The sequence below is a fragment of the Shewanella sp. ECSMB14101 genome, from assembly GCF_000773485.1.
GTDB classification, from domain to species: Bacteria; Pseudomonadota; Gammaproteobacteria; order Enterobacterales; family Shewanellaceae; genus Shewanella; species Shewanella marisflavi.
Map to the genome: position 1 here is coordinate 1 of NZ_JSFF01000028.1, position 55,980 is coordinate 55,980.

General features: G+C 47.0%; 48 protein-coding genes and 1 tRNA gene. 16 read left to right on the forward strand and 33 right to left on the reverse strand.

Annotated elements, in window-relative coordinates; genetic code table 11:
• Positions 1-37: 37 nt before the first annotated feature.
• The 4 genes from NY07_RS16670 to NY07_RS16685 all read right to left on the reverse strand — a co-directional run bounded on the left by NY07_RS16670 (position 38) and on the right by NY07_RS16685 (position 4,251).
• Positions 38-958, reverse strand: coding sequence for a manganese-dependent inorganic pyrophosphatase (locus tag NY07_RS16670; RefSeq protein ID WP_033540499.1), 921 nt, complete (start codon positions 956-958; stop codon positions 38-40).
• A gap of 139 nt (positions 959-1,097) precedes the next feature.
• The gene (locus NY07_RS16675; RefSeq protein ID WP_033540500.1) at positions 1,098-1,664 is read right to left on the reverse strand and encodes a GNAT family N-acetyltransferase; all 567 of its coding nucleotides are present in this window, start codon (positions 1,662-1,664) and stop codon (positions 1,098-1,100) included.
• Positions 1,665-1,828: 164 nt separating this feature from the next.
• Positions 1,829-2,869, reverse strand: a complete 1,041-nt coding sequence (locus tag NY07_RS16680; RefSeq protein WP_033540501.1) for a porin — start codon at positions 2,867-2,869, stop codon at positions 1,829-1,831.
• A 29-nt stretch (positions 2,870-2,898) separates the two neighbouring features.
• Positions 2,899-4,251 (reverse strand): FMN-binding protein, encoded by a 1,353-nt coding sequence (locus NY07_RS16685; RefSeq protein ID WP_033540502.1) that lies wholly within the window; start codon positions 4,249-4,251, stop codon positions 2,899-2,901.
• 193 nt (positions 4,252-4,444) lie between these two features.
• On the opposite strand from NY07_RS16685, the gene NY07_RS16690 reads away from it, so the two are divergent.
• The 4 genes from NY07_RS16690 (at position 4,445) to NY07_RS16705 (ending at position 9,668) form a co-directional block, all read left to right on the forward strand.
• Entirely contained in the window at positions 4,445-5,617 is a 1,173-nt protein-coding gene (locus NY07_RS16690) for an FAD:protein FMN transferase (RefSeq protein ID WP_081953864.1), read from the forward strand.
• 160 nt (positions 5,618-5,777) lie between these two features.
• The gene (locus tag NY07_RS16695) at positions 5,778-7,736 is read left to right on the forward strand and encodes a sensor histidine kinase (RefSeq protein WP_235363954.1); all 1,959 of its coding nucleotides are present in this window, start codon (positions 5,778-5,780) and stop codon (positions 7,734-7,736) included.
• Positions 7,718-8,317, forward strand: coding sequence for a response regulator transcription factor (locus NY07_RS16700; RefSeq protein WP_033540504.1), 600 nt, complete (start codon positions 7,718-7,720; stop codon positions 8,315-8,317). Before NY07_RS16695 ends, NY07_RS16700 begins: the two co-directional genes overlap by 19 nt.
• Before the next feature lie 265 nt (positions 8,318-8,582).
• A complete protein-coding gene (locus NY07_RS16705) occupies positions 8,583-9,668 on the forward strand; it encodes a serine hydrolase domain-containing protein (RefSeq protein WP_373681771.1) in 1,086 nt (361 codons plus the stop codon).
• Positions 9,669-9,777: 109 nt separating this feature from the next.
• Here NY07_RS16705 and NY07_RS16710 read toward each other — a convergent pair whose 3' ends face one another.
• The 4 genes from NY07_RS16710 to NY07_RS16730 form a co-directional block, all read right to left on the reverse strand.
• Complete coding sequence (locus NY07_RS16710; RefSeq protein WP_033540506.1) at positions 9,778-11,211, reverse strand: sulfotransferase; 1,434 nt, start codon at positions 11,209-11,211, stop codon at positions 9,778-9,780.
• A gap of 412 nt (positions 11,212-11,623) precedes the next feature.
• Entirely contained in the window at positions 11,624-12,382 is a 759-nt protein-coding gene (locus NY07_RS16720; protein ID WP_033540508.1) for a tRNA-uridine aminocarboxypropyltransferase, read from the reverse strand.
• Positions 12,383-12,517: 135 nt separating this feature from the next.
• Complete coding sequence (pssA, locus tag NY07_RS16725) at positions 12,518-13,831, reverse strand: CDP-diacylglycerol--serine O-phosphatidyltransferase (RefSeq protein WP_033540509.1); 1,314 nt, start codon at positions 13,829-13,831, stop codon at positions 12,518-12,520.
• An 11-nt stretch (positions 13,832-13,842) separates the two neighbouring features.
• Positions 13,843-14,175: a DUF1904 domain-containing protein gene (locus NY07_RS16730; protein ID WP_033540510.1), complete on the reverse strand. Its 333-nt coding sequence runs from the start codon at positions 14,173-14,175 to the stop codon at positions 13,843-13,845.
• A gap of 228 nt (positions 14,176-14,403) precedes the next feature.
• Here NY07_RS16730 and NY07_RS19665 point away from each other — a divergent pair, with 228 nt between their 5' ends.
• Positions 14,404-14,580 carry a hypothetical protein gene (locus NY07_RS19665; protein WP_088904636.1) on the forward strand — a complete coding sequence of 59 codons (177 nt, stop codon included), beginning with the start codon at positions 14,404-14,406 and terminating at the stop codon, positions 14,578-14,580.
• 48 nt (positions 14,581-14,628) lie between these two features.
• Positions 14,629-16,119 carry a D-alanyl-D-alanine carboxypeptidase/D-alanyl-D-alanine endopeptidase gene (gene dacB / locus NY07_RS16735; protein WP_181404210.1) on the forward strand — a complete coding sequence of 497 codons (1,491 nt, stop codon included), beginning with the start codon at positions 14,629-14,631 and terminating at the stop codon, positions 16,117-16,119.
• A 59-nt stretch (positions 16,120-16,178) separates the two neighbouring features.
• Here the strand turns inward: dacB and NY07_RS16740 are convergent, their stop codons facing one another.
• From NY07_RS16740 to aroA, 10 genes are all read right to left on the reverse strand, one after another.
• Positions 16,179-17,930, reverse strand: a complete 1,752-nt coding sequence (locus NY07_RS16740; protein WP_033540512.1) for an acyl-CoA dehydrogenase — start codon at positions 17,928-17,930, stop codon at positions 16,179-16,181.
• Positions 17,931-18,076: 146 nt separating this feature from the next.
• The gene (locus NY07_RS16745; protein WP_033540513.1) at positions 18,077-18,619 is read right to left on the reverse strand and encodes a DUF2058 domain-containing protein; all 543 of its coding nucleotides are present in this window, start codon (positions 18,617-18,619) and stop codon (positions 18,077-18,079) included.
• Between the two features lie 43 nt (positions 18,620-18,662).
• Complete coding sequence (locus NY07_RS16750) at positions 18,663-19,472, reverse strand: SDR family oxidoreductase (RefSeq protein ID WP_033540514.1); 810 nt, start codon at positions 19,470-19,472, stop codon at positions 18,663-18,665.
• A 65-nt stretch (positions 19,473-19,537) separates the two neighbouring features.
• Positions 19,538-20,233 carry an orotidine-5'-phosphate decarboxylase gene (pyrF, locus tag NY07_RS16755; protein WP_033540515.1) on the reverse strand — a complete coding sequence of 232 codons (696 nt, stop codon included), beginning with the start codon at positions 20,231-20,233 and terminating at the stop codon, positions 19,538-19,540.
• A gap of 35 nt (positions 20,234-20,268) precedes the next feature.
• Complete coding sequence (gene lapB / locus NY07_RS16760; RefSeq protein ID WP_033540516.1) at positions 20,269-21,429, reverse strand: lipopolysaccharide assembly protein LapB; 1,161 nt, start codon at positions 21,427-21,429, stop codon at positions 20,269-20,271.
• A 1-nt stretch (position 21,430) separates the two neighbouring features.
• Entirely contained in the window at positions 21,431-21,748 is a 318-nt protein-coding gene (locus NY07_RS16765) for a LapA family protein (RefSeq protein ID WP_033540517.1), read from the reverse strand.
• Positions 21,749-21,870: 122 nt separating this feature from the next.
• A complete protein-coding gene (gene ihfB / locus NY07_RS16770) occupies positions 21,871-22,158 on the reverse strand; it encodes an integration host factor subunit beta (RefSeq protein WP_033540518.1) in 288 nt (95 codons plus the stop codon).
• A 72-nt stretch (positions 22,159-22,230) separates the two neighbouring features.
• Entirely contained in the window at positions 22,231-23,898 is a 1,668-nt protein-coding gene (gene rpsA, locus NY07_RS16775; RefSeq protein ID WP_033540519.1) for a 30S ribosomal protein S1, read from the reverse strand.
• A 99-nt stretch (positions 23,899-23,997) separates the two neighbouring features.
• Positions 23,998-24,690, reverse strand: coding sequence for a (d)CMP kinase (cmk, locus tag NY07_RS16780; RefSeq protein ID WP_033540520.1), 693 nt, complete (start codon positions 24,688-24,690; stop codon positions 23,998-24,000).
• A gap of 174 nt (positions 24,691-24,864) precedes the next feature.
• Positions 24,865-26,145, reverse strand: coding sequence for a 3-phosphoshikimate 1-carboxyvinyltransferase (aroA, locus tag NY07_RS16785; protein WP_033540521.1), 1,281 nt, complete (start codon positions 26,143-26,145; stop codon positions 24,865-24,867).
• A gap of 380 nt (positions 26,146-26,525) precedes the next feature.
• On the opposite strand from aroA, the gene NY07_RS16790 reads away from it, so the two are divergent.
• On the forward strand, positions 26,526-27,716 hold the full coding sequence (locus NY07_RS16790; protein ID WP_033540522.1) for an amino acid aminotransferase: 1,191 nt from the start codon (positions 26,526-26,528) through the stop codon (positions 27,714-27,716).
• A gap of 98 nt (positions 27,717-27,814) precedes the next feature.
• Here the strand turns inward: NY07_RS16790 and serC are convergent, their stop codons facing one another.
• Together serC and gyrA are read right to left on the reverse strand one after the other, a co-directional pair.
• On the reverse strand, positions 27,815-28,909 hold the full coding sequence (serC, locus tag NY07_RS16795) for a 3-phosphoserine/phosphohydroxythreonine transaminase (protein ID WP_033540523.1): 1,095 nt from the start codon (positions 28,907-28,909) through the stop codon (positions 27,815-27,817).
• 135 nt (positions 28,910-29,044) lie between these two features.
• Positions 29,045-31,672 carry a DNA gyrase subunit A gene (gyrA, locus tag NY07_RS16800; RefSeq protein ID WP_033540542.1) on the reverse strand — a complete coding sequence of 876 codons (2,628 nt, stop codon included), beginning with the start codon at positions 31,670-31,672 and terminating at the stop codon, positions 29,045-29,047.
• A gap of 314 nt (positions 31,673-31,986) precedes the next feature.
• Here gyrA and ubiG point away from each other — a divergent pair, with 314 nt between their 5' ends.
• The 5 genes from ubiG (at position 31,987) to yfaE (ending at position 37,698) form a co-directional block, all read left to right on the forward strand.
• Positions 31,987-32,703 carry a bifunctional 2-polyprenyl-6-hydroxyphenol methylase/3-demethylubiquinol 3-O-methyltransferase UbiG gene (gene ubiG / locus NY07_RS16805; protein ID WP_033540543.1) on the forward strand — a complete coding sequence of 239 codons (717 nt, stop codon included), beginning with the start codon at positions 31,987-31,989 and terminating at the stop codon, positions 32,701-32,703.
• Positions 32,704-32,725: 22 nt separating this feature from the next.
• Positions 32,726-33,388 carry an HAD family hydrolase gene (locus NY07_RS16810; protein WP_033540544.1) on the forward strand — a complete coding sequence of 221 codons (663 nt, stop codon included), beginning with the start codon at positions 32,726-32,728 and terminating at the stop codon, positions 33,386-33,388.
• Positions 33,389-33,866: 478 nt separating this feature from the next.
• Positions 33,867-36,155 (forward strand): class 1a ribonucleoside-diphosphate reductase subunit alpha, encoded by a 2,289-nt coding sequence (gene nrdA / locus NY07_RS16815; RefSeq protein WP_033540524.1) that lies wholly within the window; start codon positions 33,867-33,869, stop codon positions 36,153-36,155.
• A gap of 60 nt (positions 36,156-36,215) precedes the next feature.
• Complete coding sequence (gene nrdB, locus NY07_RS16820) at positions 36,216-37,346, forward strand: class Ia ribonucleoside-diphosphate reductase subunit beta (RefSeq protein ID WP_033540525.1); 1,131 nt, start codon at positions 36,216-36,218, stop codon at positions 37,344-37,346.
• On the forward strand, positions 37,315-37,698 hold the full coding sequence (gene yfaE / locus NY07_RS16825) for a class I ribonucleotide reductase maintenance protein YfaE (protein ID WP_033540526.1): 384 nt from the start codon (positions 37,315-37,317) through the stop codon (positions 37,696-37,698). Before nrdB ends, yfaE begins: the two co-directional genes overlap by 32 nt.
• On the opposite strand, the gene NY07_RS16830 is transcribed toward yfaE, so the two are convergent.
• Together NY07_RS16830 and NY07_RS16835 are read right to left on the reverse strand one after the other, a co-directional pair.
• Positions 37,699-38,154, reverse strand: a complete 456-nt coding sequence (locus NY07_RS16830) for a YciI family protein (RefSeq protein ID WP_033540527.1) — start codon at positions 38,152-38,154, stop codon at positions 37,699-37,701.
• 101 nt (positions 38,155-38,255) lie between these two features.
• The gene (locus NY07_RS16835; RefSeq protein WP_033540528.1) at positions 38,256-40,271 is read right to left on the reverse strand and encodes an NADPH-dependent 2,4-dienoyl-CoA reductase; all 2,016 of its coding nucleotides are present in this window, start codon (positions 40,269-40,271) and stop codon (positions 38,256-38,258) included.
• A gap of 165 nt (positions 40,272-40,436) precedes the next feature.
• Here NY07_RS16835 and sppA point away from each other — a divergent pair, with 165 nt between their 5' ends.
• Both sppA and ansA read left to right on the forward strand, forming a co-directional pair.
• On the forward strand, positions 40,437-42,278 hold the full coding sequence (gene sppA, locus NY07_RS16840; RefSeq protein WP_033540529.1) for a signal peptide peptidase SppA: 1,842 nt from the start codon (positions 40,437-40,439) through the stop codon (positions 42,276-42,278).
• A gap of 91 nt (positions 42,279-42,369) precedes the next feature.
• Positions 42,370-43,383, forward strand: a complete 1,014-nt coding sequence (gene ansA / locus NY07_RS16845; RefSeq protein ID WP_033540530.1) for an asparaginase — start codon at positions 42,370-42,372, stop codon at positions 43,381-43,383.
• 31 nt (positions 43,384-43,414) lie between these two features.
• Here ansA and NY07_RS16850 read toward each other — a convergent pair whose 3' ends face one another.
• The 5 genes from NY07_RS16850 to NY07_RS16870 all read right to left on the reverse strand — a co-directional run bounded on the left by NY07_RS16850 (position 43,415) and on the right by NY07_RS16870 (position 48,039).
• Positions 43,415-43,696, reverse strand: a complete 282-nt coding sequence (locus NY07_RS16850; protein WP_033540531.1) for a YeaC family protein — start codon at positions 43,694-43,696, stop codon at positions 43,415-43,417.
• Positions 43,693-44,010, reverse strand: a complete 318-nt coding sequence (locus NY07_RS16855) for a hypothetical protein (protein WP_033540532.1) — start codon at positions 44,008-44,010, stop codon at positions 43,693-43,695. Before NY07_RS16855 ends, NY07_RS16850 begins: the two co-directional genes overlap by 4 nt.
• A gap of 9 nt (positions 44,011-44,019) precedes the next feature.
• The gene (locus NY07_RS16860) at positions 44,020-45,147 is read right to left on the reverse strand and encodes a M14 family metallopeptidase (RefSeq protein ID WP_033540533.1); all 1,128 of its coding nucleotides are present in this window, start codon (positions 45,145-45,147) and stop codon (positions 44,020-44,022) included.
• A gap of 128 nt (positions 45,148-45,275) precedes the next feature.
• A complete protein-coding gene (locus NY07_RS16865) occupies positions 45,276-45,956 on the reverse strand; it encodes a response regulator transcription factor (protein WP_033540534.1) in 681 nt (226 codons plus the stop codon).
• Between the two features lie 316 nt (positions 45,957-46,272).
• Positions 46,273-48,039, reverse strand: a complete 1,767-nt coding sequence (locus NY07_RS16870; RefSeq protein WP_033540535.1) for a DUF885 domain-containing protein — start codon at positions 48,037-48,039, stop codon at positions 46,273-46,275.
• Between the two features lie 506 nt (positions 48,040-48,545).
• On the opposite strand from NY07_RS16870, the gene NY07_RS16875 reads away from it, so the two are divergent.
• On the forward strand, positions 48,546-49,088 hold the full coding sequence (locus NY07_RS16875; RefSeq protein WP_033540536.1) for a substrate-binding periplasmic protein: 543 nt from the start codon (positions 48,546-48,548) through the stop codon (positions 49,086-49,088).
• On the opposite strand, the gene NY07_RS16880 is transcribed toward NY07_RS16875, so the two are convergent.
• Positions 49,085-49,963, reverse strand: coding sequence for an endonuclease/exonuclease/phosphatase family protein (locus tag NY07_RS16880; protein ID WP_258311763.1), 879 nt, complete (start codon positions 49,961-49,963; stop codon positions 49,085-49,087). The two genes, NY07_RS16875 and NY07_RS16880, sit on opposite strands and share 4 nt — an antisense overlap.
• Before the next feature lie 135 nt (positions 49,964-50,098).
• Here NY07_RS16880 and cls point away from each other — a divergent pair, with 135 nt between their 5' ends.
• Positions 50,099-51,553: a cardiolipin synthase gene (gene cls / locus NY07_RS16885; RefSeq protein WP_033540537.1), complete on the forward strand. Its 1,455-nt coding sequence runs from the start codon at positions 50,099-50,101 to the stop codon at positions 51,551-51,553.
• Between the two features lie 2 nt (positions 51,554-51,555).
• Here cls and NY07_RS16890 read toward each other — a convergent pair whose 3' ends face one another.
• The 5 genes from NY07_RS16890 to NY07_RS16910 form a co-directional block, all read right to left on the reverse strand.
• Positions 51,556-52,512 (reverse strand): hypothetical protein, encoded by a 957-nt coding sequence (locus NY07_RS16890; protein WP_052125869.1) that lies wholly within the window; start codon positions 52,510-52,512, stop codon positions 51,556-51,558.
• Between the two features lie 129 nt (positions 52,513-52,641).
• A complete protein-coding gene (locus NY07_RS16895; protein ID WP_033540538.1) occupies positions 52,642-52,986 on the reverse strand; it encodes a zinc ribbon domain-containing protein YjdM in 345 nt (114 codons plus the stop codon).
• A 165-nt stretch (positions 52,987-53,151) separates the two neighbouring features.
• Complete coding sequence (locus NY07_RS16900; protein WP_033540539.1) at positions 53,152-53,343, reverse strand: ribbon-helix-helix domain-containing protein; 192 nt, start codon at positions 53,341-53,343, stop codon at positions 53,152-53,154.
• Between the two features lie 154 nt (positions 53,344-53,497).
• Positions 53,498-53,585, reverse strand: a tRNA-Ser gene (locus NY07_RS16905).
• Positions 53,586-53,720: 135 nt separating this feature from the next.
• The gene (locus tag NY07_RS16910; RefSeq protein WP_033540540.1) at positions 53,721-55,709 is read right to left on the reverse strand and encodes a methyl-accepting chemotaxis protein; all 1,989 of its coding nucleotides are present in this window, start codon (positions 55,707-55,709) and stop codon (positions 53,721-53,723) included.
• Between the last annotated feature and the right edge of the window lie 271 nt (positions 55,710-55,980).

Below are 55,980 nucleotides of genomic sequence, written 5' to 3' on the forward strand. Positions count from 1 at the left end.
TTCCCCGGAAAGCCGCGATGAACCTTTTTTTATAGCATTAAGCGAAAGCGTCTTGCAGTGGTGGCACCACCTGCTTCTTACGACTTAACACACCATCTAGCCAAACGCGGCCATTCTCACTGGCTTTACCGTAAGCACGCTCAGTAAGATCGGCATCGTCTGAAACCACAAGCACTTCAGAGCCTTCTTTCATGATATCTGTCAGCAGCAATAGAACGCTGTGACGATTACCTTCTGCCTTAAGCGCGGCGATATCGGCTTCAAGTTCTGCCTTGACGCTGTCAAAAACAGACAGGTCAATCACCTCAAGCTGACCGATACCAACAAGGTTTCCGTTCATGTTGAAGTCTTTAAAGTCGCGCATCACAAGATCACGTGCAGGCGTGCCTTCAACGGCCGACTTAACCTTGAACATCTCCATTCCCAGCGCTTTGTAATCTTCGATTCCGGCAATTTCTGCTAAGGCTTCGACACACTTGATATCGGCTGTGGTGCAAGTAGGAGACTTAAAGATAACCGTATCACTTAAGATGGCGCACATCATGATACCGGCGATATCTTTTGGGATCTCGACGTTGTAGAAATCGTACATCATCTTGATAACTGTGTTACTGCAACCTACTGGACGGATCCAACACTCAAGAGGTGTAGAGGTGGTTAAATCGCCCAGCTTGTGGTGATCGACGATACCGACAATAGTAGCTTGTGCAATATCATCTGGTGCCTGAGTCAGCTCAGAGTGGTCAACGATATAAACCTGCTCTCCGGCGTAGTGCTCTTTATATAGCGGTGCTTCGAAACCAAAGCGATCCAGGATAAAGGCGGTTTCAGGTGAAGGCTCACCAAGTCTTGCGGCAATTGCTTCTTCACCGATCTGGTTTTTTAGATAAGCCAGCGCAATCGCACCACAAATTGAATCTGAATCAGGGATCTTATGTCCCACAACGTACATTGGCATAGTTAACTCTCACATTAAATTTTGCGGCATTTTACCAAAATGAAAATCAATTTACATTACTCCCCTGCCTTTAATTAATTAGACGCTCGTCTAATACGGCGGTTCATACTATTTCTCATCCCATTTAAGGCACAGTTTTTTAGGCTGGCATACGATATTCGACCACCTCAACCTCACCGTCAGGCGTCTCGACCCTATCGTTTTTAATATATTCCATACCAAGCTTGGTCATGATGTTTATCGAACCGCTGTTAGCAGGATCGGTGATAGCGCTAAAATGGCTGATAGGCTGACCGATGACAGAGGCTTGTTCAACCAGTGCCTGACACACGGCTTTCGCTGCCTCGGTTGCATACCCCTTGCCCCAGGCAGACTGCATAAAGCGCCAACCGATCTCAAGATCGTTTGTTTTGGGACTGTCGCTATAAAAATCCATGGGTCTTACTAAAATCCAACCAATAAAGCAGTCGTTAGGCGCTAATTGGCCATCAAGGGTAAAGACTTTCCATAACCCCCAACCAGTGTCGCTATTTGTGAAGCCATGGATTCGGGGCATAAAATAATCTTGGATTTCTGCCATGGTCGATGGCTTGCCGCCGCTAATATAACGCATCACCTCAGGGTCTTGGTTAAGATTAAACAGTAACTGTGCATCTTCTTGCGTGACTAGCTCAAAGCGCAAACGCTTGCTGTTTTCAATGTGCATAGGACTCCTTGTTATGATTAGTGCTTTTCATTTTAGTCAGCGGGTTATGATAGCCACTTTTGATAAACACCAGCAAGGACGCAGAGCAATGAAGGGACAACAAACGAGAGGGAGCGATAATGGCGCTTCCATGCGCCGGGGGAGAATTTTAGATGGTGGTAAAACTAGAAGTCGTAACGTAAACCTAAGCTCACAACAGTGTCATCAAAGTCTTCGTATTGCTTCACATCAAATTGACCTATCTCTGTATGGATACGAGCAGAGTTAGATAAACGGTACTCAGCACCAACTGCCCATTGAGACACTTCAGGTACGACAGCTGTTGACTCGCCAAGTGCACTATATACGCGACCCGCAATTTTACCTGTACCCGAATCATCGCTACCATATTGAGCCTTCAACAATAGTTGTTCAATCTGATAGGTTGCGCTTACGATATAACCGACGCCATCACGCTCTTGATAATGTGTTTTAGTTGGGTTAACAAGTTCAGTTTGTTGAATAATGGTGCCTAGCTTTAATTTATTGAGCTTAACATGACCCACTAAACGGGTTGCTTTAATGTCTTCGATACCGTCTGAATAGGCGACGCCCAAGTAAAAATTACTGGTTTTAAAGAACTTATCTGCATAGGTCACCGCAATTTGATAGTTACCGTTATCTTTACGCAGATCAGAGTCGTTAAAGTAATTGTCTTCCATCAGGTAGCTAACACCTAATTGCAGCTTGTTCCACTTAGGACTCTTGTATTCTAACGAGTCACCGTGACGCTTATCACCAGGCATTAGCCGATCATGCTTTAGACTATAGTTGTCAAACGCATCGGCAAAACCTTTACTCATTTTAAACACAGGATCGATGCGGCCGATTGCTAACTGCCCCGCCTTAGGATGTTTAAAGCCAATAAAAGTCGGACGGGCAGAAAAAGGGTTGTTACCTTTATCTTGGGATGCACCATTCACCCCAACTTCAACTTTGTAAAATAGTGACCAGTCTGCGACCAGCGCAGTCTGTCCTTTAATCCCTATACGGCTGAAGTTATTTTCAAGAATAGTACCGTTTTTACCGGTATGAGTCGCACTACCACTATCGGAATGAGTCACCGAGTAATCGAGTCGGCCATAAAAATCGACAAGTTCTTCGGCTATGACCTGAGGGGCGACAAACAGGCTAGTGGCTAACAATGTTAATGTGAAAGTTTTCATGATCATCATCTCTTTTGGACTAAGTGTTGTTATTTAGATGCAGGATGCTTATGCTCGGCTATCACACCATCTAGACGCATCTTGTTATAAAGTTTTTCCGCTTGATCTAGATAGAGATCCCAAGAGCTAGAACGTTTAGTAAAACCGGTGGCGGCGTAGTTACCTGTATCACCGGTTGCTGGCAAGTCATTGATATCGAACAGTGAGCCGCCAGCCTGCAGATGCGTGTTAAGGGCATCGATCATCACGTTGAAACCTATGCGCGCCGGCTCTGAATAGTTAATTGAGTCATACTTGGATTGGCGATAGAATTTTTTCAGCGAAGCATCCTGTATCTGAGCCTTTTCGTCGGCAAAGATCTCGTCAAAATGCGCTTTAACAATCTGCTTGGAAGCTGGATCTACCACTAGGCGTAACATGGCTGTGACGCCAGTCCACTGCCCCTTTTCATCAAGCACTTTCTCGGCCAACTGATAAAACTTAAGAGTGCTGCCTTCACCTTGAATACGATGATGGATCTTTGCCGTTAGCGGGATCATAGATTGTTGAATACTGTTGGAAGCACCAGCAACAATATCTATGCCTAAGTATCTGAGTCGATTAGGTTCCTTTAACTTATTGGCCAACTTGGGATCATGATTAGGGTTTGGCTCAAAGGTCAATTTATTCTGCTCAACCATGAGTTTTTCCATGGTTAATGCAGACTGTACCCATGCCGTTCCTTTCTTCTTGCCCATGGTGAAGTTATACTCAGACATGCGTTTAGGTACGTCTTGATACAGGCGGGTATAGTAATTTGGACGACCGCTTTCATTAAATTCAGCCAAGATCACATCATCTTTATCCTGGCTATTGGTCACTATGGTCATACTGCCCATGTGGCCCTGTCTGAATCGTGCCTCCTCGTAATAATAGTCACCAACGAGCAAGCCCAATTTAGGTTGTATCGACCACTTTAGTTTAAAATCGTCGCCGCCCTGCTCCTCTTTTGAACCCACAGTAACGTACTTAGGTTGAATGCCACTGCTGCGCGGTAAGTCGTTAACAGCTCTTAAGATACCGTTAGAAGAATAGGTTGCGCCGGACACTGCATCTATACCTTCATGACCATTGTTTTTAACGATCTTAGGAAGCAGGCGTTCAGCATTAAGATAAAGTGACTCGGTTTCTTTGTGGGACTTAGTTTTGATATCGACTATCTCACCGTGTTCCACTTTTACTTCTAAAACAATCTGGCTTTTCTTTCCTTTTGCCTGTACCTGATGAACACCATCAACATACTTCCCCTGAGTGGCTTGTGAGGCGCACCCTAGGGCAGATAGTGTTGCCAAACCAATAGTTGAAACAATAAGACTTTTTTTAAACTTCTTGGACATTGCCATTTTATTATTACCTGTACTGCTTAAAGTTATTTATCAGGGTAAGCCTTAAATAATTGGCGGCAACTGCGGAAAACCGTAGTTTAAGACAGCAACGTTAATAACTTTGAACCAGGTAACAAAATAACGCAGTTGTTTTTTAATAAAACTCACCTCATGCTAATAATCAGTCATCGCACACTTATTATTTTGACGAATGAAAAATATATTTTTGTTAATTAATTTCGTTATAACCATACTTTTCTCAGCAATGGGTTATACAGCTGAAATAGACGGAACTGCCGTTGTTTTAGCCAAAGAAAAATATTCGCCACAGGTATTGGAAAAGTTTTATCAATGCCATGGTAATGCACTCATTGATATGGAAGAAGATCGCGCCACACTAACGACGTTGAACTATTTTGGTACCTCCATCAGTGTTACCCTCTACCAAGCCGCCACAGAGCTTACCGAGGCCACACTGTGCAACGCCTTATCCGTCATACAGGACTATCACTATTTGGCATCCAATTATGCTACCTACCCCCATTTAACCAACATAAAGACTATAAATGAATCTCCTACGGCCACGCACCACATTGACGCTCAACTCGTTGATTTAATAGCAACCGCCATTGAGTGGCATCGCAAGAGCCAGGGCTATTTTAATGTCGCTCTATCGCCCGTTATCGATCTTTGGCGAGAGAAACGTTTTAAGTGCCTGAAAAGCCCTGATGCGTGCGAACTGCCGAGCGAGCAGTCTTTGAAAAATGCTGCGCAATATATCGATATCAATAACATCTCCTTAGACAAGCAGGCCAACACTGTTACGCTGGCAGCGGGGATGAGCCTCGATCTTGGTGGTATTGCCAAAGGTTGGATGGTAGAAAAACTGTTTGATCAGCTGAGGCGTGACGGCGCGACTCGATTCGTGATCAATGCAGGTGGCAACATTCGACACTACGGACAACATCCCAGCGGTCGCGACTTTATCACGGCCATCGAAGACCCTGTTTGCAAACAGAGTGAATTTACCCTACAAAAATGCCAAACCCAGCAAGGGCGCTACCATGAAATAATCAGTGGCCAGAATCTCACCGTGGTAAGTAGCGGTAACTATTTGAGATATTTCGAGGTTAATGGTAAGCAGTATCATCACATTATTGATCCCAACACCCTTTATCCAGAAAAAGAAGGTGTTGCGGTGACTGTCATACTATCGAGCGAACATATATATGCCGATGTTATTTCTACCATGTTGTTTCTAATGCCGATTGAGCAAGGTTTAAAATATGTCAATAGCCAGCCCTGGATTGAGGCAGTTTGGTATTTAAATAAAGAAGGCGACAAAATAACCTCATCTGACTTTAATAAATATAAACTTGAATAAGATCAAAATTAAAAGCAAGGTTTATTTTATTAAATAGCTATAGTGGTTTTCCGCAAACTTATAGCTGTTGTGAACAAGATCACCATAGAAACTCAATAGATTAAAACATTGCAAAATAATCAGTCATAATTAGCCTATTGTTTCGCATCTAGATAAGCCTATGAAATACCCGTGGTCATATAGCAGCATTTTCAACGATACTCAAAGTCGCCGTGGGTGTCGATTCGGAAAAATCCTAGCCATCAAGTACCTGAATGCTAGATTGCGTAACATTGGGGGCGTAGGTTTACTGCTCTTCTTGCTGGCTAGCCAGGTTAATGTCGTTATGGCTAATGGCGTCACACCTACAGATGCTAGCAACAAGGGGCAAACATATACCGTAGGGGCACTTGCTTTTGCCGATCCTGATATCGTTTATCAGCGATGGGCCCCCTCTTTAGCCAGAGTGTCAGCGCAAACCGGTATCGACCTGATATTGATCCCCCTTAGACCTGATCAGCTGGTTGAAAGAGTGTCAAATAATGCCCTTGATTTCATCATAGGTAACGCACTTATCACAGTGGCTTTAAAAAAAGACTATGGTGTCAGTCATCTACTAACGCTTGTGCCCCTCAAGCATGCTAATCCTGAGCAAGCCGTTGGAACTGCGTTGATTGCTAAGCGCTCACTTAATATCGATACGTTACAGGATCTCAAGCGGCTGAAGCTTGTATCTTCGGATCCCAATGCATTTGGTGGCTTTCAAATCTTTGCCGGTGAACTGATCGATCAAGGCATCAACCCTTATAAGGATCTTAAAAACCTCAAATTTGTCGGATTTCCTCAAGAGAAATTAGTCAATTATTTGCAAGACGGCAGTGCCGATGTGGCCATTTTGCCCAGTTGCGTGCTCGAATCGTTAGTCTCTCAGAAAAAGGTTACAGAGGAAGAGTTTCATGTGCTGTTGCCGCAATTTCACCAAGGATTTAACTGCCAAACTTCGGGCTCCCTCTACCCGGGTTATGCCTTCTCAAAGTTAGGTAATACCGAACATCAAATTGCACGCCAAATAGTACGTGCACTACTCGATATCAATCAAGACGATCAAGAGGCTAAGATCGGGCGTTATCTTAACTGGTCTGTTCCCGTTGAGGATAGTCAGGTATTTAGCCTTTTAAAACGCCTAGAGCGTTGGCCATTCGTCACAAACTGGCAGCGACTGGTAGAAAAGGCGATTCCGTGGGTCCTGGTGGTCGCTATCATCTTGCTGCTTGGTTACTTTCATCACCTTAGGGTAAAAAGATTGGTAATAAAACGAACTCAGGCACTTAGTGATGAAATGACCCAACATGAAAACACCCAAAAGGCCCTCTTTGAACAACAAAAACAGTTTTACAGAGCTCAACGCATTCTATTAACCGGTGAAATGGCCTCAGGGATTGCTCATGAGCTCAATCAACCTCTGGCAGGCATTCGCTATTTGGCCCAAGGAAGTATCTACCGATTGACCGATACGCAGACCGACCTAAAGCATGCGCTGAGCAAGATGTTACAACAGGTAGACCGAGCGCAAAATACCATAAAGCGCTTTCGGCAGTTTTGCCAGCAACCGAGTGTTTACCAAGATAATGATCTTAAAGAGCTTATCGAAGATACACTCAATTTAATGCAACCTGACTTTAATCGGATAAGCCTCAAACCTCAGCTTTTCTTATGGCCACTGACGGTTAATGTCGATGCCAGTCTAATGCAGCAGGTCTTTGTCAATTTGCTACGTAACTCATTAGATGCCATGGAAGAGTGTCCCGAGCCACAACTTGCCATCGCGATTACTAATGATGCTGACAATGCCATCATTACCGTCAGTGACGCAGGCACAGGCCTAAGTGACGCGGCATTAAAGCGCTTGTTTTTTCCCTTTGAAACATCTAAGGCTAATGGCCTGGGGTTGGGAATGGTAGTCTGCAAGCGCATCATAGAGGAGCATGGCGGTAAGATCCGCGCCTTTAATAACCACACCGTAGTAAACAAAGAACCGCTAGTGCAAGATTTTGGAAAGCAATTTCCTCATTTCGACACTGGCCTAACCATAGTCGTCACACTGCCCCTTAAGGAGGCTCGATGTGTAAGCTCTATTTAGTCGATGATGATCAAGACGTTTTGGACTCCCTACATTGGATGCTTGAGGGGATGGGCTATAGCCCTGAGACCTTTTTAAACGCAGATAGTTTCCTCGCAAAGGTCGACCTGCAACAACCAGGTGTTGCCATCTTGGATATTCAGATGCCCGGTATGGATGGTATCGAACTGCTACAACATATTGGCCAGCAAGGCAGCCCACTGAGCGTGATCATGTTAACGGGTCACGGTACGATTTCGATGGCGGTTCAGGCGATACAACAAGGCGCGTTAGATTTTTTAGAAAAACCAGCTGACGGAGATAAATTACTCGATTTATTGATAAAGGCTAAGCAAGCGACCCAGCACGCTTTTGAACGTCAGGCGTTGAAACTCTGTATCGCTCAACGTCTTGCACTGTTAAGCCCGCGGGAGCAGCAAGTCATGAACTATGTGTTAGCTGGCAAGCTTAATAAAGTCATTGCCGCAGAACTGAATGTGGCCCAGCGAACCGTCGAGCTTCACCGTCAAAAAGTGATGCAAAAAATGCAAGTGAGTAACGTTGCTGAGTTGGCCTATTTAACGGCGCTGCACAAGAGTTAATCGATTGATTGCTGAGTGCATAAAAGTATCCCTATGATTATTAAAAGGTTACTCTAAATTTAGTCGTTATGAGCATCAAAACTACAAGCGAAACCTTACATCTTTAGAGAGACGCAGTTACTATGATGTGATGGCAGCGAGCCTTCATTTTCAAAGCTTGAGCAAAACCGCAATTATAATAACGGATATTTAAATTTTCATGTCTCCTAAGCCGCTCTTAACAAGTCTAGTATTTGCCAGTTCTCTCTTTTTTATTCAAACATCTTTGGCCCAATCACTCTCTGCCAACACCTTGAGTGAGCGTTTCGCAAAACAGTTCAAACAGAGCCTAAAGCAAGAAAAGGTGCCTGGTGGCGCCTTTGTGATCGTTCAAGGTACCAACATTGTCAAACTTGGCACCTATGGTAAACGTCAGCAAGGCAGAAATAAGAAAATTGATGCCGATACTGTATTTCGACTTGCGTCTGTATCAAAAACCTTTGCGGGCACATTGGCCAGTCAGTTGGTGCATGAACATCAACTCAGTTGGCAGCAACCGATTAATCAGTATCTACCAGAGTTTTCTTTAGCGGAGCCTGCTCAGAGTAAGGCGATCACCCTGGGGCACATCATAGGCCAAAGTACGGGTCTGATGCCAAATAGCTACGACAACTTGGTTAACGCAAACGTGGCGCTAGATAAGATCATCCCCAAATTTAGCGAACTCTCCCCCATCTGCGCCCCCGGTATCTGTTATAGCTATCAAAACGTAGCCTTTTCGTTTATTGAACAAGCAATTGAACGCGAAAGCGGTAAAAGCTACGAGTCTTTGCTTAAAAATAGACTGTTTACACCGCTAGCCATGGATACGGCATCAATTGGATATGACGCTTTTACTCAGACGCCTAATCGCGCCGAGCCTCATATCAAAACGCGATATGGTTTTAAACAGGTTCAGGTCAAACCTAATTACTACCAACTGGCTCCTGCCGCTGGCGTGAATGCCAGTATCAAGGATATTGCAAAATGGTTGGTCGCCAACATGGGCCACAAACCAGAGGTGATCTCACCGCGCGTACTTGAAGATGTCACCACACCGGGTGTGCGAACCAGCAAAGAGCTACGCCGGCGTGACTGGACTCCTTACCTTGACGATGCCCATTACGGTAAAGGTTGGCGAATTTATCAATTTAACGGTCATAAGCTGATTTATCATGCTGGCTGGGTGGCGGGATATGTTGCTGAAGTGGCATATTCACCTGAACTTGATTTAGGTATGGCAATGCTACTTAACGGCGAGTCGCGAGTGATCAGTGAGCTCGGTGCAAAGTTCTGGAAAGAGGTTTTTGCACAGCAAAAGCGTGACAGTTAAATGCCTACCTCTATCCGGCCTGCGCCTAAGGGACCAACAGCATTTTCCCAATGAAAGAAGGCGTCATAGATAAAGGATAACTTTTGATGAGGGCGTCATATTCCTGCCCTCATCCCTCTTTGCTCTTGTTACAAAATTCGAAAAGCAGATCCTGACTTTCCTTAGGCGACAAAGCGAGATCCTCGACGTTCAGTGTTAAAAAACTGTCGGGCATCAGCGCCTTCCAACAACCGACAAGCTCAAGGTATTCGTCCCGAAAGGCGGCAAACTCTTTAGCGTCACACAGATAAGCTGGACTGTTTGCGAAATAGTGCTGCATCACCTCTTGGGTATGAGGAGCTAACTCTCGATTAAGGTGTATTACCCTGGCTTGCGGAAATAACTTCATCAATAGCGGTAGGACTTGCACGTCGGCTGCGCTAAGTTTAATAAAAGGTCCTACCGACTCTTCATCTCCCATATTATCTAGGGCTAACCTACCTTCACTACTTTGCATCTGGGAGAGCTTTACAAAATAGCGCTCGGCAAGCTCATTCAATTGAACTTGATTAAGATCTAGGACGCAGCGCGGATAATGTTTAGCCGTCAATCTATAGGCCTCGTCTAACACTGTTTGTGTTGCGGATGACGCCTCTTGATAAACATGACAATTACCCATGGATAACAATGTTTTCGTGAGTATTTGAAAGCCACCTAATGGCAAAGCGATGACAAATATTGGACTAAATTGATTAGCATTTGCTTGCAGCACTAAGCTGTCTGGCGAGATAAACCCCCTCACCGATTGGCTGACAAGGATCTGCTCTTCTGTGCTACGAGGCGTGAAGCTGTGCTGAAGTTTATTGGCTGACTCAAAGTAAGGTGTCGCATCTTGCTGGTTATATATGCTTTGCAACTGCGCTTCGGCGTAGGAAAGCTTCACTTTCATAGACAATGAACAAGCGTCGGTTAGAGTATTCGCGCGTTTTAGGTAAGTCAGCAGGCCTATTAGTTCATCGCGTCTATCTGTGACCAGGTGACCAAGGCGCGCCAATGCCAGCAGGCAATCTAAGCCGAGAGCAACTACTTCAGTCTCCATTATGACCACAGGGGATTGGGTAGCCGTCTCGTTCGAGCCCTGTTTAGCCACATCTGTGAGCAGGTCGTTTAAGGCTAATAGAAAATGACTCTTGGCCTGAATGGGCTCCCCCATCAGTACCTGTTGCACACCAAGTTGATACCTAAGTTCGGCAGAGTCTGGCGCTATCTGATTAGCATAATTGAGCACCATTAGCGCATCTTCGTGGTCGCCAAGCAGATTGTAGGCTCTAGCCAGTAGTTCAAGTGGTATGGTTTCGCCTGACAAGTAGCCACAGGCTTTATTGATCAGCTGCTCGGCGTCTCTAGCATCGCCTTGGAGCAAGGCCAGCTCACCGAGTCCAAGGTAGGTCAAGCCCTTCTCGTGTTCGGAAAGCGGTTGTTTGAGCGCTTCATTAAAGAGTCTGCTCGCGGCCAGATATTCGCCTTTAGCAAGATAATCCTGGGCTTGTGATAAAGAAGACAAGGGCAACCTTTATAACGACAGTTTTAAAGCAGTATGTCCATTAAGCCATGTTAAGCACTTGTTGTATATGATTTTATACATATGACTATCTGCAGATGGCGCCTAGCAAAGAGTTATCAGGCGAGCCTGGTCACCGCTAAATCGCCCCAGCTTTGACAAAATGCCCATCGATTTTGTTTACAAAAGTAGATTGCCTGATACCGGTTATAGCTGAGTTCTGTGGGCTCTAACTCGATGAGATGGCCATAACGAAGATCAAAATTTGAGGGGGTGAGCAGTAGCGCTAATAAGCTGCATACGAGTAAAAGTCGAAACATAGCAACTCCTTAGTCTGAGAGGTAACGCCCCTCATCTAAAGAGGCTATCTGTTAACTATAAGAAACTATTGCTGCCTGCGCAAAACCTGCGCCGACTATTTCATTGTCGCTAAAGAGTCTCGAAAAGCTTGTTTTAGAGTGTCGAGCGGCGTTAAGTCTTGGGTACTCTTGCGGCTGCGGCTGTAAAGAGAGGACTCGATAAAGAGCGAAAACCAAGCCGATAGGCTATTGGCATTGCGCTCCTCTCCTGCGGCGCTTAATACTAAGCTGGCGACTTCCGCTGTGCCTAGTTGAAAATCTCGACTGCCCTTACGCAGCCCATAGCGAGCGGCTGCATCGGGTGCGAAGGATAATATCGGCAGATGATGCAGGTAAGTGCTCTTATTGAACATCTTAATCGCCTCACGCCAACTTCCGTCCAGCAGCACGAACAGAGGCCGTTTTTGATGTTGCTGTATGTGTTGTGGCAGATGAGTATCACGTACCACGCTTTGTCCGGGCATGGCATATTCACTTGGAAACACCAGATAAGGCTGATATTCATCGGTTTCCAGCAGCTTTAACATTTTATTGTTGGTTAGAGTCCGATTCCAAATAAAGGCGTGGGTATCTGGGATCATATCGGCGATCAACCTGCCTGAGTTGCTCGGCTTTAATACCTCATCATCATACATGATCAGCAAAAAGCTTAAGTTTGAGTCGAGCATTTGCCTTTCATCGCAGGTGCAGTAGGTTTTTGCGAGTAAACAAGCTTCACATCGGTCGAGATTTTTACCTCGTGCATTATAGGGCCGAGTCGAAATCGCTTTTCGATATTGATAACGCTGATGTACTGCGTGGGGCAAAAACGCCATGTGTTCACCTGGAAAATTTATAAAATCACTAACAACTAAGTTAATCGACGATAGGTAATTGTAGACCGCCGGGGAGTCAGACAGAAAGCGAAAAGGCGAACCTTGTTGTTCGCCTTTTTTACCCGAGTCACACCATTACAGAATGCGACGTAACAGAAAGTCGGCTCTAAGGCGCCTAATACGGTTCATGATTTTGCGAACCGGCTTAGGATAGCTGTGTAAGGTATCTATCTGACTGTAATGGTATAAACGCTCTGTATGCTCGAGTATGTGTGCCTGCTCCTGCTTAAACTGCTCTGTCCAAGCGTTGGTTTCATCTTGAAGCAACAAGCCGTTTTCAAGATCTAACGCCCAGGCTCGCGGATTCAAGTTTGAGCCGGTGATCAGGTGGCACTGATCATCTGCGCTAATCCCTTTCAGGTGATAGCTATTTCGCCCATGTTTCCACAGGTGGATATTCAGCAGGCCCTCGTCGATGGCCCACTGCTGGCGCTTGGCAAACTTGCGCAGCGACTGTTCATACATATAGGGCAACGCCCCTATGGTTGAAAATTTCTCTTCCGGTGGAATATAAAAATCATTTGCGGTTTTATCGCCAACCACAATATCTATCCGCTTTCCTTTACGTAGATGTTTGGCTAAGGCCCTGGAAAGAATATAAGGCGGGTTAAAGTAAGGTGTGCAGATAAATAGCGAACGTTGAGATTGAGATACCAGATCGATAACCAATTTGTTCAGCTTATTTTTCTTACGCCCAAGGCCAACAACAGGTGTGATGCGATTACCGGTCTTAGTCGAATGATAGCGATACTTAGCTTTTGCCAATCGCTGCTTTAGACTGCGGACATCATTTTTCTCTGGCAACTGTTCGTTTGCTCTGTCCTGAGTAAGCGAAGTGACCGCTTTATCTTTAACGATATACTCAAAGACCATCTCTCGCATTGAACTGGCTAACTCAGCCGACTCAATCACGTGGTAACGATCGAAACGATAACGATCCCCCTGATGCAGGTAGATGTTATTCAAACTCGCGCCGCTATAGATCACGGTATCGTCAATGATAAATCCTTTGAGATGGAGAACCCCCATAAACTCTCTCGACTTTACCGGTACCCCCAAAATACTAATGGGATGCTCAGCACTGTTCACCACCTCTTGATACATGAGGTAATTACCGCTATCGCCTTTATGGCCGATCAGTCCGCGTCGCGCTCGGTGAAAATCCACCAATACCGTGATATCGAGTTCAGGGCGCGCTGCTTTTGCGGCCATAAGCGCGCCTAACACCTCTCTGCCTGCCTCATCATCTTCTAGATAAAGCGCAGCAATAGTGATGGCTTTCTTAGCCTTAGCGATCTGTGAGAGTAATTCGGCTTTTAGCGCCGAAGGCGTCAGCAACCAACGAATTGCATCGGTCGGTAACGCTATGCCACCTAGCTTATCCAGCAAGGTATCCTCCTTTAAAAATGGTGACCATCACGGTAGTAGCAGTCAGGCGTTAATGCCTGAAACATGATTGAGATATGTTTAACAGGCGAATGTACAGCGAATATGGCCTGACGAATGTTCTGCTCTACTGTATGACGTGTATTGGGATCTTTGGCGAACCAAAGCACTTCGACCTGCACAAAATGATTGTCTTGTGCGCCGCCTCGATAACTAATGCTAGGTACCCAATCTAAGGTAAAGCTCTCAGGCTTTAGCTGACATGTTTCGGCGAGTGTATCGAGTAAAGTATTACTCATAGTGCATACCGCTTCTTGCGGTAAACCGCGCATACGAATGTGTGGCATACTGGCCCCGTCCCAAATCTTAAGGGGTAGAAATTACCGATTTAAGTGGTTTGGAGCAAGGCTTTTCTGTTTCAGGCTAATGTCTAAGCCCAAAAGCGCGTTAAAATTAAACAGAATGATGATAAATGCGTGGTTGTTAGGCGCCTAAAGCTTAATTCTTATTTAAGTCACGTCGACGCATCGCAAAACACGATATAATGCCAGGCTCAGAAAATATAAGGTCTCAACATGAATAAAAAGATTTTATTAACCCTGGCCGTGACGCTACTAGCCGCGTGGGGGATATTTCACTTTAAAGCGCAGCTTGGGTTTTTCGTCCTGCCACTGTTTATCATTCTGGTGCTCTATGTCACCTTGCGTCTCTATCGACTCATGGAAAAAGATGAGCCTCAGCAAGATGACTAGCCGCGACAACTTAGCCTCGACAACTATACAAGGACGTTAATGACATCGATGTTTAAGAAAATCGGGATACCTGGCGCTGTTTTAGGCGCACTACTCTTTATGCCCTCGCTCAGTGCTGCCCCAAGCGAAGGTGATGGCTATTACGATAATCTCATGTTAGTGATTGCGCCACCTCATTCCCAAGTTGCCGTAATCGCCAAAGATCTTGCTAGCGATACACTTATCTATCAACATAACGCAGACACGCTACTCTTACCCGCCAGCACTCAGAAGTTGCTTACCGCACTTGCGGCCAAAGCCCAATTAGGTGATGAATTTCGTTTTACGACGCGTTTTCAATCCAAGGCAAAAGTAATTCAGGGCACTCTCAAAGGCGATCTCTATCTTCTCTTTAGCGGCGATCCCACTTTAACCACAGAAAATCTGAGAGACTTGCTCAAGGCGCTTGCCGATAAAGGAGTACGCCAAATTGAAGGCAATCTATTACTTGCCGGTGAATCGGATGAACAGACACGTGCACCAGGATGGGTCTGGGACGACCTGGGGATCTGTTACGCAGCGCCCGTCTCTAGCTTCGTCATTAATCAAAATTGCGTGCAAGGTCAACTTAAACCAAAACTGGCGAGTAACGATAGCATACTCAAGTTTCCTCGTTACCAGCCCATCAAGGTATCGACCACGGCTAAATTTGATAAAACCCAGCAAGAGCCGTTTTGCGAACTTCGACTGGCACGCTTACCTGATAACCATTTCCACCTGAGTGGTTGCTACCCAGGCGATAAGCCGCTTAACCTTGCCATTGCAGTTGATGACCCTGCCCTATTTGCTAAGCAGACAATGGCGCAGCTATTAAAGACAGCGAACATCAAATTCAAAGGTGAGTTGGCTGTGGCCAGTCACCTGCCCGCCGGGCTGTCGACATTAGCCAGCCATGATTCTAAACCTTTGCCAGCGCTTTTAGAGGTAATGCTACAAGACTCGGACAATCTCATTGCCGACAGCCTGTTTAAAGCCATTGGCGCGAGCTACTATCGTCAGGCAGGTAATTTTGTTGTCGGCGCGAAAGCCGTTAAGGCTATTTTGGGGGCTTTAGGCATAGACTTAAGCCACGCACAGATCATCGATGGTTCGGGCCTATCCAGATATAATCTGCTTTCAGCCCAGCAACTGGCGCAGGTATTGACTGTGGTCGCTAAAGATGAGCGATTTGACGAACTGATAGGCCTCCTTCCAGTCGCTGGCGTAAGTGGCACCTTGACCTACAAACGAGGTTATCGGCAGGCACCTCTAAAAACGAGAGTCGCCGCTAAAACGGGTTCGATGCAAGGCGTCGACAACTTAGCGGGTTTCCTCAATACCTATGATAAACAGCAACTCCTATTTGTCGTACTGGAAAACGGCCAGAGCAGCAAAAGCAAAAAGGAGAGTCTAGCCCCCTTCAGCGCGCTATTTTTACAGAGTCTTTTTGATACCAAGCAGCAAGTAGGCAGTAAAGCGACTAACCTCGAAGAAAGCGCTGCGGTTGAAGGCTCAAAATAGAAAACGCCCGAGATGATGCGTCACCTCAGGCGTTTTTATTAGCTAAAGCGGGTTAGCCTTTAAAACTGCTCAGCTTCCATCGCCATGATACTGGTGTCTCCAGCGTTCACCTGAGCAAGGTGATAATCAACCTTTGGCAGTAGTTTCGCAAGATAGAAGTTCGCCAGTTGCTGTTTCGTTTGGGCAAATTGTACATCATGGTGATCCGCAGCTTTATCGGCCATTAACAACCAGAAATAACCATAGATCAGGTGACCAAAGGCATCGAGGAAATCAACAGCGCTGGCGTTGATCAATGCTGGACTTGTCAACTTGTGCTCATTAATGAAATGCGCCGTGGCTAACAAAGCGTCGAAACGGCTTGATACCAACGCTTTATCATCGGCTGATACATGAGTCAGATCTGATAAGGCGTTATTGGCTTCCTGTATGAACTCTTTCAGGGTACGCAGATCGTCTCCGGTCGTTTTTCTGCCCAAAAAGTCGATGGCCTGAATACCATTGGTCCCTTCATAGATCTGGGCGATACGGGTATCACGCACCAGCTGCTCTATGCCAGTTTCGCGAATATAGCCGTGACCACCAAAGACCTGCTGCGCCATCACTGCGGCATCTAAACCACGATCGCTTAGGAATGCCTTAGCCACTGGGGTTAACAGGCCAACATAGCGCGCCGCCTTTTGTTGCGCCTCACCTTCCCCAAACTTAGCAATATCCAACTGCTGTCCCGTAAAGACGGACAAGGCTCGGCCAGCTTCTGTGTAGCAACGGATATTTAACAGCATACGGCGTACATCACCGTGTACTAATATCGGGTCGCTAATCGCATCAGAGCCGCCTGCGGCTTGCCCCTGCAAACGCTCTTTGGCATATTCACTAGCCATCTGATATGCAGCCTGTGAGGTACCCAGCCCTTGTATGCCGATCGCTAAACGCTCATAGTTCATCATGGTAAACATACAAACTAAACCGCGATTTGCCTTACCAATGAGATATCCCTGCGCTTCATCGTAATTCATCACACAAGTGGCAGAGCCTTTGAGGCCCATTTTGTGTTCGATTGAACCTACGCTAACGCCATTGGCTTCACCTAAATTACCATCGTCATCCACTTTAATCTTAGGCACTAAAAAGAGTGAGATGCCGTTACTATCCGGCAGTTTAGCCAGCACTAGGTGAATGACATTCTCGGTAAGGTCGTGGTCACCACCGGTAATGAAGATTTTACTGCCTGAAATCAGATAACTGCCATCCTCTTGAGGCACAGCCTTAGTGCGGATATTACGCAGATCAGAGCCAGCCTGAGGCTCAGTCATGTCCATCGCACCGGCCCATTGCCCCGAATAGAGATTAGGTAGATATTTTTCTTTTAAGTCTTCGCTGCCATGGGCATTAATACACAGCGCGGCGCCAGCGGTCAGCGAGCCGTAAAGCGTAAAGGCGTTACAGCCGCCGTAGGCCATCTCATCAACTAATACCCCAAGCATCTTAGGCATGCCCATGCCGCCAAATTCAGGGTCGCCGCATAGGCCTACCCATCCCCCCTCGGCATACTGGTCATATACCGCCTTATAGCCATCGGGTGTGATCACTTTGGCATCTTCGAAGCGAACACCTTGCTCATCACCAGGACGATTAATAGGATGGATAAGATCTCGTGCGATCTTGTCTGCCTCATCTAGGATAGCCAGAGCCGTATCCATATCGACGACCTCAGCAACCGACGGTAACTCGGCCCAAGTTTGCGGCGCATCAAATACGCGCTCTAACAAAAATTTCATGTCGGCTAACGGTGCCTGGTATGGATTCATTTTGACTCTCTCAAACGAAGGATTTAAACAGTTGTTTTAATCTATCTTACTTATCTTCGAGAATAAAGCCTTTTACATGAAAATTGTCTTATCGTAGGCAATAAAAAGCCCCGCATTTTGTGCGAGGCTTTTTAAGGCATCATCTGTTACCACATCAGATCATCTGGGATGACATAATCGGCGTAAGGGTCGTCCTCCTCGGCCTGCTGGGTATTATCATCTTGTTGCCAGAGATAGCCACACCACTCAGGTACCAGTAAATTGACCCGTTCGGCAAGTTTATGGGGCACCAAATAACTCACGTCTTCGTGGCGCACGATACCCAGCTGACCATTTAACAGTTGTCCCTGAAGCTTTTCGTTGACGTATACCGAATAGATCTTAGTGCCCAAGGTATAGTTAAATTTAAGTTCACCATCTTTTGGCAAATCGATGGCACAGCGCTTAAATTCAGTGATAAGGCCTCTCACCTGCCCCTTTTCCATCGCCTGGGCAAAACGCTGCTCGTTGAGCGCCTTATCTTTGTCGATCTGCGCCTGCTTCTTCGCGGCGATCTCCTGTTTTAATGCTTCGGAACCATCATCGACCTTAGCCTTTCTGTCCCGGCGTTTTTGTGTCTTGGCATCTCGTACTTTTTGTTTACTAACGAGACCAGCTTTTAATAATTGCTCTTGAAATGGATTTGCCATTAATCTTCTCACTCATATGACAGCGCATTTAACACTGTCGATTTCACTCTTTACGTTGGGCTAACTTACCCAATTCGCTCATGGCCATACTGGCGCCGCCAAGTGACCAGCCGCCATCAACCGGCAGTATAGTGCCTGTGATGTAACTCGCCAGCGGCGATGCAATAAACAGCGCGGCATTGGCAACATCTTCGCATTGCCCATTACGTTGCAATGGGACACTATGGGCTACGGCCTGTTGTAGGGCGTCACTTGGCGCTAATCGGTTAAACCCTTCTGTATCGGCAATGGGACCAGGGACTAATGAATTGACCCGAATCCCCTCTCTGCCCCATTCCAGCGCCAGACTCTTAGTCAACATATCAACGCCCGCCTTAGCGGCGCTAACATGTGACTGCATTGGCATGGCAATGTACGCCTGAGGCGCAGAGATCTGCACTATTGCGCCACCAGGTCTACACATCAAGGGGTAAGCCTGCTTCAATACATGAAAGCTGCCAAGCAGATCGATGTCCATAACGGATTTAAAGCCATTTTCAGATAGATCTGCCGCAGCGGCGGGAAAGTTTCCGGCTGCGCCGCTCACCAAGACATCCAGTGTTTCATATTGCTCGGCGATATGCTTAAAACCAGCCTTTAATGCATCGAGATCTCGCACATCAAAACTCACACCGAGCATCTTACCCTTGGGGTTAATTGCTTGCAGAGACTTTACTGCGGCGTCCACCTTTTCTTGACGACGACTGGCGACCGCCACATTGGCCCCTGCGCTAGCGAAGGCTTTAGCAATGCCTAGGTTGATGCCGCTGGTTCCACCGACAACAAAGACATTTTTCCCTTGATAATCAAACATAGTCACTCCATCCTGATGTGCGCTTGTAAGGGGCTAAGTTAGGAGCCTGTCACCTTAAGGTCAAGCTATTTCAGCGACGCGTGAATCGCCGTCAGTGCCGCAAGTGGGTCGGCCGCTTTAGTAATAGGTCTGCCGATCACCAGGTAGTCAGAACCCGCTGCCAGCGCCTCGGTTGGCGTCATCACTCGGTGCTGATCGCCCTTGTCGCTACCAGCCGGTCTTATACCTGGCGTCACTAGCTTGAACTCTGGACCAAACTCTGCCTTTAGCATACTGGCTTCCTGCGCTGAGCACACAATACCGTGAAGGCCGGCTTGCTTTGTCAACGAAGCCAAGCGTTTAACCTGTTCAGCGGCTGGAACATTAATCCCAAGCAGCGCAAGCTCGTCATCGCTCATCGAGGTCAATACGGTGACCGCGATCAGCAGCGGTGCTTGAGCGCCATAAGGTTCCAGTGCCTTTTGCGCGGCTTGCATCATAGCCAATCCACCGCTGGCATGGACATTCGTCATCCAAACGCCCAGCTCTGCAGCCGCCGTCACCGCTTTAGCCACTGTGTTGGGGATGTCATGGAATTTAAGATCCAGGAACAGGTCAAAATCACGACTATGGATCTCTTTCACCAGATCGGGGCCGAAGAGAGTAAACATCTCCTTGCCAACCTTAAGACGACACATATTGGGATCTAACTGGTCTATGAGCTGCAAAGCTTCGGATTTATTATCGTAATCTAACGCGACTATAATAGGTTTGTTGCTCATTATGCTCTCCTGTTGCTTTGCATATTATTCTTTCATTACTCCCCGTCGAGTCCACGGATCCGCTTGATGGTGCCCCAGCTCTTGCAAGAGGGGCAATGCCAATAGAGAGTATGTGACGGGAATCCACACTCGATACAGCGGTAACTAGGACGGAATTTTATCTGTTGCTCAACCAGCTCGGCTAACATGTTCAGGCTCTGTTTTGCTTGACCATCTTCGGCGTGCTGGATCTGCATTTTCATCAGATGTTGGAAACTTTTCATGGTCGGATGACGATAGAGACCATCAAGTATCAGCTTTTCAGCATCTTGCTGCTCACCTTGGGTAATCATCTGCTGTGCAAGGGTGATCGCAACGCTAGCACCAGCCCCCTGCTCTAACGCTTCACGCAGTAGCTCGCGGTAGGCACTGAGATCGTCCGTTGATTGATAGACCTCTTTAGCGATGGCGAGTGCTTCGGGGAAGATCTCGATATCGGCTTCTTTCAATCGGTTTAGCATCTCTTTGCTGCGACCATAATCTTGCTGATTCAGATAGAGCTTGGCAGCGTTTAGCATAGCGCGCCCACACTTGGGATCCTGCTTGATGGCCTGCATCAAATGCTTTAGTTTTAACTCGCTGTCGGAGGCTTCATCAGCCAATTCACAATAGAGGTGTGCTTGTAGGTGTTTTAGAGATTGCTGGCGTTTACGCTTCAAACTCTTGATGATATCGATTGCTTTTTGCCAATCTTTGGTCACCTGATAGATGGCAATAAGTTGATCTTCAGCTTCTTCGCTGTGATCCTCTTGGCGGACCAAATTGAGAAAGATCTCTTCGGCTCTGTCGTAGAAACCGGCAGCCAAATAATCTTTACCTAGCTCCATCATAGCAATATCGCGCTGCTCAGTGGTCAGCGTCGGACGGGCGATTAGGTTTTGGTGAATTCGGATGGAGCGATCAACCTCCCCCCTTTTACGAAACAGGGAACCAAGAGATAGGTGGGTATCAATAGTGTCATCATCCACATCCAGCATGGAGATAAAGAGATCGACAGCCTTATCTGACTCGTTCGACAGAAGAAAGTTTAGGCCGGTAAAGTAATCACGGCTTAACTGTTTACGCTTACTATTCTGCTTATGCCTGATACTACGGCGACCCATATACCAACCATAACCGGCGGCAATAGGTAACAACAGAAACAGAATCTCTAACATATTAAGCGTTTACTTCCTTCGCTTGATGTTCAATTTGAGAAGATGGTGGTAGCGCTTCAGCGGGAAGTTTAGCTTCTAACTGATCAATTTTCTTATTGGCGCGACGCAGTTGTAATCTGACTTTGGTGATATGGTAGATGGCAAATAACCAACTGACTAAGAAGCCTGCTAAAAACACCACACCAAGCACGACAGGTAAACGATATTCGCCTTGAGCCACAAAATAACTGATGGTCACCAGTTGCTCGTTGCGTGCACCAAACAATAAAGCCAAGACGAAAAATAGGGCGACAAGTACAGTCGCGATAAATGACTTCACGTTACTCTCCATAAACCCGTGGTGATGGATTGATTATCCAAGAATTTTAACGAACTAGCTAGCCATACCTGGAGTTTAGACATAAAAAAACCTCCTTTCGGAGGCTTTTAAAACAATGTCATTTACGAGTTGATAGCATCAACGCGCTCACGCAGTTCTTTGCCAGGCTTAAAGTGCGGTACATACTTGCCTTCCAGTTCAACTGAAGTCCCAGTCTTAGGATTACGACCTGTACGTGGTGCACGATAATGAAGGGAAAAACTACCAAAGCCACGGATCTCGATACGGTCACCGCCTTCTAATGTTGTTGCCATCTGCTCCAACATCTCTTTAATAGCGCTTTCTACTTCTTTTGCCGACAGCTGCGACTGCCTACTGGCAAGTTTTTCGATCAGTTCGGATTTAGTCATCCTGTACCCTCTATAATCAAGCCAAACACAGTCACCTAGCGGGGATGTTGCCATCCCCGAACTTCAGGCGAATTATTTGCGAGCCGCTTTGAACGCTTCAGCCATGGCATTGCTCATAGCAACGTCATCTTGCTTGTTCAAGTTAGCCATCGCTTCCTTCTCATCAGCTTCGTCTTTCGCTTTGATAGACAGGCTGATTGAACGGTTCTTGCGATCAACACCCATGAACTTAGATTCAACAGTGTCACCTACTGAGTATACAGTAGATGCATCTTCGATGCGCTCACGAGAGATGTCAGAAACACGTAGGTAACCTTCTACGGTGTCAGCCAACTCAATAGTTACGCCTTTCGCGTCTACTGCTGTAACAGTACCAGTTACGATAGCACCTTTCTTCTTATCTGCAAGATATGCATTGAAAGGATCGTCTTCAGTCTGCTTAACACCTAGGCTGATACGCTCACGCTCTGGGTCAACTGACAGTACAACTGCACTGATTTCGTCGCCCTTCTTGTAGTCAGATACAGCTTCTTCGCCAGTACCGTTCCAAGAGATATCAGATAGGTGAACTAGACCGTCGATGCCACCGTCAAGACCGATGAAGATACCGAAGTCAGTGATTGACTTGATCTTACCAGTAACTTTGTCGCCTTTAGCATAACGCTCTGCGAAGTCATCCCATGGGTTAGTCTTACACTGCTTAAGACCTAGAGAAATACGACGACGCTCTTCATCGATGTCTAACACTAGAACTTCAACTTCGTCACCTAGGTTAACAACCTTAGATGGGTGGATGTTCTTGTTAGTCCAATCCATTTCAGAAACGTGTACTAGACCTTCAACGCCTTCTTCGATTTCAACGAAGCAGCCGTAGTCAGTTAGGTTAGTGACGCGACCAGTTAACTTAGTGTTTTCTGGGTAGCGCTTGCTGATTTCTAACCATGGATCTTCGCCAAGTTGCTTAAGACCTAGTGAAACGCGAGTGCGCTCACGATCGTACTTAAGTACTTTAACGTTGATTTCGTCACCAACGTTGACGATTTCAGATGGGTGCTTAACGCGCTTCCAAGCCATATCTGTGATATGTAGAAGACCGTCTACGCCACCTAGGTCAACGAATGCACCGTAGTCAGTCAGGTTCTTAACGATACCCTTAACGGCTTGACCTTCTTGTAGGTTTTCAAGTAGCGCATCACGCTCTGCACTGCTTTCTGATTCGATAACAGCACGACGAGAAACAACAACGTTGTTACGCTTCTGGTCTAGCTTGATAACCTTGAATTCTAGTTCTTTGTTTTCTAGGTGAGCAGTGTCGCGAACTGGGCGAACGTCAACTAGAGAACCTGGTAGGAACGCACGGATACCGTTTAGTTCAACGGTGAAACCGCCTTTAACCTTACCATTGATGACACCGATTACAGTTTCAGCATCTTCGTAAGCTTTTTCTAGAACGATCCAAGCTTCGTGACGCTTAGCTTTCTCACGAGAAAGTTGAGTTTCACCGAAACCGTCTTCAACCGAGTCTAGGGCTACGTCAACTTCGTCGCCAACTGCGATTTCTAGAACGCCTTGAGCGTTTTTGAATTGCTCAGCTGGGATTGGGCTTTCAGACTTAAGACCTGCGTCAACCAGTACCATACCGTTCTGGATTGATACGACAGTACCACGAACGATAGAACCTGGACGGAACTCAAGTTGTTGAAGGGATTGTTCAAATAGATCAGCAAAAGATTCAGTCATGTTAATTTACTTTAAGTAATAAACCACAGCCCATCCTAGACGTGGAGTCAGATTAATCATTTGTCCCATCCTTGTGACAAATCATAAAAACCTTGTCTCTTAGAGGGCAAGGTCAGGTAATTTTTGCTTGATGTGTGCGAGCGCAAGCTCAACCACTTCATCAATGCCGATAGCCGTAGTATCGATCACCAATGCATCCTCGGCTGGAACCAGAGGGGCTACGGGACGATTCATATCACGTTCATCACGCTCAATGACCTCGGCTAAAAGACGGTCGATATTAACATCGAAGCCCTTGTCCTGCAACTGATTATAGCGCCTTTGGGCCCTTTCCTCAGCCGATGCCGTTAAATAAAGTTTAGCGGGTGTTGTCGGAAAGACGACAGTGCCCATATCGCGACCGTCGGCGATAAGACCAGGTGCCTCTGCAAACGCTCGTTGGCGACGCAGTAAAGCCTCGCGAACGCTAGGAAATGCGGCTACTTTGGAGGCGGCATTTGAGCACTCTTGGCTACGAATCTCATGAGAGACGTCTTCACCTTCTAAGACAACTTTAATGCCGTTTGCTTTAGCCGTAATGAATTGCACATCCAGATGTGCGGCTAAAAGCGCCAGTGATGCTTCGTTGTCCAGCTCTACGTTGTGGTGAATTGCCGCCAGGGCCAACACACGATATATGGCACCGCTATCAAGCAGCTTCCATCCTAAACGCGAAGCAAGTATTTGACTAATAGTGCCTTTACCTGCACCGCTTGGGCCGTCAATTGTGACGATGGGAGCCCGTTGTGACATATGATTCTCCAATTTAAATCTATCGTCCCTAAAGATCTTGAATGTCGTCCACGAAAAAACTGCGCGCGCATTATAAACTAAAAGCGTTTAGAAAGCGGCAAAAAGTTACGAATTAACACAATTGGAGCATGGGGCAAAGCGGGCCAAAGGATTCAGCCCGCTGTCAGTGGCAACTTACTGGGCTAAGGCTGCAAACTGCTCAAAATAACTTGGGAAGGTTTTTGATGTGCAATCGGGGTCGTTGATTGTGATCCCACAATCGGCAAAGGCTAACAGTGAAAAACACATAGCCATGCGGTGATCGTTATAAGTGTCGATATCGGCAGTATTTAACTTAGCCGGCGGTGTCACGCTAATGTAGTCGTGGCCTTCTTCGACAATGGCGCCGACTTTACGCAGTTCGGTGGCCATGGCAGCTAAACGGTCAGTTTCCTTGATACGCCAGTTATAGATGTTTCTTAAAGTGGTTGTGCCTTTAGCAAATAGCGCGGCTGTCGCTATGGTCATGGCAGCATCTGGGATATGATTCATATCCAGATCAACGGCATTGAGTGCAGCACTTCTGGCAATGATATAATCGTCGCCCCACTCTATTTCTGCGCCCATTTTTTCAAGCACATCGGCAAACTTTACGTCGCCCTGGATACTTTTTAGTCCTACGCCAGTGACTTTGACTTCACCACCTTGGATGGCACCCGCGGCAAGGAAGTAAGAGGCTGATGAGGCATCACCTTCAACTAACACAGTACCTGGTGAAACATAGTGTTGACCAGCCGGGATCTCAAAGCGTTCATAGTCATGGTTGATCACCTTAACCCCAAACTGGGCCATCAGGGCAACGGTAATGTCGATATAAGGTTTAGAAACTAACTCACCTTTAATCTTAATATTGACCTGCTCTTTCGCCAGTGGTGCAACCATGAGCAGTGCCGTTAAAAACTGACTCGACAAATCACCTGCGATCTCAACATCACCACCATTTAGCCCAGTGGCATTGACCGTTAACGGCGGGAAACCGGGTTGTTTAAGGTATTGTATATCGGCCCCTAGGGCGCTCAAGGCATCAACCAGGTCGCCAATAGGACGTTCTTCCATACGAGGCTCACCCGTTAAGGTAAATTCCCCTTGGCCTAAGGTTAAAGCAGCGCACAGTGGACGCATTGCCGTGCCAGCATTACCCAAGAACAGGCTTTGCGCTTGATCACTGCTGATTGGACCGCTTAGGCCTTCAAGCTCACAGACTGTATTATTGTCTGATAACTGAAACTTTACGCCCAGTTGTTTCAGTGACGTCAGCATATGGCGGATATCATCAGAATCGAGCAGATTGGTCAGCCGGGTTTTACCTTCGGCTAAGGTCGCCAATAACAGGGCACGGTTTGAGATGCTCTTGGAACCAGGAATATTAACGGTACCTTGAACCTTAGTTATGGGATCGAGTCGTAGTTGTTTCATTAATCACATCTTCATTGATAGCAACCCATCTTTGGCTGCGAATTATTGATACTTGGTGTTGCCATCACGACAAAATGGCCGTCTGCTCAATCGACCTGAGCCTCGTGGTTATAAAATTACTGATTGAGGCCCACTATTCAACCCTTTTTTGCATTTTAAGGCGCTTAATGAGTAATTTTCTTTCTAACCCCTATAAATGTTCCAAAATCAGGGTGCCCGTCCCCTCGATTTAACGTAGCTGGCATGAATATTTGCCAACTGCGGTAGATTATAAAATCTGTATTAGCGCTGTAATTTAGTCATGAATTTAGTTTATCCTTAGCCTACGCAAAGCGCCGGCCATTTACGGCCTATAACAATAGATAAAGGTAGTTGGAACTATGTTCGAGAAACTTTCCCCTATGCCCGCCGATCCTATTCTTGGGCTTATGGCTAAATACCGCGAAGATCCTCAGGCCAATAAGGTCGATCTTGGTGTGGGTGTATTTAAAGATGAAGCGGGTAACACCCCTATTTTGGCCTGTGTTAAACGTGCTGAGCAGCACCGTATCGACACTGAGGAAACAAAAGTTTACATAGGTCCCACAGGCTCCCCTACCTTTAACCAACTCATCGGTGAACTGGCATTTGGCCAAGATAACCCTGCGCTACTTGCCGATCGCATTCGCACCGTATCAACACCGGGTGGCACAGGCGCGCTCAGAGTGGCCGCTGATTTCATCAAGCGTATTAACCCAAATAGTGTTATCTGGGTCAGCGACCCGACCTGGGCTAACCACACAGGTTTATTTGAAGCGGCGGGCATTCAGGTAAAGACCTACCCTTACTACGATCATGAAAACAAGACCTTAAAATTCGACGAGATGATGGCTACCCTAGCCAACATAGGCTCAGACGATGTTGTGCTATTTCATGCTTGCTGCCATAACCCAAGCGGCATGGATCTCACCAATGAACAATGGGATAAGGTGATTACTTTAACTAAGCAACAGGGCTTTACACCACTCATAGACATGGCTTACCAAGGCTTTGGTGATGGCGTAGACGAAGATGCTTACGGTGTGCGTCAGATGGCGGCTCAGGTCGATGATATGATCCTGTGCACCTCATGCTCTAAAAACTTTGGCCTGTACCGCGAGCGGATCGGGGCCTGCTCTTTAGTGGCGAAAGACAGCCAAGCCGCTAATGTCGCCTATTCGGTACTCTTGTATGTAGTTCGCTGCATCTACTCAATGCCACCTGCACACGGCGCAGCCATAGTCGAAACGATTCTCGGCTCGGCGGAGTTAAAGCAGCAATGGCTTGAAGAGTTGAAGGAGATGCGCGATCGCATCAATGGTAATCGCGCCATGCTAGTCAATAAACTGATCGAGAAAGGGGTCACACGCGATTTCAGCTTCATAGCCGAGCAGAAAGGCATGTTCTCATTCTTGGGGATCACCCCTGAGCAAGTGGCCAAGCTACAGAGTGATCATAGCATCTACATGGTCGACTCAAGCCGTATCAGCATCGCAGGTATAGGCACAGGTAACGTGGATTACCTTGCGGAATCTATCGCAAAAGTACTGTAATGACCATAATCATGGGCTTATTGAATTAGTTGCATAAATAAAGGGGACCTTGGGGTCCCCTTTTTGTTTTACTCACAGATAAAGTTAACCGGCTTACGTTAGGCTGAATGCTTCTTTGCAAACGCGCGCATAAAGCTTACCAAGGCCTCAACACCGGCAAGTGGCATCGCATTATAAAGACTGGCGCGCATACCACCGACGCTGCGGTGTCCTTTTAAGGCAACTAATCCTGCCGCTTTCGCTTCGGCTAGAAATGCCTCGTTTAATGACTCATCTTTTAAGTAAAAAGTGACATTCATTTGCGAGCGGTTTTGCTCAGCAACACGATTCTCATAGAGATCACAGCTGTCGATAAAATCATATAGAGTCTTAGCCTTAAGCTGATTTACTTCAGACATCTTGCTTACGCCGCCCTGGGATTTCAGCCACTTAAAGACTTCGGCGGCAAGGTACCAGGCAAAAGTCGGCGGTGTATTAAACATGGAGTCATGTTTTACCGCTAGGCGATAATCCATAATAGAGGCCTGATTGAGCTGCGGATAGGCCAGTAGATCATCACGTACTATCACTATGCTAAGCCCTGATGGGCCGATGTTTTTCTGTGCGCCAGCATAGATCAATCCATAGCGGCTAACGTCAATCTCACGAGACATAATATTCGACGACATATCGGCAACAATCGGCCAAGGCGAGTTAATCTCATCAAAAATTTCGATGCCATCTACCGTCTCATTCGGACAGTAGTGCAGGTAGCGATAGTCTTGCTCTATTCCTTCTAAATTAGGCAATACAATCCTACTGATATTATTGTCTTTTTCAACGATATTCAGGGTGTCTATCTGTTCATCACCGGCTAACTTTCTGGCTTCATCGACAGCTGCCGATGACCAGCTCCCATCAACTAAGTAAAGGGCTCGCCCGGCTTCACCTAAAAAGTTATTCACAACAGCAGCAAACTGACCACGCCCCCCACCATGCATAAAGAGCACATGGTAGTTACTCGGAATATTCATCAGTTCTCTGATGTCAGCCTCGGCCTGCTCGGTAAGCGCGATAAACTCCTTACTGCGATGACTGATCTCCATCACGGAGACGCCCTGCCCATTCCAATCTAATAACTCCTTTTGTGCCTTTTGCATCACGGGTTGCGGCAACATGGCCGGCCCTGCACAGAAATTATATGTCGCGCTCACTTCTTTCTCCTTTGCGTTTATTGTCAACGGCATTGCGTCAGATAAGGTGCCACTTAATGTTTTATCATTTGTTGGTGTTTTACTTGCTAAAACAAAACGAGCGTCCAAAAGGACGCCCGTTTATATACCTAAACCTTATTCGGTAGGCTCAGCCTCTGGCGTATCGCCAGGAGCCTGTGTTTCATCGACCGTCTCGTCAAGGATAGGATTACCCTCTTCGTCGTATTCGGTGTCGTCTTGGATCTCATCGATACGCTGCAAACCAACTACAGTTTCATCGGCCGAGGTACGGATAATGGTCACCCCTTGGGTGTTACGACCAATGCTCGATACGCCCGTTGCCGGAGTTCGAACCAGAGTACCTTTGTCGCTGATCAGCATGATCTCATCGTTTTCCTGAACTTGTACAGCACCAACTACGGCGCCGTTACGTTCACTGACCTTGATAGAGACAACGCCCTTAGTTGCACGACTCTTCGCTGGGTATTCAGATAGCTCAGTACGCTTACCATAACCATTTTCAGTCACGGTAAGAATATCGCCATCGTTCTTAGGCACAATGAGTGATACCACTGTCTGACCATCTTCGAGCTTGATACCGCGGACACCTGTTGCCGTACGGCCCATGCCACGAACCTGATCTTCACTAAAGCGAACCACCTTGCCTTCGTTAGAGAAGAGCATGACTTCATTATCACCGTTGGTGATATCAACACCGATCAGCTGATCACCATCTTTAAGGTTAACGGCAATAATACCGTTTGCTCTTGGACGAGAGTACTGCTCAAGGGATGTCTTCTTCACAGTGCCGTGAGAGGTCGCCATGATCACATACTTATCGGCGTCATAATCGCGGACCGGCAAAATAGCGGTAATACGTTCGCCTTCAGCGAGCGGTAGCAGGTTAATGATTGGACGACCACGCGCTTGACGGCTTGCCAGCGGCAGTTGATACACTTTCAACCAATACATCTTACCAAAGTCAGAGAAACACAAGATGGTGTCATGAGTGTTAGCAACTAGCAGTTTTTCGACGAAATCTTCGTCTTTGACCTTAGTCGCCGCCTTACCCTTACCACCACGGCGCTGTGCCTGGTAATCGCTAAGCGGTTGATACTTGGCATAACCCAGGTGTGATAGGGTTACAACTACATCTTCTTCGTTAATCAGATCTTCAAGACTGATATCCACCGCCGAAGCATTCAGCTCGGTGCGGCGCTCATCACCGAAGTTTTCCAGCACTTCCTGAAGTTCTTCTTTAATCACTTCCATCAAGCGCTCTGGACTGCGCAGGATATAAAGCAGCGCGGCGATAAGTTCGAGTAACTCTTCGTATTCGCCTAGGATCTTCTCATGTTCCAGACCGGTCAGCTTGTGCAGACGCAGGTCCAAGATAGCCTGTGCTTGTTGCTCGGTCAGGAAGTAAAGTCCATCACGAATACCATACTCAGGGGCTAACCATTCTGGACGCGCGGCGTCATCGCCCGCTTTTTCAAGCATGCCCTGTACATTGCCAAGTGCCCAACCTTGCTCGATCAACTTCACTTTAGCTTCGGCTGGTGTCGGCGATGCCTTGATCAGCGCGATGATAGGATCGATATTAGCCAGCGCAATGGCTAGTGCTTCAAGGATATGGGCTCGATCACGGGCTTTACGCAATTCAAATACTGTACGACGCGTTACCACTTCACGACGGTGAAGAATAAAGCATTCCAGCATCTCTTTAAGGTTGAATAGCTTAGGTTGACCATTGGTCAACGCCACCATGTTGATACCGAAAGAGGTTTGTAACTGCGTCTGAGCGTAAAGGTTGTTGAGGATCACCTCACCCACTTCACCACGCTTCACTTCTATAACGATGCGCATACCGTCTTTATCAGACTCATCGCGCAGACCGCTAATGCCTTCAATCTTCTTATCTTTAACCAGTTCGGCAATCTTTTCGATCAGTCGAGCCTTGTTAACCTGATAAGGGATCTCGGTAACGATAATCCGCTCACGACCATTATCTTCGGTTTCGACTGAAGCACGGGCGCGCATAACCGCTTTACCGCGACCAGTCTTATAAGCATCTTCTATCCCCTTACGGCCATTAACGATAGCGGCTGTTGGGAAGTCTGGACCTGGAATATGCTCCATCAGCTGCTCAATTGACAGGCTTGGCTCATCGATAAGCGCCAAACAGCCAGAGATCACTTCTGATAGGTTATGAGGGGGAATGTTTGTTGCCATACCCACGGCAATGCCCGATGAGCCGTTAACTAACAGGGCTGGAATACGGGTGGGCAATACGGCCGGGATCTGCTCAGTGCCGTCATAGTTAGGCACATAATCGACGGTTTCCTTTTCTAAGTCAGCCAGTAACTGATGGGCTAACTTATCCATACGAATTTCGGTATAACGCATAGCCGCTGCAGCGTCACCATCGACCGAACCAAAGTTACCCTGGCCATCGACTAAGGTGTAACGCATTGAGAAAGGCTGCGCCATACGCACGATAGTGTCATACACCGCCGAGTCGCCATGGGGGTGATATTTACCTATCACGTCACCGACAACACGTGCCGACTTCTTGTAAGGCTTGTTCCAATCGTTCTTCAACTCGTTCATCGCAAAGAGTACGCGGCGATGAACCGGCTTTAAGCCATCGCGTACATCGGGTAACGCTCGGCCAACGATCACGCTCATGGCGTAATCTAAATATGAATTCTTTAATTCGTCTTCAATATTAATTGGTGTTATAGATGAAGCCAGATCAGTCATAAACTGCTCGATCCCTTGAAATTTAGCTGACAAAATACTGCTTAAAAACCAGGCAATATATCGTCAAGCCTGAAAACGTGATTTGGCATTCTAACACAGATATTTAAAGGCGCTAGACCCTATTGAAATTTCCCGCCAAATATCTGATTAGCGCAGTAAAGCCTGCTCGATTTAGCTTTAGATGAACGCTTTAACAGCAATCTCACCCCAGCGGTTAGATTTTCGATGGGATCTCCTTTGTTTATCTAAGGCTATGAGTATAATAGCCCTAACATTCTTTCCCCTTCAGAGGTTTGACCGTGCCTAACCAATCTGTGACTCACAATGTCAACGTTGATCCACAAGAAATTGCAAAATTTGAAAAGATGGCTGCTACCTGGTGGGATCCCGAAGGGGAATTTAAGCCTATTCATAAGCTAAACCCCTTAAGGTTGAATTTTATCGATCAGACAGTTGGTGGCTTGTTTGGCAAGTCAGTGCTGGATGTTGGCTGTGGCGGCGGGATTCTCTCTGAAAGCATGGCACGTCTTGGTGCCAAGGTAGACGGAATTGATATGGGCGCCGAGCCCCTTGATGTGGCGAAACTCCATGCCTTAGAAACAGGGGTTGAGATCAACTATATTCAGACTACCGCAGAGCATCACAGAGACAGCCATCAAGGTTTGTATGATGTGGTGACCTGCATGGAGATGTTAGAGCATGTGCCCAACCCAGCATCTGTGATCAAAGCTTGTAGCGATATGGTAAAGCCCGGCGGCTGTGTATTCTTCTCAACCATTAACCGTAATCTAAGAGCCTATGTTGAAACGGTTATTGGCGCTGAGTACCTATTAAAGATGTTGCCTGTCGGCACACATGACCATAAGAAGTACATAAAACCTGCCGAGTTGATAGGTATGGCCGAAAAGGTGGATCTAGAATGCACTGATGCGACTGGCATTACCTATAACCCGCTGACCGATATCTTTCGTTATACCAAGAGCCTGGATGTCAACTATATGATAGCCACGGTTAAGCAACTTGATGACTAAAACCGGAATAATTAAAGCCGGAATGACTAAGCCAGAATTGATTAAAGGGGTGCTGTTCGATCTCGACGGCACCTTAGTCGATACGGCGCCCGACCTTGTTCAGGCGCTCAATTTGGCGCTGGCTGACTTTGGCTATCCGACTAAATCTTTGGTAGAGGTCAGAGACGCCGCCTCTAACGGCAGCCTTGCCCTGGTGAACGCCGCCGAGCCACACATTGATGAGGCGGAAAAGACGGCAATTCAACAAGCTCTGCTGCACCATTATCACCAGGTCAATGGCGATCAAGCGCAGCTATTTGACGGTATAGCCCCCCTGCTTACCCACCTTTGTGAGCTAGACATTCCCTTTGGCGTGGTAACCAACAAGGCTGCACGCTTTGCGCGTCCCTTGCTTCACCGTCTCGAACTGGCCCATTTAATGCCAGCGATTATTAGTGGTGACTCGACAACCCAGAGCAAACCTAATCCCGCTCCGATGCGCTTAGCGGCCCAGCAACTTGACGTACACTGCAATCGCATACTCTATCTTGGAGATGCCAGGCGCGACCTTGAAGCGGCGTGCAACAGTCAGATGCTCGGTGGGATCGCCCATTGGGGTTATATCGCAAACAATGACCAAGCAGAGCTCTGGCCCCATGATTATGGGTTTACCACCCCAATAGAAGTGATTGAATTGCTAAAGTAGAGTAAGTCGCTGTAAAAGGTGACAAATCGCACATCACCCTCTTCAGTTGTGTGAGTCTGTCCAAATCTGAACTTATGGATGTGATTAAGATCCTTTTTCAACGGCGATCGATCCCAAGGATCTGAGCAATATTTTAGCTTTCGCGACACAACAAATCAGTCGCCTAAAAGTTGACCTAACCAGGCTATCGTAATTGAAAACAAGGGTTAAAGGTAAGCCGTTACTAACCCCATGCGTTACCCCCAAGATATCCACAACTTGTCCCCTAAAAACCCGCTTGCAATATCGCACCAACCTCACTATCTTGTATCCTATCAAATAAAAAACACCATATATTGTGTATGGTCAGCGGTCGAAGCCACTAGAACAGCTGTAGTGCTCAGGTACTTTTTTAACATCTTCGATTGTTTTTACATGGAAACGTAGGGTGAACATCTCAGCTCACCCATAGCGATATTTAATTCAAGGCTTATCTTCAATGAACAGCAATATGCAAGTCACAAAGCGCAGTGGCGAACGTGAAACTATCGATCTCGATAAGATCCACCGAGTGATCACTTGGGCGGCCAAAGGACTGAATAACGTCTCAGTATCAGAAGTCGAATTACGTTCTCACCTTCAGTTTTATGATGGGATCCCAACCGAAGCGATTCATGAAACCATTATTAAGGCTGCAGCCGATCTGATCTCTCCTGAGTCGCCGGATTATCAGTTCCTCTCTGCGCGCCTGGCAATCTTCCACCTGCGTAAAAAAGCCTTTGGCCAGTTTGAGCCGCCAAAGCTTTATGATCATGTCGTAAGACTGGTGGAGATGGGTAAGTATGACACGCATATTCTGAACGACTATAGCCGCGACGAACTTGACCTGCTAGACAGCTATATCGATCATTGGCGAGATATGAACTTCTCTTACGCCGCCGTGAAGCAGCTAGAAGGCAAGTATCTGGTACAAAACCGCGTCACCCACGAAGTTTATGAGAGCGCTCAGTTCCTCTATATTCTGGTGGCGGCCTGTCTGTTCGCTGACTACCCCAAAGAAACGCGTCTTCAGTATGTGAAAGATTTCTATGACGCGACCTCTACCTTTAAGATCTCGCTACCTACGCCTATCATGGCCGGCGTGCGTACACCTACGCGTCAGTTTAGCTCCTGCGTATTGATCGAGTGTGGAGACAGCCTGGATTCAATCAATGCTACTGCTTCATCTATCGTGAAGTATGTATCACAGCGTGCAGGTATCGGGGTCAATGCTGGCCGTATTCGCGCCTTAGGTAGTCCAATTCGTGGTGGTGAAGCCTTCCACACGGGTTGTTTACCTTTCTATAAGTATTTCCAGACCGCAGTAAAGTCTTGCTCACAAGGTGGCGTTCGCGGCGGCGCAGCGACCCTCTTCTACCCTATGTGGCACCTTGAAGTAGAATCGCTGCTGGTATTGAAGAACAACCGCGGTGTCGATGATAACCGTATTCGTCACTTAGATTATGGCGTGCAGCTTAACAAGCTCATGTATCAGCGTCTGATCCAAGGCGGCATGATCACCCTGTTCAGTCCATCTGACGTACCAGGCCTATATGATGCCTTTTTTGAAGATCAGGCAGAATTCGAACGTCTGTACCTTCAATATGAGCAAGATGAGAGCATTCGTAAGAAGCAGATCAAGGCTGTCGAGTTGTTTTCACTAATGATGCAGGAGCGTGCCTCAACCGGTCGTATCTACATCCAGAACGTCGATCACTGTAATACCCACAGTCCGTTTGATTCCAAGGTTGCGCCCGTTCGTCAGTCAAACCTCTGTCTAGAGATAGCACTGCCGACTAAGCCACTGAACAACATCGACGATCCTGATGGAGAGATTGCACTTTGTACTCTGTCGGCCCTCAACCTGGGTGCGATAAAAAGCCTAGATGAGCTGGAAAACCTGTCAGATCTAGCGGTGCGCGCACTCGATAGTCTGCTTGATTACCAAGACTATCCCATCATTTCGGCGCACAAAGGCTCGATGAACCGTCGTACCTTGGGCATAGGCGTGATTAACTTTGCCAACTACTTGGCTAAAGAAGGCGTACGTTACTCAGACGGCAGCGCCAACGGCATCACCCATAAGACTTTCGAAGCTATACAGTATTATCTGCTGAAGGCATCGATGAACCTAGCGAAAGAGAAAGGTGCATGTCCAGCCTTCCACGAAACCAATTACGCTAAGGGTATCCTGCCAATCGATACCTATAAGCGGGACCTGGACAAGATCTGTGACGAACCTCTGCACATGGATTGGGACGCGCTACGTGAGGAGATTAAGACTCACGGCCTGCGTAACTCTACTCTATCTGCACTGATGCCATCTGAGACCTCTTCGCAGATCTCTAACGCCACTAACGGTATCGAGCCACCACGCGGCTTGATCAGTGTTAAAGCCAGTAAAGATGGTCAGCTAAAACAGGTGGTTCCTGATTTCGACAAGTACCAATACAGCTATGAGCTGCTTTGGCAGATGCCAAGCAACGATGGTTACCTACAACTTGTCGGTTTAATGCAGAAGTTTGTTGACCAGTCTATTTCGGCCAACACCAATTATGACCCTAGCCGCTTCCCTGGCTCTAAGGTTCCTATGCAGGTGTTGCTTAAAGATCTGCTTACTGCATACAAATATGGTGTGAAGACACTTTACTATCACAACACACGTGATGGCGCGTCAGACAAATATGACGACATTACCGCCATCGAGAAAGAAGACGACAGTTGCGCAGGCGGCGCATGTAAGATCTAACTCTTAGTGTTTTAACCTTTTAACAGGGGGCGAGCGCCCCCTTTATCGGAAGATAGAAAAATGGCCTATTCTACATTTTGTCAAACACCTAATAATGCCCTGCTAGAACCTATGTTTCTCGGTCAGCCGGTTAACGTCGCTCGCTATGACCTACAAAAGTATAAAGTATTCGAAAAGCTTATCGAGAAGCAACTTTCTTTCTTCTGGCGCCCCGAAGAGGTAGACGTTAGTAAAGATAAGATTGACTATGCGGCGCTGCCGGATCATGAGAAGCATATCTTTATCTCGAATCTTAAATATCAAACGCTGCTGGATTCTATCCAGGGACGCTCGCCAAACGTGGCTTTCCTGCCGCTTGTGTCACTGCCTGAGTTAGAGACGTGGATCGAGACCTGGTCTTTCTCTGAAACCATTCACTCACGCTCTTACACTCATATCATTCGTAATATCGTCAACGATCCTTCTGTTGTATTTGATGACATAGTGCAAAATGAAGAGATCCTTAAGCGCGCCAGTGATATCGCCGATTATTACGACAAGCTGATTGAATTGAGCCAAGCCTATCACCTGATGGGCGAAGGCACCCACGAGATCAATGGTAAAACCATTATCGTCAGCAAGCGCGAGATAAAGAAAGCCCTTTACCTCTGCATGATGTCAGTTAACGTGTTAGAAGCGATCCGCTTCTACGTCAGCTTTGCCTGTTCTTTTGCCTTTGCCGAGCGCAAGGTGATGGAAGGTAACGCCAAGATCATCCGTCTCATCGCACGAGATGAAGCCCTGCACCTAAACAGCACCCAGCATATCCTCAAGATAATGCAAGGTGGCAAAGACGATCCTGAAATGGCAGAGATCGCCAAAGAGTGCGAACAAACGGCAATCGATATCTTCGTAAAGGCGGCCGAGCAAGAAAAAGAATGGGCTAAGTACCTGTTTAAAGATGGCTCTATGATTGGTCTGAACGAACAGATCTTATGTCAGTACGTTGAGTACATCACCAATGAGCGTATGAAGTCGGTCAACCTGACGAGTCCATACGCAGATCAGAGCAACCCGCTGCCTTGGATGAAAAACTGGTTAGAGAGTGATTCGGTGCAAGTCGCACCACAAGAAGTGGAAGTGTCATCTTACCTGGTGGGACAGATTGACGCATCGGTTGATGAAAGTGAGTTCGCCGACTTTGATCTATAAAAACCTGGTTTATAAAGACGCGGTATTTAAGAAGGCTCCTATTGTGAGCCTTCAAGGACAACCCGTGCTCTTATACACCCAAGAACATCAGAGTCTGTTACAGGCACTGGAGCAAAAGAGCGTACGTATCTTTTCCGAGTGCCGTAACGGCTTTTGTGGTGCCTGTAAAACCAAGATCAACAAAGGGTCAGTTGTATATCACACTGAGCCTTTAGTCGAGCTCGAGGCAGATGAGTGTCTGCCCTGCTGTTGCGATCCCGAAGGCGATCTCGATCTCGCACTCTCGCCCCAAGGGGTTGACGTTGTGGTAAAAGCAACTCAACACGCTTTAGCTGATTGCTCTGCCGATTGATCAAATGGCTTTCTTGGCTAGTTTGTGATGCAGTTTATTCACTTCCATCAAGGCAGCACTGCCATACCAAGGATGTAGCTCCATCACCAACCTACCTGCTTTTATGGCCGGATCTGTTGCAGTCAGCACTCTTGCCTCTTCGATACTGGTAACATTAAAAAGATAGATCCCTCGAAGCTCGCCCTCTTCGATAAAGGGGCCAGCAAGCACCAATTTACCTTCGTCGGCTAAGTGTTTAATGTTATCTAGATGTGCCCGCTGTAACCGTTTGGCCTCCTCTTCTGATTGACCGCGATTAGGGCCACGCTTTAAAAAGGCCATCACATACAGTTTCATGCCATATTCATCGGCGCCTACACGTTCGGCCAAAGCGGCATCGTAATCCTCTGCATACAGGGGTGACGCCGTTGTAAGACTCAGCACCATCCCAAGTGCCAGACCCATTAATTTTGTCATGTTCTTTTTCCTTGTTCTTTAAAGATTAAGGCTAAGGTAGGTCGAGGGCGAAAAAAAAGCTAACTCACTTGAGTTAGCTTTTTATCCTAAACCAGATGATGTTATATCTTGGCAGCAAGCTCGGCGCCTTGGCGAATCGCCCGTTTCGCATCAAGTTCTGCGGCCACATCGACTCCGCCGATGAGATGAACCGATAGGCCTGTACTTTCCATCTCATCAACTAAAGTCCGATTCGACTCTTGACCGGCGCACAGCACCACATTATCGACCTCAAGGATCTGCGCCTGGTCACCTAGCTTGATGTGAAGTCCCTGCTCATCAAACTTCTCATAGCTCACACCGCTGAGCATCTCAACCTGATGGTGTTTCGCCACGGCGCGGTGAATCCAGCCAGTGGTCTTGCCTAACCCCTTGCCCATCTTGCTGGTTTTACGCTGTAACAGATAGATCTTACGACTCGTGTGCTCAAGTTCAGGATCTGTCAATCCTCCGCGCTCGCCATAGGTTTTATCAATCCCCCACTGCTTGAGCCACTTCTCCGGCTTAAGTGTGGTTGATTCCTGCTCACCAAGGAAATGTGCCATATCGAATCCTATGCCGCCTGCCCCAATCAAGGCGACGCGCTCACCCACTTCGACCTCTCCACTGAGCACCTGCTGATAGTTAACAACTTTAGGATCGTCGAAACCTGGCAGCGTCAATGTGCGAGGGACAACACCAGAAGCAATCACTACTTCATCGAAAGGCTCATCTCTTACCACAGAAGCATCTAAGCGGGTATTCAGTCTCAGTTCAACCTGATGCTGTTTCATCTGCTCGGTAAAATAGCGAATGGTCTCATCAAATTCCTCTTTTCCCGGGATCTTGCGGGCAAGATTAAACTGCCCACCTACCTCGGACTTAGCTTCAAACAGTACAACCTTATGCCCGCGACTGGCGGCATATATAGAAAACGCCATACCCGCAGGGCCCGCGCCCATCACGGCAATGCGTTTCTTATTAAGGGCCGGCGTGAAGTTTAATTCTGTCTCATAACATGCTCTGGGGTTCACCAGACAGGTGGCACGCTTAAGGGCGAAGGTGTGATCTAAGCAGGCCTGATTGCAACCAATACAGGTATTAATCAGCTGGCTTTGGTCCGCCGCGGCTTTATTGACAAACTCGGCATCGGCCAAGAAGGGGCGCGCCATGGAAACCATGTCGGCCTGACCGGATGCGATGATTTGCTCACCTATCTCTGGTGTGTTAATACGATTGGTCGCAATAAGAGGCACTGTCACCTCTTTTTTAAGCTTTTCCGTCACCCAGGCAAAGGCACCACGAGGAACACTGGTGGCGATAGTCGGTACTCTGGCCTCATGCCAGCCAATGCCGGTGTTGATAATGGTTACACCAGCCGCTTCTAGCCATTTAGCCAGCTGCACAACCTCTTCCCATGAAGAACCATTGTCCACCAGATCCAACATAGAGAGTCTGAAAATGATAATAAAATCATCGCCAACCTTGCGGCGAATCGCTTTAACTATCTCGACGGGGAACCTAGCTCTTTGGCTGAAGTCACCACCCCACTCATCGCTACGCTTGTTGGTTCTACTGCAGATAAACTGGTTGATAAGATAGCCTTCAGAGCCCATCACCTCGACACCATCATAACCCGCCTTCTTGGCCAGCGAGGCCGAAGTGGCATAGTCTTTAATGGTTCCTTTTACCTGACGCGCCGACATCGCCGAAGGCGTAAACGGCGTGATAGGTGACTTAATTTTACTGGGCGCCAGCGAAAATGGATGATAACCGTAGCGGCCCGCATGGAGGATCTGCATGCAGATCTTACCGCCAGCCTGATGGACCGCCTGAGTCACAACCTTATGTTTAGCCACCTGCCAGGGAAAACTCAGCTGACAAGCATTTGGCGCCAGACGGCCTCTTAAATTAGGTGAAATACCACCGGTGACAATCAGACCAACGCCCCCTACGGCGCGCTCTTGGTAAAATGCTGCCAGTTTCTCAAACCCGCCCTTTTCTTCTTCAAGCCCGGTATGCATCGAGCCCATGAGTACCCGATTCTTAAGCTGCGTAAAGCCGAGATCTAAGGGTTCTAATAAATGCGGAAACGACATTTAAACATCCTTTTTAAACAAGTGATTTAAATCAGCATACCCCGTGTTTCGATTTAGCTCAATACTCAAACCACTTCAGCCTTTAAGATTCATTTACAATTGTGTTTCGCCCCTCTGGTACTTTTCAGTTAGCATAGAGGGATCAGAGTCATAAAGGAGTGGATAATGTCCGCTAAACCCTCAATATTTAAACGGATCTTTTCTACCTTATGGAAGGTGCTCAATGGCACCCGTAAGGTGATCTTAAATCTATTCTTCTTCGGGTTTATTGCCCTGCTCGTGGTGATATTGGCAGGAGACGATGTGCCAACGATAGAAGACGGTTCGGCCTTAGTGTTAAACCTGTCAGGCAGTGTAGTTGAGCAAAAACGTCAGGTCGATCCTATCGAAGCGGCAATGAAGAGTGGAAATGGAGGAGATAGCGATGGCGAAATCTTACTCGCAGACCTATTAAGCGCAATCGATAATGCGGCCAGCGATCAGCGCATCTCCGCCATCGTACTCGATATTGGCCATCTGAGAATGACGGGGATCAGCAAGTTACAAAGCATCGGTGATGCACTTTCCCGCTTTAAAACTTCGGGTAAGCCAGTGATTGCCAAGGGTAACTGGTATGGTCAGAATCAATATTTCTTGGCGAGCTTTGCCGATACCATCTATCTCAATCCTCAAGGCTCAGTGGAAATCGAAGGCCTAAATCGCTACCGTCAGTACTTTAAATCGGCGCTGGATAAGCTCAAAATTAAGGCCCATGTGTTTAGAGTCGGTACGTTCAAATCTGCGGTCGAACCCTTTATGCGCGATGATATGTCTGACGCAGCAAAAGCCGCCAATAGCGAACTACTCGATGACATTTGGACCAGCTTTGAAGATACCGTCAGTCATAACCGCAGCATCGAACAGCAAGATATTATGCTCAGCGCCGATCGTTATATCGCCGAGTTAGATAAAGCCAATGGGCGCTCTGCTGAGATGGCCATCAATCTAGGTTGGGTCGATAAGCTGGCCTCAGCCGAACAGTTCCGTCTGGATATGGTGGAGCAATTAGGTAAAGCCATTGAAGGCAACAGCTTCAAGCAGATAAGCTTTTATGATTATAATCACTTGATCCAAACCTTCCCGCCCATGCTGATGCATGATGCCGTCGGTATCATAGTGGCCAAAGGGAATATTCTTAACGGTCATCAGCCTGCGGGTCAGATTGGCGGTGAGAGTACCTCAGCCCTGTTACGCAAGGCCAGATTCGATGACAAAGTAAAAGCGGTCGTACTGCGAGTCGATAGCCCTGGCGGCAGCGCGTTTGCCTCAGAACAGATCCGTCAAGAAGTGCTTGCCCTCAAAGCCGCCAATAAACCGGTTGTTGTTAGTATGGGTACCTACGCTGCGTCGGGTGGTTACTGGATCTCAGCCAGCGCCGATTACATCTTTGCTACCCCAACCACGCTGACAGGCTCAATTGGCATCTTTGGCATGGTGGCGACTTTTGAAGACTCACTCGCCTCTCTTGGAATACATACCGACGGTGTATCGACCTCTGGCTGGACTAACTTCTCCAGTACACAAGGGATCAGCGAAGAGCTTAAAGCCATCATTCAACGTCATATCGAACGTGGTTATAAAGACTTCATTACTCTGGTGTCGACAGAGCGCGGCCTTGAGTTGAAAGAGGTTGATAAAATAGCCCAAGGGCGTATTTGGTCAGGTAAGCGCGCCTTGGAAATTGGGCTGGTTGATGAACTTGGGGATCTACAACAAGCTGTCACGAAGGCGGCTGAGCTGGCCAAGTTAGTGAAATTCGATACTAAGGTGATCGAACAGGAACTATCACCGCAAGAGCAATTTATTCAGCAGATGTTTGCTCAGGCAGCCAGCTACCTGCCGCAGAGCAGCTTTCAAAACAGCGTGCTCGAGCAGTTACTTGGACAAGTCACTAAGGTCGTTGATGAACTCAATGCATTTGACGATCCTAACGGTGTCTATCTCTACTGTGATAACTGCAACTACTGATCGTCGATAAAGCCCGCATAAGCGGGCTTTTTTATTGTGCCTATCCCCAGTATAATCGCGCCACACCTGCAGCAACAAAGCTATTAGAATAATGAAAAAACCCTCAATCTATGTCGCCTATACTGGCGGCACCATAGGTATGCAAAAAACCGATAATGGTTTTGCACCAGTGCCAGGATTTCTCACCGACTGTGTTAAGGCAATGCCGGAGTTTTTTCACCAGGAGATGCCTGATTTTGTGATCCATGAGTATCACCCATTGATCGACTCCTCAAACATGGCACCGACAGATTGGCAGATGATCGCCAACGATATTAAAGCCAACTACGACAATTACGATGGCTTTGTGATCCTCCATGGCACAGACACCATGGCTTATACAGCTTCAGCGCTCTCCTTCATGTTACAAGGACTCACAAAGCCGGTTATCGTCACAGGATCGCAGATCCCACTTGCGCAGCTTCGCTCTGATGGCCAGACGAACCTGCTTAACGCCCTTTATATCGCCGCTAACTATCCGGTGGCTGAAGTCTGTCTCTTCTTTAATAACAAGTTGTTTCGGGGCAATCGTACCACTAAGGCCCATGCCGATGGTTTTGATGCCTTCGCCTCACCTAACTTTCCCATGCTTTTAGAAGCGGGGATCAAAATTCGCCTAAAAGCCGGTCGCATCAGCGAGAGTAAAGCCAACACCCTGACGGTGAATAAGATCAGTCCTCAGCCAATTGGGGTTGTGACCCTTTATCCAGGGATCACCACTGAGATCATCGACAATATTTTGCAGCAACCGGTCAAAGCCCTCATCTTACTGACCTATGGTGTAGGTAATGCGCCGCAAAATCCTGAGCTACTTGATTGCCTGCGCCGCGCCAATGAGCGCGGTATCATCTTGGTAAACTTAACTCAGTGTCTACAAGGCAAGGTCAATATGGGGGGTTATGCGACAGGGAATGCCCTCGCCAAGGCTGGGGTGATCAGCGGTTTCGATATGACCACCGAAGCGGCATTAACCAAGTTGCACTATCTACTCTCTACCGATCTCAGTGCGACTGACATCAGGATTAGAATGCAACAGGATTTGTGCGGTGAACTGACCGAAGATTAAAAAAAAGCCCCTGCATGCAGGGGCTTTCATTTTACAAATCTTGCTCTTTAAAAGCGGCGATGCTCTCGCCTTTAAATTGCCGTTTAAGTTCGGCCTTGGAGAGCTCGTTCACTTCACCTTGATTATTGATGGTGAAATGATCTCTTTGATCCAGTCGCCTTGCTTGGTAAAGCATAACAAGCTGTAGCGTCGATGCCTTTTGCTCTTCAGACAACACACTGCCATCTTCCCACTTACCTAGCTCAGCAGCGCTGAGCAATCTCTCATATACCTCTTGAGGCATATCATCGATCACTTTATTGATATCACTCATATGCTTTTCCGTTTATGTAATACGATTCGTATTCTGGCAATCAGATAACCCACGAAGCCGAAGACGAAACAGCCGCCGGCGACAGTTGCTCTCAGCCCCTGCGCTGGCTCGCCGCCCCAAAACCAGATGACGACGCCGGCAATAAACAGTGTCATGGCCAGGAAACTCTGATTCATTAACTGATTGCTTCGCTTAATATGGCTGATTCGATTCAATGACTCTGTATTACCCGTCAGCCCTGACGCACAATGGGGGCAAGATTTCGCCACACTCGATATGCGCTTTTGACAACTAGGACACTCTACTAAGGCCATTGGCGTCTCCTATCGTAACTTGTCAACCACGGCGAGCATTGCCAGTAGTGACGCTTCACCTAGATAGATACAACGCTCTGGCGACCAACCCGACATAGGGTCTGGCATGTTGGCGTTATCTTTAAAAGGCATCTCCAGAGTATTAGAGAGACAACCGAATGTCTGTGCGACCCAGTTTGATGCCACGGTTAAGTTAGCTTGCCCTGGCTCATCCTTATCGTAACCAAACTCATCTTGGAAATCGGCACTCGCCATCAGCAGGGCTTTGACAAAATCATCTTGTAAATTAGCCATCGACTGAGTGTAACCCGGTACGCCTTCACAACCGGCAAGAAACACATAAGGCAAGCCTTCATCACCATGTACATCATAATAGAGGTCGACGCCCGTCTGTTTCATCTTATTAACCACATGGTACACCTCAGGGCTCTTCTCCAGCGATGGACTCTGCCACTCGCGGTTAAGGTTTACGCCCTTGGCATTGGTTCTTAGGTGGCCGCGCACGCCGCCATCTGGATTCATATTAGGTACTATATAGAAATTGGCTTTATCGAGCAGCGCCTTCGCGGTAGGACAATCACCATCGAGCAGATTGTTCAGCAGACCTTCAACCAACCATTCTGCCATGGTTTCACCCGGATGTTGACGAGCGGTGATCCAGATTTTAGCCTTCTCTTCATCGTCATCGCCAACCTTGACCAGAGTCATGTCGCGATCGTCTAAGGTACGGCCCAGATGTTCGATAGAGACCAGAGGATGCACCTGGACAGCGCTGATCAAATCTTGATGGCGCTCGTAGCTGTAGGGTGCAAAATAGGCAATTTGGATCATCTCGCAATCCAGCTCGACTTCTATGGTTAGCTTGCCATCTTGATATTGGGTCGGCAGGCGAAACCATTGCTGTCTGTCGTAGGTGGCGGCGGCTTGATAGTCTTCCCAGCCTTTGGTGTAAGAGGCGCTACCAGCATTAACAATGTTTAGGGTATAGCGCTGACCGACTTCACCTTGTAAACGAAAATTAAACCACTGAAAAAATTCACCACCTTCATCGGGTCTAATGGCCAGTTGAACATCATTGATATCATCTTGATTGATAACTTCAATATTACCGCCGTCAAAATTGGCACTGATTAGCATATCCATTCCTTCATTGAGTTAATGCAGACGTCTTGGGTCTGCTGATCCCCTAAGGATAAACTAAATTGCCCCTTTTTCGCACCGCCAGAGCTAAATAAAACTCAGTTTATTTGCGACTGTCTTTTTGACTAGCAGATAAAGCTGTAACCCTGTCCCCTAACGGTATTGATGAGAGATTTGGGTAGACTAAAATTGGCCAATTTGCGCCGTGTGTTACTGATATGCATATCCAGATTGCGATCATACTGACCAAGATCTTTTTTCAGTACACTGCGCTGGAGCTCCTGCTTAGTGATCACCTTGCCCTTACGGTCTACTAGATACTTAAACAGCTTGAATTCGGTTTGGGTCAAGGCGACACGCCGCTCGGCGATCTCTACGCTGAAATCATTATGATTAAAGGTGACCTCCTTGATGGGCAAGGACTCTTGCTCTGCAACTTCGGCCTTAGCGATAGCTACCCTGCGTTTGAGTGCCTCCATTCTTGTCACTAATTCTCTAATGCTCACAGGCTTAGGTAAAAAGTCATCTGCGCCAAGTTGAAAACCCGTTACGCGTCGATCTTCATCATCTGTGGCAGAGATGAGAATAACAGGCAACTTGTCGCGGCGGGCTTGCAGAAAAGCAAAGCCATCGAGGTGGGGCATCTCAATATCTAAAATGATGAGATCAATGGCCTTCTCCCCAAGGAGTAAAAGCGCCTCTTGTCCATTGCTGGCACAACTGACTTGATAGCCATGGGCGACTAACCCTTGATATATGATCTCCCGGGCCATAGGATCATCATCAACCAGTAACACTCTTTCCATTTACAAACCTTAATGATAACGATTATCATTAAGGTTATATTAAACCTTTGTCACAATCCAGCCTTTTTGACGTTAAAGAATAAAATCTTGAACTAGATCGCGATGATCGCAATTGTCTCCCCTTAGCTGCCGTAAACCTTAACCCTCTTGAAAGATGCAGCGTGACTCATAAAAGATCAGACTAAACGAATATCACTGTTCGCGGTGAGTGCAACAGCAAATAAATAAGGGCCTTTTAAGCGTTTATTGAGGGGAATAGAGTCTTACAAGAAAAAGAAAAAGAAAAAGGGCCGCATAAGCGGCCCTTTAATCCTATTTACTCTTTGAGCATTAACTGGCGAATATATTTCACCGGCGCACTACCGTAACTTAAGAACTGCTCATGGAATGCTTTTAGGTCAAAGGACTCTCCTTGCTTTGCTTTAAGCTCTTCTCGGAAGTCATAGATCTCACGATAACCGGTATAGTAACTGGTTAACTGCACCTGACTCAAAGTCGCTCGACGCCATTTGCCTTCAGCCTCAGCCGTCTGCTGAAACGCTTCTTCAGTCATCAGCTTTATGGCTTGCTCTTCTGTCATCCCCTTCACTTGAATGCTGTAATCCAAGAGGGTGTTGGCAATCACTCTGAGGTTCCATTTGTAATACATAAGCCACATCTCTGGCTCGAAATTACCATACCCCTCTTCCAGCATCATACGCTCAGCATAAACCGCCCAACCTTCTACCATGGCACCATTGCCAAATAGGCTCTTAATAAGACTTGGAGATTCGTTGGAGTAGACCAATTGAGTGTAATGCCCTGGGATCGCCTCATGAATATTGAGCACCTGCAAGATCCAATGGTTGTACTCTCTTAAGTAACTTTCAGCTGAAGCATCGCTCATAGCATCGAGTGGTGTCACGTTATAATAGGTGTTACCCGATTTTTCATAGGGTCCAGGTGCGCTAATGGACGCCCCGGCAAAACCACGCATATATTCAGGTGTTTCTCGCACCACTAGGGGCTTGTTAGGGTCCAGAGTAATAAGCTGATTTTCATTAACGAATTTCACCAGCTCTGGGATCTGCGCCCTCACCTCAGCGACAAAGTCCCCACGCTTCACATGGCGAGATGACAGCTTATCGATCAACTGACGTGTGGCCACCTTGCTGTCACTTGGCATCTGTGAGTCAAAATATTTTGACCACAACTGCTTAGTGATCTTTGCCATCTCCCCCTGAACTCTCGCCTTGTCGGCTAGCGCCTTTTCATACAGTTCCTTGGCTGACATGCCAGATTGAATATCGAAAGCGAACTTTTGCTCATAAAGTTCCTCGCCAATCCTGAAACTACGAGCGCCTTCTTTTTGCAATTTCGCCTCTAAGGCCGTTAACCACTGGATATGTTGCTCAATGGCGGCAACAGCGAGCTTAAAACGTTCATTAAACAGTGCCTGCTCTTGCTGCGTTAAACCGGACGCCGCAACCTGCTTTAGTAAGTCATCAGAAAACACACTAAAGGCGCCCTTATTTTGCATGATCGCCAGCTGGGTGTGCTCAAGTGTTGGCTGAGCAATATTGTCTTGCGCCGCGGCATAATAGGCAGGCACATTTTCCATACGCGCTAAGAAAGAACGCAGACGCTCGTCGAGTGGCGCAAAATTCTCATTGATCAACTGGGCGAAACCACCGGCTACATTATAGTTGGCGGGGTTCCACTGCCAGGACTTAAAAGTTTCTATGTCCCATCGTTCCTGTAGCAACAGGTTTTCGATAAGCTTGTAATCAATCAGTTCGCTTGCCGTTAGGGCATTGAGATCATAACGCGTGAGAGCGCTTAGCTGAGCTGCAACAAATTCGAGTGATTGCTGACGGCTTAGCGCATCTGGCACCTTAAGCACACCATCATACTTGTGATAACCGCTATAAAGCGCCCAAGTTGGCGACTGTTGCCAAAAGGCGTCGATAAATTGCGTAGAAAACTGCTGGAAGCTTTGTGCTTGTACCTCAGTCGCAACAATTTCTTGAGCTTGCTGAGTCTGACATGCGGTTAAACCACCCAAGCCAAACACTATGGCTGCGGCAATGACGCTTTTTTTCATAATGAGATTCCCTTAATTCTTATTATCACGCTTTGATTAAACGCGTTTTTTCCTAATTGTTTTTCTTGTGGTAAAGCTGGACCATAGTAAATCATGTTGCAGAACAAAATGCAGCAAGGTGACAGAGTTAGACAAGCTTTGTTACAAACCTTGAGAAACTCCCTTGGCCAACCTCAGGACACGCTTTGACAAGCCATAGCTGACCACTACACTCAAATAATAGATCTAGTGAGGTACTTATGAGCTTAGGTCCTAGCTGGTTATCGTTTAATTGGCGCCATTGGGTAGTGCAATTTTTTTGTATCTTGCCGTTATCTCTCGGCGCGACTACGGCCATACCATTTAAGGTAAGGGCTTTTGGCAATCAAAATAATTCATCACAAACCAGCTAACCAAGCCTAATCACTATCACGACTCAGGAGTGGGCCCCCTATCACACCCAGCGTAGAGATGATGCTGGCAAGCTACACACCCAAGGCTATGGGATCACAGCACTGGATTGTGTAATGGCAAAAATGAAGCAGCCTTATAAAGTGATTTTTCTACCTTGGGGCCGAGCACAAAATAGTGTTAAGAAACAAAAATATGATGCTTTCTTCTCGGCATCTCGAAACGAATGGCGTGACCAGTTTGCCGTACTCAGTAACACTTTTATCCAGCAGGAATGGAATTTCTACTTTCATAAGCATTATAAGATCCCCCAAACTGACTCACGCCTGAAAACCGATACTATCTTTGGCGCTCGAATCCACTCAAACAGTGCCCATTGGTTAATAAAACAAAAATTTCAGCGAGTTAAAACCTACCCGAGCATAACTGAATTGGTTAAACTCCTGATGGCAAGGCGTATTGATGCGGTAATGGAAAACGCCCTCTTGTTTAATGAACATCTGCGCCAATCGGGAATTGCATCGGACACCTTTGTGATGCGCCGCAATATACGTTTTGATTTAGGGGTCTATTTTGGTAAACATTTTCTGAAAAAATACCCAGACTTTCTCAGTCAATTTAACCGCTACACCAACGAATGTCGTTTTAGCTACCCTTAATGGACTGAAGGCTTGAGCCTAAACTCCGCCCAGATTGGATTATGATCGGAAGCCTGGCTATTAAGAGACTCGGCGGCAACCAAGTTCAAGCCACGATAATAAAGATGATCAAGCGGCAAGCCAAACACGCGATGGCGTTGATCGACTTCGTAAACCGCCTCTTTCAGCTTTAAGCTGTGGGCTAACTGATCAACATATGCCATACGTTGGCCTCGCCAGGTATTAAAGTCACCGCCTATGATCACCGGGCCATGATGTGAACTCACCTTACGCACTATCTGCTGCCATTGACCCCGGAAGCTCTTCAGTTGCCAGTCGAAATTGATGCCATGTAGATTGACTACCAAAAGGGTTTGCCCATTAGAAAGACGATAATGTGACATAAGTGTGGATTTAGCAAAACGGATCCAAGGCTCAATCGCATGATAAGCACAGGCATCATGGGCCTGCTCAGTAGAGAGGTTCATCACGCCAACGGGTGACTTAAGCAATGAAAAGGCTTTGGCCATTACAAGGTGTAAACCTCCTTGTGTCAGGTATTGGCTCAACTTATCGTTAAGCTTAGCCTCTTGGAGTAAAAGCAAGTCGCTGCGCTGCGTCATTTTACTGAGATCGGTCTGCCAACCCGCCTTTTGTTGTTTATAGATGTTCCAAACACCTACCCTCAGGCGACCATCTATATCTAAGGGCTTTGCCGTACCCGCAGCTAAACATTGAGAGACAAAAACCGGTTCAACCTCACTCATCATCACCTCTGGCTCGCCATTTAGGTAGCGCACTACAAACCCATAAACTGCCGCACTTACGAGTAATAATAGTAATGTTTTTCCCCCTAGCCGGATAAATGTTCGGGGCCGACCTGTGTTTAGAGTCACATATTCACCTTGTTGGAAATGAAAATAGCGCTTTAGTGCCAGCGAGATAGCCATTATGATATCAAACAGGCAAATTAAAGCCCTAGGCGATTATCACAGGCCTGGGCAACGACAATCTGGGCGCAAACCAAGTATATGGAAAATGTACATCAATTTCTCGCCATCGTGGGCGTTCTCATCTATTGGTTGCTTCTGGCGGCTATAGCACTGCGATTGGTGATCAAGCGCCGAACCATAGGTGTCTCTTTTTCCTGGTTACTGGTGATCTACTTCTTACCCTTGGTCGGTATTATTGCCTATATCCTCTTCGGTGAGCTGCATCTTGGACAAACCCGTGCCAGTCGTTCTAAAGCAATGTTTAAACCTTATAGCAAATGGTTTGCAGCCCTTTACCAACACCCCTTGCACACACCAGAGCGACAAAGCAATTATGCCAGAGCCATCAGCCAGTTATGTGACACCCAATTGGGGATCCCCTCCCTAAGTGGCAATCAACTCTGCTTACAACACACACCAGCCGATATTCTGCACTCTATCATCGATGATATTAACGCTGCACAAACCAGTATCGTGATGGAATTCTATATCTGGCACCCTGGTGGTATGGCCGACGATGTTGCTAAGGCCGTAATGGCTGCAGCCAAAAGAGGGGTTCATGTCAAACTCCTCTTAGATGCGGCGGGTAGCCGTACCTTTTTTAAATCCTCTTGGCCTTCTCAGCTTCGTAGTACAGGTGTCGAACTTTCCCAAGCCCTCACCGTCAGTCCACTAAGGATGTTCTTTCGTCGGCTCGATCTGAGGCTACATCGCAAGATAGTGGTGATCGATAATATCATTGCCTATACCGGGTCAATGAACCTGGTCGATCCAAGGTTCTTTAAGCAACGCGAAGGCGTTGGCCAATGGATAGATGTCATGGTGCGTATGGCCGGGCCAGCGGTACCTGTGGTCAACGCTGTGGCCGCCTGGGATTGGGAGGTAGAGACTAGCCAGCGCCTACTGCCACAAGCTCCTGGAATCGCGCATCAGTGTAATGGCGCGGATTCTTTAGTACAGGTGATCCCCTCTGGACCGGGTATGCCTGAAGAAGTGATCCATCAGGTGCTGCTGCAAAGTCTTTACCAGGCACAGCACAAGATAGTGATAACTACCCCCTATTTTGTCCCGAGCGAGAATCTGTTAGATGCATTAGTGACTGCGGCGGCTCGCGGTGTCGACGTCAACATAGTGATCCCACAGAAAAATGACTCAACCATGGTCAAATGGGCCAGCCGCTCCTTCTTCTCCGAGTTGCTTAAAGGGGGCGTTAAAATCCATAGGTTTAGAGGTGGGCTGCTACATACTAAGTCAGTGGTTGTGGATCAGGAACACTGCCTCATCGGCACAGTGAATATGGATATGCGCAGCCTATGGCTCAATTTTGAACTCACGCTGGCAGTAGATGATAAGGCTTTCGCCCAATCACTCAATTCACTGCAGCAAGATTACATGGCGAATGCCGAGACCCTTAACTACAAACGCTGGCAACAACGTCCCTTATATCAGCGTTTCATCGAGCACTTATTTTATCTGTTCAGCCCATTGCTATAGGGTCATTTGTTCTTGGAGATCTCTGGGTTATTGTTAGCCCAAGATAGCGCGCGGTAAAAACCAAAAGAGGGCAACAGCCACCAAGGACGGCCATCACTAACCTCGACATGTAGCGGATTATCAATCTGTAACAATACAGGTTCATGCCATTTAGCTAGGGGAAATAGGTGGCCAGTTACCGGATGACGGCGCATTAACTCAAGAATTTCACCACTGTCGATGGCGCGCTCCAAGCCCAATTTCAAACGTTCTGCCAGATCAACGTTGGCTTTATCCACATAGAAGAACATATTAAAAGGATAGGCCAACAGCAGATCATCAAATAGCACTAAATCATTACCATTAATGACATGGTACTGTTCTATCTCGCTATACCCTTCATGTATCCCGCGTGGAAAATAGTCGCAGCGTCCTTTGGACAACATCAAAAAGTTAGATTCGAAACGGTTAACAGTTAACACAGGCAACCCGGCAGACTTTAGAATATCGGTATCAGGCCAATGCTGCCCCTGACATGCCGTGTATTTGGCAAGATCCTCGATTGTTTGTATTTGAGTGAACTTGTAACGATCGCCTTTACGAATGATGAGTGAACGAACCCCCAGGATCCCGCCAAGGATATCAATAGGTATGGCACGATAATCTCTATTTCGCTGTGGCTGTGCACCTGCCCATACGACATCAAGATAGCGGCTATTTTCAAGCAGACGAAACCAACGCCCCTGAGTGATAGACTCGGTACTCACAACCAGTTGCGCCGGGCCAAATTCAGGCTCTGTCAGATCCAGTGATAAAGAAATTAATGCCGTAAAATAGGAATGTGCGGTGTCGTTAGCGGACTGTGCCGCACTGGTGCGGATAACCTGTGGTTGCAGTTGTTCGTCAGCACGAGAGTATTTGCCCACCTCAATGACGATGAGCGACACAAGCAGCAAAAGGTAAACCCAGTAGTGCTTCATAACACTCACCCGTTATCTAATCTAGGGTTAATTTTAGACACGCAGTGTGGGTTTATCCATCGATTCGAAAAGAGTAGATAAAAAAATACCTACACACGGTAGGTATTTAGAGGCGATCAGTGAAAAGCGTTAATTCTGTTTTCTAACAAACTTAGATTTCAGCATCATCTGGCCGTGGCCATCGACCTTACAATCGATATCATGGTCGGCATCAACAAAACGGTTAATCACAGCTTTGGTGCCCACTTTCAGCGTCAGCGAAGTACCTTTTACCTTAAGATCTTTGATCAGAGTAACCTTATCACCCTCTTCTAACAGATTACCCACGGCGTCTTTTAGGATGATGGCATCGGGATCGACAACCACTTCATTAGGGTTCCATTCATGAGCACACTCAGGACAGATCAATAATGAGCCATCTTCGTAAGCATAGGTTGACTCACATTTTGGGCATGGTGGAATTGTATCGCTCATAACTCTTTCTCTATTCATTAAAAAGGTAAGGATCAGTCGTGGCATTTGGCCCACTCACTATAAGTGGTGCAACCCGTGATGACACACAACTGGTCAAAATGATAATCGTATTATAATAAAATTATCATGAATCGGCTAGCTAAGATTCTAGCACGCCCCTAGTGGCTACACTTTCACCTTGGGGTTCTTAGTAGGTTCAGCCTGACCATAACTGACCCCATGTTGCTCAAGATAACCGCGGATCAACTGCCTAACGACCTGGGATGGGGTTAGATCTTGAGAGGCGCAGAGTTGTTCAAACGCCTGTTTCTTACTGGGATCGAGTAGTACGGTAAAGCGTGCCGTCTTATTTTCCATAGCCTATACCTCAAACAAAACATTATCATTTGATTATAATCATTAAGGCCAGCTCTGCCTATAGTTAAGCATTCCAATTAAATAAGGTCATAAAGAAGAGATAGGAAAAACAGACACAAAAAAAGACGCCCTTAGGCGTCTTTCTCTTTGAATTTGGCGGTGAGTGAGAGATTCGAACTCTCGATACGTTGCCGTATACACACTTTCCAGGCGTGCTCCTTCAGCCACTCGGACAACTCACCGAATCGTCATTGCTTTTCCAAATGGAATCACATCAACGGAGCGGTACTTTACGCAAATCACTAAACAGGGTCAAGTTAAAAAACTGTCTGCTCAGGCATTTGCGTAATAGATAGCCAATTTGTCGACCAAGCGAGCTATTTAAATTTGCTTACCAGATCAGACATGGAGCTCACATCGTTAAGCAGTGACTCATTAAGTTGGCTGAGACGATCTGAGACCTCATGAGTATTGCGATAGATATCACTGATCTTCATCGCATTTTGGTTGACCTCTTCTGATACGGCCGACTGCTCATGGGTGGCCGCAGCGATCTGCTCGTTCATGCTATCGATCACGCTGACCTCACTGACGATACGGATCAGTTCCTCACCGGCTCGCTTAGACTCAAGTACACTTGTCTGTGCTTTACTTCGGCCACTTTCCATGGCCTTAACCGCGATCTTCGCACCACGCTCTAACCTTTCGGTCATGCTACGAATATCTTCGGTTGAGGTTTGCGCCCTTTGTGCAAGGCTACGCACCTCATCGGCTACCACGGCAAAGCCTCGGCCCATCTCACCTGCCCTCGCCGCTTCAATCGCCGCATTGAGCGCCAGTAAGTTGGTCTGCTCCGCAATACCGCTGATCACGCCAAGTACATCGACAATTCCCTTAATATCATCATCGAGGTTGTTAATGGCTTCGGCTGCACCGGCTATTTCATGTGCCAGTTCATTGATCGAATCTGCGGTGCGCTCTACCTCCAGGCTGCCCTCTTTGGCCTCCTTGTTGGCAAGCGCCGAGGCTTCTGAAGCTTGCACAGCGTTTTGTGCGATCTCTTGTACCGTGGCGCTCATCTCTGTCATCGCCGAAGCCACCTGATCCACTTCGCTATGACCACGAGCAACATCTTCTCGCATAACACGGGCGCAGCCTTCCATCTCCTGAGAGGCGGTAAGCAAGCCTTGCGTATTGGTTCGCACCATACCAATCACTTGTTCGAAATCGGCCATCATATGGTTAAATGCTTCACCAAGTTCACCAATCTCATCTTTACCATTGAGATCAACCCTGACACTGAGATCATAGTTTTTCTGAGATTCTGTCACCTTATGGTAGAGATGCCTGAGTGAGCCATGTAGATAGCGCCCTATAAAGAGAGATAACAAGATCACAACCAAGCCTGATACCAACATCACAATAATCACGCCAACCATGAATGATTGGGCTTTGGATAATGATTCACGGGTATCGCTAATCAGAATTTTGGATAACTTACCCTCAAACTCTCGAAGTGCATCAATACGGGCTGTCGACTTAGCGAACCATTCGGTAGAACTTTGAGCGCTGAGCGCGTTGGGATCTTGGCCCATAGCGGTTTCTCTTAGCGCAGAGACAGCCATAAAGGCAGGCGATGAGGCCACTCGCTGATAATCAGCCTTAACATCTTGGCTTGCAAGGGCCAAAAAACGCTCCTGATAGGTATTTTGCTCTGAGACCAGATTGACAAACTTAAGGTACATGCCGGGTTTAAAGGCGCTATTGCCGAAGGTAGAACTAAGTACAGCACGCTCGATACCCGCACGCTCTTTCATCTGCAAATAGGCGGCAAAACTTGCCGACTCGACCGCAATTTGGCGACTTGCGCCTTGCTGGCTGGTTTGGTCAACAATGGCCAATAACAAGGCGTTGAGCTTAGAATAGTACGCCACCTCTTCTGGCACAGTGATAGTCAAGCTATCAACCCGTCGGCGGATCTCACTTAACTGATCAATCATCTGATTGACTTGGCTCATTTGCTGAGTAAATGCTTTGGGTAAATCATGATTTGCTGTAAAGGTCTTAAAGTTATTGAGTTGCTCATCACTGAGCTGACGCTGCCTTGGCAGTTTATCGCCAAAGTTCTTACCCTTAGAGCCAAGGAACCCTGCACTCATGCCACGCTCTTTTTGCAATTCATGAACAAAATCACTGTTAACCACCGCCAACTCAGACAGGGTTTCAACCTGACGAAGCCCTTGATGCAGTTGATATTGGCCATACACAACAAACAGACCGAAAAACGTCGCCCCTAAAATAGGGGGTACAATCACCAGCAAAAGTTTGTTTCTTATTTTGAGATCACTGATCCATTGCATATTCATCTTACGTTATCCCTAACCGTAGCGGGTTGATATGACGATATCGAAAACCAATTAAGGCTTTCCAAGTAGCGTATATTTACAGTAGTAACACTAGCATAAAAAAATAATGTTTAAGCAAAAGTCGCGTTAAAACATGTACTAAAGGAATCAAATATTAGCAACTTTTGTTTTAGCATGACTCGTATGGCTTAACAATGCGCTTAAAGTCTAGTATAGGCTGTCGCTTACATGGTTAGGGATATAAAAAAGGTTCATCGCGGATAAGCGGGGA

Excerpts from the sequence above, each read along its gene's own strand:
- NY07_RS16670 (WP_033540499.1), bottom strand. The coding sequence starts at position 958 with ATGCCAATGTACGTTGTGGGACATAAGATCCCTGATTCAGATTCAATT.
- NY07_RS16675 (WP_033540500.1), bottom strand. The coding sequence starts at position 1,664 with ATGCACATTGAAAACAGCAAGCGTTTGCGCTTTGAGCTAGTCACGCAA.
- NY07_RS16680 (WP_033540501.1), bottom strand. The coding sequence starts at position 2,869 with ATGAAAACTTTCACATTAACATTGTTAGCCACTAGCCTGTTTGTCGCC.
- NY07_RS16685 (WP_033540502.1), bottom strand. The coding sequence starts at position 4,251 with ATGGCAATGTCCAAGAAGTTTAAAAAAAGTCTTATTGTTTCAACTATT.
- NY07_RS16690 (WP_081953864.1), top strand. The coding sequence starts at position 4,445 with ATGAAAAATATATTTTTGTTAATTAATTTCGTTATAACCATACTTTTC.
- NY07_RS16695 (WP_235363954.1), top strand. The coding sequence starts at position 5,778 with ATGAAATACCCGTGGTCATATAGCAGCATTTTCAACGATACTCAAAGT.
- NY07_RS16700 (WP_033540504.1), top strand. The coding sequence starts at position 7,718 with ATGTGTAAGCTCTATTTAGTCGATGATGATCAAGACGTTTTGGACTCC.
- NY07_RS16720 (WP_033540508.1), bottom strand. The coding sequence starts at position 12,382 with ATGGCGTTTTTGCCCCACGCAGTACATCAGCGTTATCAATATCGAAAA.
- NY07_RS16730 (WP_033540510.1), bottom strand. The coding sequence starts at position 14,175 with ATGCCACACATTCGTATGCGCGGTTTACCGCAAGAAGCGGTATGCACT.
- NY07_RS19665 (WP_088904636.1), top strand. The coding sequence starts at position 14,404 with ATGAATAAAAAGATTTTATTAACCCTGGCCGTGACGCTACTAGCCGCG.
- dacB (WP_181404210.1), top strand. The coding sequence starts at position 14,629 with ATGTTTAAGAAAATCGGGATACCTGGCGCTGTTTTAGGCGCACTACTC.
- NY07_RS16740 (WP_033540512.1), bottom strand. The coding sequence starts at position 17,930 with ATGAATCCATACCAGGCACCGTTAGCCGACATGAAATTTTTGTTAGAG.
- NY07_RS16745 (WP_033540513.1), bottom strand. The coding sequence starts at position 18,619 with ATGGCAAATCCATTTCAAGAGCAATTATTAAAAGCTGGTCTCGTTAGT.
- NY07_RS16750 (WP_033540514.1), bottom strand. The coding sequence starts at position 19,472 with ATGTTTGATTATCAAGGGAAAAATGTCTTTGTTGTCGGTGGAACCAGC.
- pyrF (WP_033540515.1), bottom strand. The coding sequence starts at position 20,233 with ATGAGCAACAAACCTATTATAGTCGCGTTAGATTACGATAATAAATCC.
- lapB (WP_033540516.1), bottom strand. The coding sequence starts at position 21,429 with ATGTTAGAGATTCTGTTTCTGTTGTTACCTATTGCCGCCGGTTATGGT.
- ihfB (WP_033540518.1), bottom strand. The coding sequence starts at position 22,158 with ATGACTAAATCCGAACTGATCGAAAAACTTGCCAGTAGGCAGTCGCAG.
- rpsA (WP_033540519.1), bottom strand. The coding sequence starts at position 23,898 with ATGACTGAATCTTTTGCTGATCTATTTGAACAATCCCTTCAACAACTT.
- cmk (WP_033540520.1), bottom strand. The coding sequence starts at position 24,690 with ATGTCACAACGGGCTCCCATCGTCACAATTGACGGCCCAAGCGGTGCA.
- aroA (WP_033540521.1), bottom strand. The coding sequence starts at position 26,145 with ATGAAACAACTACGACTCGATCCCATAACTAAGGTTCAAGGTACCGTT.
- NY07_RS16790 (WP_033540522.1), top strand. The coding sequence starts at position 26,526 with ATGTTCGAGAAACTTTCCCCTATGCCCGCCGATCCTATTCTTGGGCTT.
- gyrA (WP_033540542.1), bottom strand. The coding sequence starts at position 31,672 with ATGACTGATCTGGCTTCATCTATAACACCAATTAATATTGAAGACGAA.
- NY07_RS16810 (WP_033540544.1), top strand. The coding sequence starts at position 32,726 with ATGACTAAGCCAGAATTGATTAAAGGGGTGCTGTTCGATCTCGACGGC.
- nrdA (WP_033540524.1), top strand. The coding sequence starts at position 33,867 with ATGAACAGCAATATGCAAGTCACAAAGCGCAGTGGCGAACGTGAAACT.
- nrdB (WP_033540525.1), top strand. The coding sequence starts at position 36,216 with ATGGCCTATTCTACATTTTGTCAAACACCTAATAATGCCCTGCTAGAA.
- yfaE (WP_033540526.1), top strand. The coding sequence starts at position 37,315 with ATGAAAGTGAGTTCGCCGACTTTGATCTATAAAAACCTGGTTTATAAA.
- NY07_RS16830 (WP_033540527.1), bottom strand. The coding sequence starts at position 38,154 with ATGACAAAATTAATGGGTCTGGCACTTGGGATGGTGCTGAGTCTTACA.
- NY07_RS16835 (WP_033540528.1), bottom strand. The coding sequence starts at position 40,271 with ATGTCGTTTCCGCATTTATTAGAACCCTTAGATCTCGGCTTTACGCAG.
- sppA (WP_033540529.1), top strand. The coding sequence starts at position 40,437 with ATGTCCGCTAAACCCTCAATATTTAAACGGATCTTTTCTACCTTATGG.
- ansA (WP_033540530.1), top strand. The coding sequence starts at position 42,370 with ATGAAAAAACCCTCAATCTATGTCGCCTATACTGGCGGCACCATAGGT.
- NY07_RS16850 (WP_033540531.1), bottom strand. The coding sequence starts at position 43,696 with ATGAGTGATATCAATAAAGTGATCGATGATATGCCTCAAGAGGTATAT.
- NY07_RS16855 (WP_033540532.1), bottom strand. The coding sequence starts at position 44,010 with ATGGCCTTAGTAGAGTGTCCTAGTTGTCAAAAGCGCATATCGAGTGTG.
- NY07_RS16860 (WP_033540533.1), bottom strand. The coding sequence starts at position 45,147 with ATGCTAATCAGTGCCAATTTTGACGGCGGTAATATTGAAGTTATCAAT.
- NY07_RS16865 (WP_033540534.1), bottom strand. The coding sequence starts at position 45,956 with ATGGAAAGAGTGTTACTGGTTGATGATGATCCTATGGCCCGGGAGATC.
- NY07_RS16870 (WP_033540535.1), bottom strand. The coding sequence starts at position 48,039 with ATGAAAAAAAGCGTCATTGCCGCAGCCATAGTGTTTGGCTTGGGTGGT.
- NY07_RS16875 (WP_033540536.1), top strand. The coding sequence starts at position 48,546 with ATGGCAAAAATGAAGCAGCCTTATAAAGTGATTTTTCTACCTTGGGGC.
- cls (WP_033540537.1), top strand. The coding sequence starts at position 50,099 with ATGGAAAATGTACATCAATTTCTCGCCATCGTGGGCGTTCTCATCTAT.
- NY07_RS16890 (WP_052125869.1), bottom strand. The coding sequence starts at position 52,512 with ATGAAGCACTACTGGGTTTACCTTTTGCTGCTTGTGTCGCTCATCGTC.
- NY07_RS16895 (WP_033540538.1), bottom strand. The coding sequence starts at position 52,986 with ATGAGCGATACAATTCCACCATGCCCAAAATGTGAGTCAACCTATGCT.
- NY07_RS16900 (WP_033540539.1), bottom strand. The coding sequence starts at position 53,343 with ATGGAAAATAAGACGGCACGCTTTACCGTACTACTCGATCCCAGTAAG.
- NY07_RS16910 (WP_033540540.1), bottom strand. The coding sequence starts at position 55,709 with ATGAATATGCAATGGATCAGTGATCTCAAAATAAGAAACAAACTTTTG.